67 protein-coding genes, 3 pseudogenes and 1 riboswitch (2 of these 71 cut by a window edge) are annotated in these 57,671 nt (G+C 30.5%); of the genes and pseudogenes, 6 read left to right on the forward strand and 64 right to left on the reverse strand.

All coding sequences use genetic code 11. The features are described 5' to 3' along the window. The 12 genes from AC1XWJ_RS04160 to AC1XWJ_RS04215 form a co-directional block, all read right to left on the reverse strand. A protein-coding gene (locus tag AC1XWJ_RS04160) for an SEC10/PgrA surface exclusion domain-containing protein (RefSeq protein WP_483334642.1) crosses the window boundary here: on the reverse strand, positions 1-2,004 show its 5' portion. 393 nt of this gene lie to the left of the window's left edge; 2,004 of the gene's 2,397 nt are visible here — the first part of the coding sequence; it begins with the start codon at positions 2,002-2,004; its stop codon lies off the left edge, out of view. A gap of 120 nt (positions 2,005-2,124) precedes the next feature. Continuing rightward, on the reverse strand, positions 2,125-2,325 hold the full coding sequence (locus AC1XWJ_RS04165) for a hypothetical protein (RefSeq protein ID WP_483334643.1): 201 nt from the start codon (positions 2,323-2,325) through the stop codon (positions 2,125-2,127). Positions 2,326-2,466: 141 nt separating this feature from the next. Further along, positions 2,467-3,177, reverse strand: a complete 711-nt coding sequence (locus AC1XWJ_RS04170) for a hypothetical protein (RefSeq protein WP_483334644.1) — start codon at positions 3,175-3,177, stop codon at positions 2,467-2,469. A gap of 14 nt (positions 3,178-3,191) precedes the next feature. Next, complete coding sequence (locus AC1XWJ_RS04175) at positions 3,192-4,448, reverse strand: replication initiation factor domain-containing protein (RefSeq protein ID WP_483334645.1); 1,257 nt, start codon at positions 4,446-4,448, stop codon at positions 3,192-3,194. 412 nt (positions 4,449-4,860) lie between these two features. After that, positions 4,861-5,208, reverse strand: coding sequence for a hypothetical protein (locus AC1XWJ_RS04180; protein ID WP_483334646.1), 348 nt, complete (start codon positions 5,206-5,208; stop codon positions 4,861-4,863). Positions 5,209-5,276: 68 nt separating this feature from the next. Next, positions 5,277-5,573, reverse strand: coding sequence for a hypothetical protein (locus AC1XWJ_RS04185; protein ID WP_483334647.1), 297 nt, complete (start codon positions 5,571-5,573; stop codon positions 5,277-5,279). Positions 5,574-5,590: 17 nt separating this feature from the next. Then, the gene (locus AC1XWJ_RS04190; protein ID WP_483334648.1) at positions 5,591-5,725 is read right to left on the reverse strand and encodes a hypothetical protein; all 135 of its coding nucleotides are present in this window, start codon (positions 5,723-5,725) and stop codon (positions 5,591-5,593) included. 503 nt (positions 5,726-6,228) lie between these two features. Beyond that, positions 6,229-7,149, reverse strand: coding sequence for an ABC transporter permease (locus AC1XWJ_RS04195; RefSeq protein ID WP_483334649.1), 921 nt, complete (start codon positions 7,147-7,149; stop codon positions 6,229-6,231). Further along, positions 7,150-8,214 (reverse strand): ABC transporter permease, encoded by a 1,065-nt coding sequence (locus AC1XWJ_RS04200; protein WP_483334650.1) that lies wholly within the window; start codon positions 8,212-8,214, stop codon positions 7,150-7,152. Between the two features lie 16 nt (positions 8,215-8,230). Beyond that, a complete protein-coding gene (locus AC1XWJ_RS04205; protein WP_483334651.1) occupies positions 8,231-9,742 on the reverse strand; it encodes an ABC transporter ATP-binding protein in 1,512 nt (503 codons plus the stop codon). A gap of 176 nt (positions 9,743-9,918) precedes the next feature. After that, positions 9,919-11,028 (reverse strand): BMP family lipoprotein, encoded by a 1,110-nt coding sequence (locus AC1XWJ_RS04210; RefSeq protein ID WP_483334652.1) that lies wholly within the window; start codon positions 11,026-11,028, stop codon positions 9,919-9,921. A 230-nt stretch (positions 11,029-11,258) separates the two neighbouring features. Further along, positions 11,259-12,368 carry a BMP family lipoprotein gene (locus AC1XWJ_RS04215; RefSeq protein WP_483334653.1) on the reverse strand — a complete coding sequence of 370 codons (1,110 nt, stop codon included), beginning with the start codon at positions 12,366-12,368 and terminating at the stop codon, positions 11,259-11,261. Positions 12,369-12,523: 155 nt separating this feature from the next. Between AC1XWJ_RS04215 and AC1XWJ_RS04220 the strand changes: the two genes are divergently transcribed. Beyond that, on the forward strand, positions 12,524-13,348 hold the full coding sequence (locus AC1XWJ_RS04220) for a purine-nucleoside phosphorylase (protein WP_483334654.1): 825 nt from the start codon (positions 12,524-12,526) through the stop codon (positions 13,346-13,348). An 11-nt stretch (positions 13,349-13,359) separates the two neighbouring features. Then, positions 13,360-13,785: an HIT family protein gene (locus AC1XWJ_RS04225; RefSeq protein ID WP_483334655.1), complete on the forward strand. Its 426-nt coding sequence runs from the start codon at positions 13,360-13,362 to the stop codon at positions 13,783-13,785. 113 nt (positions 13,786-13,898) lie between these two features. On the opposite strand, the gene grdD is transcribed toward AC1XWJ_RS04225, so the two are convergent. The 8 genes from grdD to AC1XWJ_RS04265 all read right to left on the reverse strand — a co-directional run bounded on the left by grdD (position 13,899) and on the right by AC1XWJ_RS04265 (position 21,435). Continuing rightward, the gene (gene grdD / locus AC1XWJ_RS04230; RefSeq protein WP_483334656.1) at positions 13,899-15,041 is read right to left on the reverse strand and encodes a glycine/sarcosine/betaine reductase complex component C subunit alpha; all 1,143 of its coding nucleotides are present in this window, start codon (positions 15,039-15,041) and stop codon (positions 13,899-13,901) included. Between the two features lie 12 nt (positions 15,042-15,053). After that, entirely contained in the window at positions 15,054-16,574 is a 1,521-nt protein-coding gene (grdC, locus tag AC1XWJ_RS04235; protein ID WP_483334657.1) for a glycine/sarcosine/betaine reductase complex component C subunit beta, read from the reverse strand. 65 nt (positions 16,575-16,639) lie between these two features. Further along, the gene (gene grdB / locus AC1XWJ_RS04240) at positions 16,640-17,947 is read right to left on the reverse strand and encodes a glycine reductase complex selenoprotein B (RefSeq protein WP_483334658.1); all 1,308 of its coding nucleotides are present in this window, start codon (positions 17,945-17,947) and stop codon (positions 16,640-16,642) included. A gap of 27 nt (positions 17,948-17,974) precedes the next feature. After that, the gene (gene grdA, locus AC1XWJ_RS04245) at positions 17,975-18,433 is read right to left on the reverse strand and encodes a glycine/sarcosine/betaine reductase complex selenoprotein A (RefSeq protein WP_483334659.1); all 459 of its coding nucleotides are present in this window, start codon (positions 18,431-18,433) and stop codon (positions 17,975-17,977) included. 21 nt (positions 18,434-18,454) lie between these two features. Further along, on the reverse strand, positions 18,455-19,741 hold the full coding sequence (locus tag AC1XWJ_RS04250) for a glycine/sarcosine/betaine reductase component B subunit (RefSeq protein ID WP_483334660.1): 1,287 nt from the start codon (positions 19,739-19,741) through the stop codon (positions 18,455-18,457). Between the two features lie 22 nt (positions 19,742-19,763). Beyond that, positions 19,764-20,081 carry a thioredoxin TrxA gene (trxA, locus tag AC1XWJ_RS04255; RefSeq protein WP_483334661.1) on the reverse strand — a complete coding sequence of 106 codons (318 nt, stop codon included), beginning with the start codon at positions 20,079-20,081 and terminating at the stop codon, positions 19,764-19,766. A gap of 23 nt (positions 20,082-20,104) precedes the next feature. Beyond that, complete coding sequence (locus AC1XWJ_RS04260) at positions 20,105-21,049, reverse strand: NAD(P)/FAD-dependent oxidoreductase (RefSeq protein WP_483334662.1); 945 nt, start codon at positions 21,047-21,049, stop codon at positions 20,105-20,107. A 14-nt stretch (positions 21,050-21,063) separates the two neighbouring features. Further along, positions 21,064-21,435, reverse strand: a complete 372-nt coding sequence (locus tag AC1XWJ_RS04265) for a GrdX family protein (protein ID WP_483334663.1) — start codon at positions 21,433-21,435, stop codon at positions 21,064-21,066. 81 nt (positions 21,436-21,516) lie between these two features. After that, positions 21,517-21,616, reverse strand: a riboswitch (glycine riboswitch). Positions 21,617-22,075: 459 nt separating this feature from the next. On the opposite strand from AC1XWJ_RS04265, the gene serS reads away from it, so the two are divergent. After that, positions 22,076-23,356 (forward strand): serine--tRNA ligase, encoded by a 1,281-nt coding sequence (serS, locus tag AC1XWJ_RS04270; protein WP_483334664.1) that lies wholly within the window; start codon positions 22,076-22,078, stop codon positions 23,354-23,356. A 47-nt stretch (positions 23,357-23,403) separates the two neighbouring features. Here the strand turns inward: serS and AC1XWJ_RS04275 are convergent, their stop codons facing one another. The 41 genes and pseudogenes from AC1XWJ_RS04275 to AC1XWJ_RS04475 form a co-directional block, all read right to left on the reverse strand. After that, positions 23,404-23,916 (reverse strand): GNAT family N-acetyltransferase, encoded by a 513-nt coding sequence (locus AC1XWJ_RS04275; RefSeq protein WP_483334665.1) that lies wholly within the window; start codon positions 23,914-23,916, stop codon positions 23,404-23,406. Between the two features lie 97 nt (positions 23,917-24,013). Beyond that, positions 24,014-24,280: pseudogene (locus tag AC1XWJ_RS04280) on the reverse strand (transglycosylase SLT domain-containing protein); the annotation flags it as partial. A gap of 81 nt (positions 24,281-24,361) precedes the next feature. Next, positions 24,362-25,009, reverse strand: a pseudogene (locus AC1XWJ_RS04285) (ubiquitin-like domain-containing protein); the annotation flags it as partial. A 14-nt stretch (positions 25,010-25,023) separates the two neighbouring features. After that, the gene (locus tag AC1XWJ_RS04290; RefSeq protein ID WP_483334666.1) at positions 25,024-25,791 is read right to left on the reverse strand and encodes a TatD family hydrolase; all 768 of its coding nucleotides are present in this window, start codon (positions 25,789-25,791) and stop codon (positions 25,024-25,026) included. Between the two features lie 221 nt (positions 25,792-26,012). Beyond that, on the reverse strand, positions 26,013-26,912 hold the full coding sequence (locus AC1XWJ_RS04295) for a DNA-processing protein DprA (protein WP_483334667.1): 900 nt from the start codon (positions 26,910-26,912) through the stop codon (positions 26,013-26,015). An 11-nt stretch (positions 26,913-26,923) separates the two neighbouring features. Further along, entirely contained in the window at positions 26,924-27,961 is a 1,038-nt protein-coding gene (locus AC1XWJ_RS04300) for a competence protein CoiA (protein ID WP_483334668.1), read from the reverse strand. A gap of 14 nt (positions 27,962-27,975) precedes the next feature. Next, positions 27,976-28,797: a methyltransferase domain-containing protein gene (locus AC1XWJ_RS04305; RefSeq protein WP_483334669.1), complete on the reverse strand. Its 822-nt coding sequence runs from the start codon at positions 28,795-28,797 to the stop codon at positions 27,976-27,978. 2 nt (positions 28,798-28,799) lie between these two features. Continuing rightward, complete coding sequence (gene tadA, locus AC1XWJ_RS04310) at positions 28,800-29,258, reverse strand: tRNA adenosine(34) deaminase TadA (protein ID WP_483334670.1); 459 nt, start codon at positions 29,256-29,258, stop codon at positions 28,800-28,802. A gap of 214 nt (positions 29,259-29,472) precedes the next feature. Beyond that, on the reverse strand, positions 29,473-29,673 hold the full coding sequence (locus tag AC1XWJ_RS04315; protein WP_483334671.1) for a cold-shock protein: 201 nt from the start codon (positions 29,671-29,673) through the stop codon (positions 29,473-29,475). Positions 29,674-30,246: 573 nt separating this feature from the next. Continuing rightward, complete coding sequence (locus tag AC1XWJ_RS04320) at positions 30,247-30,846, reverse strand: SA1002 family membrane protein (RefSeq protein WP_483334672.1); 600 nt, start codon at positions 30,844-30,846, stop codon at positions 30,247-30,249. A gap of 270 nt (positions 30,847-31,116) precedes the next feature. Continuing rightward, positions 31,117-31,485 carry a 50S ribosomal protein L17 gene (gene rplQ, locus AC1XWJ_RS04325; RefSeq protein WP_483334673.1) on the reverse strand — a complete coding sequence of 123 codons (369 nt, stop codon included), beginning with the start codon at positions 31,483-31,485 and terminating at the stop codon, positions 31,117-31,119. Between the two features lie 15 nt (positions 31,486-31,500). After that, positions 31,501-32,442 carry a DNA-directed RNA polymerase subunit alpha gene (locus tag AC1XWJ_RS04330; protein ID WP_483334674.1) on the reverse strand — a complete coding sequence of 314 codons (942 nt, stop codon included), beginning with the start codon at positions 32,440-32,442 and terminating at the stop codon, positions 31,501-31,503. A 36-nt stretch (positions 32,443-32,478) separates the two neighbouring features. Next, positions 32,479-32,868: a 30S ribosomal protein S11 gene (rpsK, locus tag AC1XWJ_RS04335; protein WP_483334675.1), complete on the reverse strand. Its 390-nt coding sequence runs from the start codon at positions 32,866-32,868 to the stop codon at positions 32,479-32,481. A 25-nt stretch (positions 32,869-32,893) separates the two neighbouring features. After that, complete coding sequence (rpsM, locus tag AC1XWJ_RS04340) at positions 32,894-33,259, reverse strand: 30S ribosomal protein S13 (protein WP_483334676.1); 366 nt, start codon at positions 33,257-33,259, stop codon at positions 32,894-32,896. Between the two features lie 18 nt (positions 33,260-33,277). Continuing rightward, the gene (gene rpmJ / locus AC1XWJ_RS04345; RefSeq protein WP_179942116.1) at positions 33,278-33,391 is read right to left on the reverse strand and encodes a 50S ribosomal protein L36; all 114 of its coding nucleotides are present in this window, start codon (positions 33,389-33,391) and stop codon (positions 33,278-33,280) included. A 26-nt stretch (positions 33,392-33,417) separates the two neighbouring features. Then, complete coding sequence (gene infA / locus AC1XWJ_RS04350) at positions 33,418-33,633, reverse strand: translation initiation factor IF-1 (protein WP_003144387.1); 216 nt, start codon at positions 33,631-33,633, stop codon at positions 33,418-33,420. A 15-nt stretch (positions 33,634-33,648) separates the two neighbouring features. Next, entirely contained in the window at positions 33,649-34,302 is a 654-nt protein-coding gene (locus AC1XWJ_RS04355; protein WP_483334677.1) for an adenylate kinase, read from the reverse strand. 2 nt (positions 34,303-34,304) lie between these two features. After that, on the reverse strand, positions 34,305-35,606 hold the full coding sequence (gene secY / locus AC1XWJ_RS04360) for a preprotein translocase subunit SecY (protein WP_483334678.1): 1,302 nt from the start codon (positions 35,604-35,606) through the stop codon (positions 34,305-34,307). Then, positions 35,606-36,046 (reverse strand): 50S ribosomal protein L15, encoded by a 441-nt coding sequence (gene rplO, locus AC1XWJ_RS04365; protein ID WP_483334679.1) that lies wholly within the window; start codon positions 36,044-36,046, stop codon positions 35,606-35,608. The genes secY and rplO overlap by 1 nt, the downstream gene beginning before the upstream one ends. A 22-nt stretch (positions 36,047-36,068) precedes the next feature. After that, positions 36,069-36,245 carry a 50S ribosomal protein L30 gene (gene rpmD, locus AC1XWJ_RS04370; RefSeq protein WP_179942112.1) on the reverse strand — a complete coding sequence of 59 codons (177 nt, stop codon included), beginning with the start codon at positions 36,243-36,245 and terminating at the stop codon, positions 36,069-36,071. Positions 36,246-36,261: 16 nt separating this feature from the next. Beyond that, positions 36,262-36,759, reverse strand: coding sequence for a 30S ribosomal protein S5 (gene rpsE, locus AC1XWJ_RS04375; protein ID WP_483334680.1), 498 nt, complete (start codon positions 36,757-36,759; stop codon positions 36,262-36,264). 20 nt (positions 36,760-36,779) lie between these two features. Then, complete coding sequence (gene rplR, locus AC1XWJ_RS04380; protein ID WP_483334681.1) at positions 36,780-37,136, reverse strand: 50S ribosomal protein L18; 357 nt, start codon at positions 37,134-37,136, stop codon at positions 36,780-36,782. A 28-nt stretch (positions 37,137-37,164) separates the two neighbouring features. Next, the gene (gene rplF / locus AC1XWJ_RS04385) at positions 37,165-37,701 is read right to left on the reverse strand and encodes a 50S ribosomal protein L6 (RefSeq protein ID WP_483334682.1); all 537 of its coding nucleotides are present in this window, start codon (positions 37,699-37,701) and stop codon (positions 37,165-37,167) included. Positions 37,702-37,724: 23 nt separating this feature from the next. Then, a complete protein-coding gene (gene rpsH / locus AC1XWJ_RS04390; protein ID WP_483334683.1) occupies positions 37,725-38,120 on the reverse strand; it encodes a 30S ribosomal protein S8 in 396 nt (131 codons plus the stop codon). Between the two features lie 30 nt (positions 38,121-38,150). Continuing rightward, positions 38,151-38,420 (reverse strand): 30S ribosomal protein S14, encoded by a 270-nt coding sequence (rpsN, locus tag AC1XWJ_RS04395; RefSeq protein ID WP_179942107.1) that lies wholly within the window; start codon positions 38,418-38,420, stop codon positions 38,151-38,153. A gap of 18 nt (positions 38,421-38,438) precedes the next feature. Further along, a complete protein-coding gene (gene rplE, locus AC1XWJ_RS04400; protein ID WP_179942106.1) occupies positions 38,439-38,978 on the reverse strand; it encodes a 50S ribosomal protein L5 in 540 nt (179 codons plus the stop codon). A gap of 32 nt (positions 38,979-39,010) precedes the next feature. Continuing rightward, positions 39,011-39,316 carry a 50S ribosomal protein L24 gene (gene rplX, locus AC1XWJ_RS04405; protein WP_179942105.1) on the reverse strand — a complete coding sequence of 102 codons (306 nt, stop codon included), beginning with the start codon at positions 39,314-39,316 and terminating at the stop codon, positions 39,011-39,013. Between the two features lie 38 nt (positions 39,317-39,354). After that, on the reverse strand, positions 39,355-39,723 hold the full coding sequence (gene rplN / locus AC1XWJ_RS04410) for a 50S ribosomal protein L14 (RefSeq protein WP_483334684.1): 369 nt from the start codon (positions 39,721-39,723) through the stop codon (positions 39,355-39,357). 40 nt (positions 39,724-39,763) lie between these two features. Next, entirely contained in the window at positions 39,764-40,027 is a 264-nt protein-coding gene (rpsQ, locus tag AC1XWJ_RS04415; RefSeq protein WP_179941099.1) for a 30S ribosomal protein S17, read from the reverse strand. 14 nt (positions 40,028-40,041) lie between these two features. Then, positions 40,042-40,227, reverse strand: a complete 186-nt coding sequence (gene rpmC / locus AC1XWJ_RS04420; RefSeq protein WP_370520016.1) for a 50S ribosomal protein L29 — start codon at positions 40,225-40,227, stop codon at positions 40,042-40,044. 23 nt (positions 40,228-40,250) lie between these two features. Beyond that, a complete protein-coding gene (gene rplP / locus AC1XWJ_RS04425; RefSeq protein WP_179942103.1) occupies positions 40,251-40,676 on the reverse strand; it encodes a 50S ribosomal protein L16 in 426 nt (141 codons plus the stop codon). 2 nt (positions 40,677-40,678) lie between these two features. After that, positions 40,679-41,332, reverse strand: a complete 654-nt coding sequence (gene rpsC / locus AC1XWJ_RS04430; RefSeq protein WP_483334685.1) for a 30S ribosomal protein S3 — start codon at positions 41,330-41,332, stop codon at positions 40,679-40,681. Between the two features lie 42 nt (positions 41,333-41,374). Beyond that, positions 41,375-41,710, reverse strand: coding sequence for a 50S ribosomal protein L22 (rplV, locus tag AC1XWJ_RS04435; RefSeq protein WP_135156418.1), 336 nt, complete (start codon positions 41,708-41,710; stop codon positions 41,375-41,377). Positions 41,711-41,737: 27 nt separating this feature from the next. Then, positions 41,738-42,019, reverse strand: coding sequence for a 30S ribosomal protein S19 (rpsS, locus tag AC1XWJ_RS04440; protein WP_179942101.1), 282 nt, complete (start codon positions 42,017-42,019; stop codon positions 41,738-41,740). A 78-nt stretch (positions 42,020-42,097) separates the two neighbouring features. Further along, a complete protein-coding gene (gene rplB, locus AC1XWJ_RS04445; protein WP_483334686.1) occupies positions 42,098-42,928 on the reverse strand; it encodes a 50S ribosomal protein L2 in 831 nt (276 codons plus the stop codon). A gap of 35 nt (positions 42,929-42,963) precedes the next feature. Beyond that, positions 42,964-43,245, reverse strand: a complete 282-nt coding sequence (gene rplW, locus AC1XWJ_RS04450; protein ID WP_483334687.1) for a 50S ribosomal protein L23 — start codon at positions 43,243-43,245, stop codon at positions 42,964-42,966. Further along, the gene (rplD, locus tag AC1XWJ_RS04455; RefSeq protein ID WP_483334688.1) at positions 43,245-43,868 is read right to left on the reverse strand and encodes a 50S ribosomal protein L4; all 624 of its coding nucleotides are present in this window, start codon (positions 43,866-43,868) and stop codon (positions 43,245-43,247) included. Before rplD ends, rplW begins: the two co-directional genes overlap by 1 nt. Before the next feature lie 29 nt (positions 43,869-43,897). Further along, the gene (gene rplC / locus AC1XWJ_RS04460) at positions 43,898-44,560 is read right to left on the reverse strand and encodes a 50S ribosomal protein L3 (protein WP_483334689.1); all 663 of its coding nucleotides are present in this window, start codon (positions 44,558-44,560) and stop codon (positions 43,898-43,900) included. A gap of 20 nt (positions 44,561-44,580) precedes the next feature. After that, positions 44,581-44,889, reverse strand: coding sequence for a 30S ribosomal protein S10 (gene rpsJ, locus AC1XWJ_RS04465; protein ID WP_483334690.1), 309 nt, complete (start codon positions 44,887-44,889; stop codon positions 44,581-44,583). Positions 44,890-45,158: 269 nt separating this feature from the next. Beyond that, the gene (locus tag AC1XWJ_RS04470; RefSeq protein WP_483334691.1) at positions 45,159-45,542 is read right to left on the reverse strand and encodes an OsmC family protein; all 384 of its coding nucleotides are present in this window, start codon (positions 45,540-45,542) and stop codon (positions 45,159-45,161) included. A gap of 12 nt (positions 45,543-45,554) precedes the next feature. After that, on the reverse strand, positions 45,555-46,214 hold the full coding sequence (locus tag AC1XWJ_RS04475) for an HAD family hydrolase (protein ID WP_483334692.1): 660 nt from the start codon (positions 46,212-46,214) through the stop codon (positions 45,555-45,557). Between the two features lie 150 nt (positions 46,215-46,364). Here AC1XWJ_RS04475 and AC1XWJ_RS04480 point away from each other — a divergent pair, with 150 nt between their 5' ends. Beyond that, the gene (locus tag AC1XWJ_RS04480) at positions 46,365-47,579 is read left to right on the forward strand and encodes a Tle-like phospholipase domain-containing protein (RefSeq protein ID WP_483334693.1); all 1,215 of its coding nucleotides are present in this window, start codon (positions 46,365-46,367) and stop codon (positions 47,577-47,579) included. A 104-nt stretch (positions 47,580-47,683) separates the two neighbouring features. Here the strand turns inward: AC1XWJ_RS04480 and AC1XWJ_RS04485 are convergent, their stop codons facing one another. Together AC1XWJ_RS04485 and AC1XWJ_RS04490 are read right to left on the reverse strand one after the other, a co-directional pair. Further along, positions 47,684-52,054: a mucin-binding protein gene (locus tag AC1XWJ_RS04485; RefSeq protein ID WP_483334694.1), complete on the reverse strand. Its 4,371-nt coding sequence runs from the start codon at positions 52,052-52,054 to the stop codon at positions 47,684-47,686. Positions 52,055-52,447: 393 nt separating this feature from the next. Beyond that, a pseudogene (locus AC1XWJ_RS04490) lies at positions 52,448-53,566 on the reverse strand (CapA family protein). 283 nt (positions 53,567-53,849) lie between these two features. Here AC1XWJ_RS04490 and AC1XWJ_RS04495 point away from each other — a divergent pair. Together AC1XWJ_RS04495 and nhaC are read left to right on the forward strand one after the other, a co-directional pair. Further along, positions 53,850-55,283: a hypothetical protein gene (locus AC1XWJ_RS04495; protein ID WP_483334695.1), complete on the forward strand. Its 1,434-nt coding sequence runs from the start codon at positions 53,850-53,852 to the stop codon at positions 55,281-55,283. Between the two features lie 179 nt (positions 55,284-55,462). Continuing rightward, complete coding sequence (gene nhaC, locus AC1XWJ_RS04500) at positions 55,463-56,842, forward strand: Na+/H+ antiporter NhaC (RefSeq protein ID WP_483334696.1); 1,380 nt, start codon at positions 55,463-55,465, stop codon at positions 56,840-56,842. Between the two features lie 40 nt (positions 56,843-56,882). Here nhaC and AC1XWJ_RS04505 read toward each other — a convergent pair whose 3' ends face one another. After that, positions 56,883-57,671, reverse strand: the end of a protein-coding gene (locus AC1XWJ_RS04505) for an aminopeptidase P family protein (RefSeq protein WP_483334697.1). 1,005 nt of this gene lie beyond the right edge of the window; 789 of the gene's 1,794 nt are visible here — the last part of the coding sequence; its start codon lies beyond the right edge, outside the window; the stop codon is at positions 56,883-56,885.

A 57,671-nucleotide genomic window follows, 5' to 3' on the forward strand; every position in this document is an offset into this window, starting at 1 on the left:
ATTTTTACTATCTAATCTATTATTTATTTCTACTAATTCTTTTTGTAAATTAGCTAATTTTTGTTGTTCTGTACTTAGTAATTCTTGTTTCCCTACAAGTACTTTTTCTTTATTTTCTAATTCTTCTTTTGCTTTTGCTAAATTTTGTTCTTTTGTTTTTACATCAGCACTTAAATTATTATAATTTTCTTGTGCTATTTGTAGTTTTTTATTAGCCATATCAGAATTGTTTTGTGCATTATTTAATTTTTCTGTTGCTTTTGGTGTTTTTTCTTCTACTGCTTGTGCATTATTTAATTCTGTTATTGTTGTTTCTACTTTATTTTTAGCTAATCTATATGTTGTCTGTGCTACTTCTTTTTCACTTTGTGCAGTATTATTTTTTGTTGTTGCATTATCTAGTTTAGCTTTTGTATCATTATATTTTTTAGTTATTTTTTCTTTACTATTTTCATTAGGTATTTCTGTGTTATCAAAATTATTTTTTGTAGCTTCTTCAACATACTTTTTATCAATAGTAAGTAAATGTACTCCATTTTCATAAAAATCAATACCTAGATATTCTTCATCAGGACTTCCCCAATTAAGACCTGCCACACTTTGAGCGTGTCTCCATTCATAACCATTAAATAGAAAATCTAACATTGCTTCATAAACTTGTTGCTTTAATGCTGAATATGTCATTTTATCTTTAATATATCCAGTACCAGCCCAATTTTCATAATATTGTCCCTCTGGCAAACCATATTCTTTTGCGACTTCTTTTATTCCTTGTTCATAGTGTCCCCTAGATGTCCAAGCACTAAAATTCGCTTGTTCGTATTTATCTGTTACTTTTTTCGCAAAATCAAGTGAACTACTTGTAACTGTAGTTTTTTTAGTCCCCATTTGTTCCCTTATTTGATTAATCAAATCACTCGCAAAATGAGATAATCTTGTTCTAGTTTCTAAATCTAATTCATTAGTATTTAATAGTGTCTTATTATCATCATTAATATTAACTTTATATACATTAGATTCTCTTACTTCTTTGTTTATTCTTTTTAATAATTCTTTGGCATTCGCTCTTTCTTCATCAGATAAGTCATAATTAAACGCTTTTCTTAAATTTTCCACATATTCAGGAGTTAAAATTATTGTATTAATTGAATTGTAGTCAGTTTCTGCTTTTTTAAATTCTTTTGTAGCATTCTCTAATTCTGTTTTTGTTTCTTCTGCTTTTCTTTGTTTTTGTAAAAAGTCAGTTTCTGCTTGTGTTTCATTTTCTCTCGCTTTTGTAAGTTCTTTAGTCAGTCTATCTATTTCTTGTTTTCTAACTTCATCACTTATTTTAGCTTTTTCTAACTCTGCTTTTGCTTCTTCTAATTTTTGCCTTGCTTGTTTTTCTTGTTCTTTTGCATTTTCTAATTCTTTCACTATTTCTGCTTGATTAGTTCCGTCAAGTAGTGCTTGTTTGTCTGCGACATCTTTTTTAGCTTGTTCTACTTCTTTTTGGGCAATATCAACTTGTGCTTGTGCTTTGTCTACTTCATTTTGTTGTGTAGCTACTTCACTTTCTTTTTTTGTTTTTTCTTCCGTTATTGTATTTTTTTCTTTTTCTTTGTCAGAAATACTGTTATTTTTGTTATCTATTTCCGTTTGTGTTTTTTGTTTGTTTTCTTCTGTTGCTTCTGATTTTATTTTTTCAGCTTCTTTTACTTCTACAGTTGCATTATCTACTTCTTTTTGTGTACTGTCTACTTCGCTTTGTTTTTCTTTAATTTCAGACGTTACTTTATCTAATTCTTTTTTCGCTGTATCTACTTCTTCTTTTGTGATTTCCTTTTTAGTTTCTACTTTTTGAACTAAGCTAGTATCTTCTTTTACTTCTTCTACAACTGATACTTCTTTATCACTTGCGTGTGCTTCTTGTTCTACTGCATTACCTAATAAAGCAATACTTACTCCAAACATTACAGGTGTTAATTTTTTACCTAATTTTCTTAACTTATAATTTTTCTGCATATTAATTTCTCCTTTTATCTTATCTATAAATATCATATTATATTATTCTTTATTTTTCAAATTTTTGTATATTTTTATTAATAATTTTTATTCAACTTTCTTCCATTTTATATCATCCCCTTATACTATTCTTTCTTCTTTAAGTTGTGTTTGTATTTTTCTTAGAAAATACAATACTTCTTTTTTATTTTTATATTTTTTAAAAGTAATTTTATCTATTGATTTTTTCATATCTGTTAGTTGATTTTCTATGTATATTATTTTTTGATTATTTATTTCTTTTGGGTTTATTTTTGTTTGTCCTAATAATCTTTCTTTCACTTATATTCTCCTAACTCTTTATATTCTTTCTTATCTTTACATTTATAACAGTATATCTCTTTTATATGACCTTTTTTTCTTTTTAAAACTCTTGGTATGTACATTTTGCTTTTGCATTCTGTACATACCAAAGTTGATATTTTATATTTTTTTGCCATTAATTAATTTCAATAGTCCTGCTGATATAATTGTAATGATTGAAAGTAATATGTTTGTTGTTGGATATTCTCCTGTTTTCGTAAGTTCTTTTACTTCTTCTAATTCTTTATCCGTTTTTGCATTTGAAAGTGTTTGATATAATTGTTGTTTTTTACTTTCTTCAATTTTTGGTGTGTTTTCTATTATTTTTTTCAAATCTTCTTTTGTTGAATTATCTACTATTTTATCAAATTCTTTTTTTGTAGTATTATCAGTGTTATTGTTTATAATATCATCTTTTTTATTTTCTAATTCTTTATCTTCTTTTGTATCTTTATTTTCTTCTTTGTTTTCTTCTTTGTTTTCTTCCTTTTTATCTTCTTCTTTTGGTTGTTCTGCTTTAGGATTTTCTTTGTTATCTTCAATTATTGGTGGTACTTCTTTTTCATCTTCTTTTGGTAATTCTTTATTATCATCAACTATAGGTGGTGTTTCTTCCTTTTTGTCTTCTTCTTTTGGTTGTTCTTCTTTTGGAACTTCTACATTCGGGTTTTCATCTTCTTTTGGTGTTTCAGGAACTATCGGTTTATCTTCAATTATTGGTGGCTGTTCTTCTGCTGGTGTTTCTTCACTCGCAAATGCTGAATTTCCACTTGCCATTAATACTGTTGCGAAAAACGCTGATGTTATTAATTTTTTCTTGTTATTTTTCATTTTATCATCTCCTATTAAAATAGATCTTTTTCATTTTTGATTTTTTCTTTAGAAGAAATATATCTATTTATTTCTTCTTGTTCTCTATCATTATTTTTTAAATTAGAATATGAAAGTATATCATCTAAGGTGTTGTAATTTTTAGGTAAAAGATTGTTTTCAATAGCTTTTGAATCGGCAATCATTACTTTATCTAATGCAGTTGCTACACTTGATTTTAACCAGCTTTTTGTCCTTTCTATACTTTTTTCTTTTCTTTGAATATCAAAGTTGAAATTTTTTGAGCCTAATATTAATTTTTTCCATTTACTCCAATATTCGCTAAGCTCTAAATTTTCATAAACAGTTATATATTTATTAATAAGCGATATTCCTATATTTTCTAAAGTTTCTCCTAAATGTATTTTTTTAAGTACTGAATTAGCTTTCTCATCTTTTAATACTATTTCATATCTATTATAATCTATGCTCTTCTCTCCACTCTTAGCTTCCCTTTCAGCACCTTTTTTATAAAATCGAAAATATACATTTGATGTATTCGACCCTAAATATATAGTCATTCCCATATTTTCGCCCATTTTATCATCTTTTAAATATTTAAAGTTTTTGAATTTACTTGTAAATTCTCTTTTAACAAGTTTTTCTTCAAGTTCTTCTAATTCAAAAATAGGTTTATAATCATCAATGGCAATATCCATTCTTGTTATTTTGCCTTTTCTTTGGTATATCTTTTCTAAAAAGCTATACCAATTTTCGCCATTCTCTATTAATCTTTTATATAAAATACTACAACCCTCTCCTTTAATCTGTAAGTTGCAATGATTGTATGTATCATCTCCGTACATAAGTAATATACCGCTATATTCTAATGCTTTTTGATAGTTATTATATCTTTTATTAAGTATTTCAATATCTGTTTCTTTTATGTAAAGTAAATCAATTAATATATTTTTTAATTCATCTACATTAAAGTAATTTTTTTTCTTTGCGTAAAATGTGCATTGAAACCAGTCTAGTGATATATATAATTCTTCGTTTATATTTTGTTCTTCTTTGCTTTCTTTTGTCTTATATGATTTTTTACCTTTCTTTGTTTTTTTGTTTTCTAAATATTCAATAAATGAATATTTATCAATATATACTTTTTTATTTTCTTTGATAGAAACTATTTCATTATTACTAATTAATCTTCTTATAGTGCTTTCTGAAATAGGCTTATCTATAAAATCAGCATATATTAAACATTCTTTTATAGTTGTTAGTTTTGACATTTTTAAAAACCTTTATAAAGCCATCTACAACAAGACTTTCCTAAACTTCTTTACTTTGTCATTTTTAATTTTAACCCCCCTTATTAGTTAGTTGGGGGTTTTTATGCAGGGGCAAGCCCCTGCCCTTGCTTACAAGGGAACTTTTGCCACGCTTTGCCTTTACGGCACGCTAGCAACGTCCCCTTGTCGCAATTTTAGGCTTGAAACACAAAAAGACCACTATTATAATGGTCTTCAATAAATTTCAAATAAATAATCTTGTAAAATTATGTATAATTTTTAAATTTTTATAATCAAAATAGACACTACTAACTGTGTTTTATACTTTTTTCTACTTTAAATAAATTCGCAGTTAGTTGACTTTTCAAAATTTTATTATTTTTTATCAAAAATAATTAAAATTTATCAAGTTTTATTTTTTATCTTCTTTTGTTCCTTGATTATTATTTCCTACTAATTTTATATCTTCTACTTCTAATTTAAAATCAACTGAATTTATTTCTGTACTACCATATTTAGCAGTAACTACTGAAGCTGTTAATGTTACTTCCCCTACTAATTCAACTTGAGAGTCGAATGGAAAATCTACTTTTTTAGGGAATTTTGTAAGTAGTATTTCTCCTTCTTGTCCTGTTGATAATAACGCGATATTATATGTAAACTCATTTGGTTTTTGAAAAACTGGTTTTGCTTCACATCTTAAAAATTTTAGTGTTCCTAACGTTTTTTTTACATCTAATTTTATATTTTTTAATTTCATTTTTTATATTTCCTTTCAATTCTTAAATTATTTTTTAATATTAATTATATATTTTATTTTTTTCCGTTTTATTTTTCAACTATATGTTCTCTATGATAATATTTTAATAAATCATTATCATTTAATCTTTCATACTCTGATAAAAAGAATTGATAACTATTATAATCATCATCTTTTAAGTTAACTTGAAATACAATATTTTCTAATTCTTCATCGTTAAAATGTTGTAACTCTATTTTTAATTCTTCTATTGAATAACAATCTCTAATATCATTTGGCTTTTCTTCTGTCCAATAACTAATCCAATCCCCTTCTATAAGTTTAATTTCATCTAAAATCTTAAGTATTTTGTCGTAATTTTTCATTTTTATAATCTCCGCTTTTATTCCTCATCCTCATCCATATATTCTGTATAAATTTGTACAGCGTCTAAAATATATGCACTTACAAGTTTTTCTATTTGTTTATCATCTAAATCTTGTAAATTTTTTCCTTTAAATTCTTCAATATTACTCATATTTATGATACCTCCATTTTTTTGAAAATAAAAAAAGAGATAAATTATTATCCCTTTAGTTTATAAAATATAATTTTTTCAGATTTTAAAAAATATTAACTCGACAAAATATAAGCATTTTAAGACTTTTCAACCCACTAAACAGCAAAAATAGAGCCAGCGTTATATCACGTCTGCAAGAATTTATATAGGTATTTCTTGCATTACCTTTTAATTAATGTTATTATTAATTAAATTCGTATTTAATTGTATGAATACAACAGTATTTTTATATTTATATCAACATAAATTTTATTTACCCCGGCAAGAGTTTATAAGATTGTTTTTATAATATATAAATTTACTTCCAAGATAAGTTCACTTTTTATTAGTGAGCTTATTTTTTTTAGGCTAATGTATTTGCCATTTAGCACTAAACATTTTACAAATAAAAAAATATTTAGTATAGAAGTTTTACCCTCTACACTAAATATTATATACCCACTTTTTTTTTGAAAATGTATTTACCTTAAACCTTTGTCATAAGGAATACCCAAAGCTTCTGGTGCAGAAGATTTTTTCGAGAATACTATTAAAGCTATAATAGTTGCTACGAACGGGAACATATTCCAAAATGATACTGGTACTGGTAAATCAGGAGCTAGAATTGACGCTTTCTCCGCAAAAACTTTAGTTCCTCCGAAGAATAAAGCTGCTAAAGTAACAGTTATTGGATTATATTTACCAAATATTAATGCTGCTAATGCTAAATATCCAAATCCGTAGACTGTAATCGAAGCATTAAACCCTTGACTAAAAGTAGTAGCAATAATTCCTCCAGCCAAACCCGCTAAACATCCTGACGTAATTACCCCGATATAACGATATTTAAAGACATTTAATCCTAAAGAATCACTAGCTTGTGGATTCTCCCCTACAGATCTAAGTCGTAAACCGAATGGACGTTTATAAATTATGTAGTATGTTACAATAACTATTATAATAGCTAATATAATAGTTGGATATACCGTTAGTTTACCTACTATAGAATATCTAGGAAATCCTGTTTTTAATAACAATTCATAAGTTCCATTATAATGATTAACTAAAAATAACGCAACCGCAGGTGCCATTAAGTTAATAGCTGTACCAGAAATAACTTGATCCGCCTTTAAATTAATACTTATAAATGCATGAAGTATTGAGGCTACACCTCCTGCTAAAGTAGCTACTACTAAACATAATACTAATTGTGTTAATGTAGGCTCTCCTTCAAATAAACTAGATGCAAACATAGATGCTATAAAAGCACCAAAAATTACAAAACCATCTAATGCAATATTAACAACACCACTTTTTTCTGAGTAGAAACCTCCTATTGCAGCAATCAATATAGGCGCTGTATATTGTAGCATAGAGTCTAATAGTGATAAAAATGTATCCATCTATTTTTCTCCTTTCATTTTTTTACTTTTTGTAAAAATTTCTGCTAAAAATTTATTTTCAAACATAGCTTTTGCTGCTACGAATAGAACAATTAATCCTATTAAAATATTTGATATATCTTTTGGTATACCGACAAAAGTAAGAAGTGGCGTAAGAACAGATAAAAATCCAAACAATAACGCTCCTAATAAAACACCTAGAGCTGTGTTAGCTCCTATAAGCGCTACGGCAATACCCATATATCCATACCCTTGGAAAGTAGTACTTACTACTACTTGTCCTACTGGTCCCATGTTATAAAGAACTCCTCCTAATCCAGCAAATGCTCCAGAAATAAACATCGATAACACTACATTTCTATTAACTTTCATACCGACAAATTCCGAAGCGTTTCTATTAAATCCTACAGAACGAAGCTCATATCCAAAAACTGTTTTCTCCATTAATATATAGAAAATAATTAAACTTATTATAACGAATATTAAATCTGATCCTAATCTGCTATTTCCAAATATTGAATAAATAAGACTGTTCGATAAATAACTTTCTCCATTAGAATCAACTATTAATTTAGAGACAACATCATTAGTTCCTCTTATATATTTCGGAACAAAGAATTGAACAAAATATAAAGCCGTATAGTTTAACATTATTGTTACAACTACTTCACTTATATTAAATCTAGCTTTCAAATAACCTGCGATAGAAGCCCAAAGACCTCCTGCTAAAATACCAGCCAATATGCTACAAGCTAAAACTAAATAAAAATTAGAACCTTGCATACTTATAGCAACAAATCCTGACATAAGTCCACCCATAATAAATTGACCTTCTGCCCCAATATTAAATAAACCTGTTCTAAATGCAAAGGCTATAGATAATCCTGTACATACTAATGGTATAGTAGAAATAATTATTTCTGAAATACTACCTTTATCAGTTATTAAATCATTCATAATAGTAATAACATCAGCAGGAGATGCCCCTATAGCTAATACTATTATTGCCCCGACTAAAAATGAAGCAAGTATAGGTAGTATCGCATTAGTTAATATTTTATACATTACTTAAATCTCCTTCCTATTTCTTAACTCCGGCCATCAATAGACCTAATTGTTCTTTTGTAACTTTTTCATCATTATCAACTACATCAATAATATTTCCGTTATGAATAACAGCTATTCTATCTGATAATGTTAGAATTTCATCTAAATCATAAGAAATTAACAATACCCCATTACCTTTATCACGATAATCTATTAACATTCTATGAATACCATTAATTGCTCCAACGTCAAGCCCACGTGTAGGTTGTGTTGTTACTATAAGATTAGGATTTAACTCCAAAGCTCTTCCTATAATTAATTTCTGTTGGTTACCTCCACTCATACTACGAGCTGCTATTTTTTCTGATCCTGCTTTACGTACATCATATTTTTCACACAACTCTTTTGCAAATTTAGAAATAGATTTTTGTTGTAAGAAGCCATTTTTTGCAAATTTTGAGGTATAGTAATTTTCCAAGATAGAATTTTCTTCTATACTGAAATCTAATACTAATCCATCTTTATGTCTATCTTCTGCAATAATTTCCAGTCCTAACTCTTTTCTTTTCGCTGTAGATAATTTTGATATATCTTGCCCTTTGAATGTTATACTTCCTTTAGTTTGAGTTAACAATGCATTCAATACTTCTACAAATTGCTGTTGCCCATTACCATCAACCCCAGCAATACCCAAAATTTCACGTTCTCTAACTTCTAAATTAAAGTCATGTAGAATATCTTTTTTCTCAACAGTATCGGCATAAACACCTTTAACTTCTAATAACTTTTCCTTACCATTACGTGATCTTTCGTAATTAATAATTTCTAAATCTCTACCTATCATTAGACTCGCTAATTTTTCTTTGGTAGTATTTTCTATTTCTACAGTTCCAAAGTACTCTCCACGTCTAATGATACTGCAACGGTCGGCTACTGCCATAATTTCGTTAAGTTTATGAGTAATTAGTAATATTGTTTTACCTTCATTTTGAAGATTTTTTAAAATGACTAAAAATTCTTCTATTTCTGACGGAGTTAATACTGCTGTAGGTTCATCAAAAATTAGTATCTCTGCATCACGATACAACATTTTCAAAATTTCTACCCTTTGTTGCATTCCTACAGTTATATCGCTCACTAAAGCATTCGGATCAACTTGCAATCCATATTTTACAGATAAATCATATATCTTCTTAGAAGCATTATCTATATCAATTTTTCCACCTTTTACTTCTTCCATACCTAAGATAATATTTTCTGCGACAGTGAAGTTTTTAATTAATTTAAAGTGTTGATGCACCATTCCTATTCCCAATTGATTAGCGTGTTTAGGATCTTTAATTTTAACTTCTTTACCATTTAATTTTATTGTTCCAGATTCTTGATGATACATACCAAAAAGAACAGACATAAGAGTAGATTTACCTGCTCCATTCTCTCCTAACAATGCGTGTACTTCGTTTTTCTTAACCTGAATAGTTATATCTTTATTTGCGTAGAAGTCACCAAACTTTTTTGTGATGTTTAGCATTTCTATTGCATACATATAAGCACCTCGTTTCAATAATTTTGTACAATATAATTATAATATATTTTTATAGTATAGTATACGTTTTTCTAATATTTTTTCTGATATGTTTTTATATAATTCACTAACTATACTAAATTTTATAAGAAATTAAAAAGAGTCCAGCTTTCTGGACTCTTTTTTTTGTGAAAATATTAAGCATCACCTTTTAAGTTATCTTTATTTGGTAATTCATCACCAGTTTCTACAATTTTAACTGATCCTGATTTCAACTCATCTCCAGCTGCAATAACTTTTTTATAAATATCATCTGTAAGATTTGGATTTTTCTCTGGGATTCCTACACCATTATCTTTAATACTTAAAACTACAGCATTATCTTTTCCACCTTTGAATGTTCCATCTTTAATAGAATCTAGTGCTTTTGTTACTGCAACATTAATATTTTTAACTGCAGAAGTTAAAATAACAGATTTTTCTACATCTTTTCCATCTTTATCCTTAGCTTTGAATACACCATCTTCGTATTGATCTTTATCTACACCAATAACCCAGTGTTTAACTTCTCCACTATCTTTAAGATCATTGATTGCTCTTTCTTGAGCTTCTTTAATAACACCTGTACCTGTTCCTCCAGCTGCCGCAAAGATAACATCTGCACCTTCGTCATACATAGTAGCTGCTAATGTTTTTCCTTTGTTAGAATCAGTAAATGATCCACTATATTGATAGAATATTTGAATGTCTGGATTAGCTGCTTTAGCTCCTTGAATATATCCTACACCGAATTTAACAACTGCTGGAATTTTAGCTCCACCTACAAATCCTATTTTTCCAGTTTTAGATTGTAATGCTGCTGTATATCCTGCTAAATATCCTGCTTCATGCTCTTGGAAAGTAGCTGATAGTACATTCGGTTTATCAACTACACCATCTAAAAGAATGAATTTTTTATCACTATATTTATCAGCAACTTCAGGTAAAGTATTTTCAAAATAGAATCCAGCTATAGATATTACATCAGAAACTTTTGCTGCTGTTTCTAAATTTGGAACTATTTTGTCTTGACTCTTAGTTTCGATAGGTTGTTGTGCAGTTCCTCCATTAGCTTTTGTCCAAGCTTCTACAGCTTCAACATTACTTTGGTTAAAACTTTTATCTTTAGCTCCACCTTCATCAGTAACTACTGCTACTTTAAGTCCTGAAGAAGAACTACTACTGTTACTTCCAGATTTAGAAGAACATCCTACTAATATTAAAGCAGTTGATAAAACTACTGCTAAAAATGAAAATAATTTTTTCATAAAAAAATTGTCTCCTTTGAGTTTTATTTTATAAGAAAATGATATCATAAAATTTTTTCAATATCAATATTTTTATTTTATAATCTTACTATTTGTTTTGAAAAGTTCGTAAGTACCGTTTTCATTTCTAATAATTTACTCTACTTTAGTAATTTTTAGATTAATTTTATGAATTATTTGGATAAATATTTCATTTAATATGTCAAACGAACTATTACATATAAATTTTATTATAATTCACCTTTAATATTTGTTTTTTCTGACTCTGTTAATGATTGTTCATCATCCTTAACTTTTATTGTTTCTGAAGATATTTTTTCCATAATAGATTTAACTTTAGATTCTATATCTCCTACTAAATTAGGATTTTCTTTAGGTAATGTCAAGCCATTTTCTTTTATTCCAAAAACTAAAGTAGTATTTCCTTGGAAAGTTCCAGCTTTAATTTTATCTAGAATGTCCTTTACAGCCACATCTACTTTTTTCATAGCAGAAGTTAGAATAACTGATTTTTCTACATCCTTACCATCTTTATCTTTAGCTTTGAAAATTCCATCTTCATATTGATCCTTATCTACCCCTACAATCCAATGTTTAATTTCTCCACTATCCTTAAAATCATTAACAGCTCGTTCTTGAGCTTCTTTTATAGCTCCATTACCTGTATTCCCCGCAGCTGTAAAAATTACATCTACTCCTTCGTCATACATAGTTGCAGCTATAGTTTTTCCTTTGTTAATATCAGCAAAACTACCAGTATAATTGTAAATTATTTCTACATTAGGGTTAGCTTCTTTTGCTCCTTGAACGAATCCTAAACCAAATTTTGCTACTGGAGGTATTTTTAATCCCCCTATAAATCCTACTTTACCTGTTTTTGATTGCAATGCTGCCACATAGCCTGCTAAATACCCTGCTTCTTGCTCTTTAAAAACAGCAGACATAATATTATCGCCCTTAGCTTCCATATCAATATAGATATACTTAACATCTTTATTTTTTTCAGCTATTTTAGGTAACTCTTTTTCAAAATCATACCCAGCTACAGAAACTATATCTGATTTTGAAGAAACGTTTTGTAAATTAGCGTTAATATCAGAAGCGTTCTTGCTCTCTATTGGCTTATGAGCTGTAGCATTGTTTTCTTTTGCCCATGCTTCTACTGCTTCTACATTAGCTTGGTTAAAACTTTTGTCCTTTGCTCCTCCTTCTCCTACTACTACTCCTATCTTGTAACTAGATTTATCTTCACTATTTTCTGATGAATTTTTAGATGAACATCCAACAAAAATTAATGTCAAAGAAACTAGTACAACTATATATTTAAGTATTTTTTTCATAATATCCTCCTTATGTTTATTACAACTAAAATATAACATAGAGCAGAATAAGATGCAAGCGTTTTTAAAAAATTTAACATAGTTTATATATTATATTTATTTTTAAATTATTTTTTGATATAATTTTTATATACTACATTTCAAGGAGAATTACTATGACTTATTACGATAAAATAATAGAAACTGCTAACTTTATAAACAACTTCTACGGAGAAACTATTGATTATGCTGTAGTTTTAGGTAGTGGAATAACATTAGAATTAGAAAATCAAAAAGAACTTAGCTATTCTGATATTCCTAATTTCCCTGGCAATAAATCTGCATCGCACATTAAAGGACATGCTAATAAGTTAACTTTTGGTCAAATATCTGGCAAAACTATTATGGTCTTAAATGGTCGCTTGCATTATTACGAAGGACATAGTATGAAAGACGTTGCATTTATGACTTACGTCGTTAAATTTATGAACATCAAAGGTCTTTTTATAACTAACGCTTGCGGTGCTATAAATACAAACTATTCAGAAGGAGATATTGTATGTTTAGACGATTTTATCTCTTTAGTTACGGACAACCCACTTATTGGTCCTAATGATGATCGTCTTGGACAACGATTTGTAGATATGACAACTCCGTTCAATCCCATATTAGTAGAAAATTTATCATCTTCTGCAAAAGAACTAAACATTACTTTACATCACGGAACATACGGTTTCTTTATGGGACCTTACTTTGAAACTCGAGCAGAAATAAGAGCATTCAAAACTATGGGATGTGATTTAGTAGGAATGTCTACTGTACCAGAAGTAATAGCTGCTAATCATGCAGGGCTTCCAGTAGCTGTCCTATCTTGTGTAACAAATATGGCAACTGGTATCCAAGAAAAAAATCACGATCACGAGCACGTTTTAAAAACAGCACAAAAAATTAGCATTAATCTAAAAAAATTACTAACTACTACTTTAGAAAAACTTGATTAAGGAGAAAAACTATGGAAAAGACAATTTTCGAAAAAATATTAGACAAAGAAATACCTAGTTATAAAATTTATGAAGACGATTTTGTTTATGCATTCCTAGATGTGTTTCCAGTTACTAAAGGTCATACATTAGTTATACCTAAAAAACATTGCAGAAATATTTTAGATTGCGATAGCGAAACTGCTGCTCATATAGGGGCAGCACTTCCGAAAATAGCTAACGCTGTTAAAAATAGTTTTTCTGCAGATGGAGTTACTATAATGCAAAATAACGAAGAATTTGCTGGACAATCTGTTTTCCATCTTCATTTCCACATAGTTCCACGATATGAAAATAAAGAACTACATTTTGATCATTTAGAAATAAAATATCCTCCAGAAAAACTTTCTAACGAACAATTTTTAGAAATTCAAGAAAAAATAATATCTAAATTATAGAAAATAGCGATACACTTTCATTTAGTGTATCGCTATTATTTTTTTAAAATTGTACCTTAAATAATAATTCTATACTCTTAGTATAGTAAAAGATATCCTTTGCCATTCTTTTACTATGCTAACATATTACTTTCTTTTAAAATATTAGTAGCTAACTCTTCTTTTTCTTCACTTACTAATATAATAGGGCCTGTGCAACCCATACCACTTTCAGCATAAATATTTTTTTGCCATAAAACTTTTACAGCGTCTTCTAAATCTAAAATATCAACCCCTGATATAGAAGCCGTAACAGTTTCTTTAGGTGGCATAGCTACTTTTTCATCACTAGAGCTAGTTTGTTTTTTATTTTTTAGTTCTTCTAAAAATTTATCTAAATTAGCACTTTTGGCTTTTTTAAATTCTTCTTTTGCTATTTTGTTGACTTCTCCTAAAGCTACTTCATAGGCATATTGCAACGATTTTGCAACAACTGCTGAACCTGAAGCACGAGACAATATTAAAATTCTTCTTGAGTAGTCTTCTCCCACTCCTGGTCCATAACCATAACCCTGTGCTTCATAATCTCCTCCTGTATGATAAGAAGAAAATAGCTTCATAAATATATTTCCAGTAAGCGAATCTGTTACCATAACATCGGGTGTTCCCATAAGTAAGTCATTACCTCTCATTACTGACCCTCCATCAGATCTCTTAGATTCAGTAAAATCAAACTTATAACCATTATCTTTTAAGTCTAGCAATATTTTTTCTACTTGTCTAGCTCCATCAATATTTATTATTCCCAATGTTGGATTTTTAATTCCTATTGATTTTGCAGTAGCAATACCATAGATAGCATTTCGTACCATAGCTTCTACCCTATCTGTCGCTGATGTTCCCGTAGTAGTTGCAATAAGCATTTCTTTTCCTCTAGCAGGTGTTATAACTCTCCCTACCGTAGAAACACCTATTGGAAAATTATAATGTAACGTTACACAAGATGATATCTCCCCATTATCTAACAAACGTTCCATTATTTGATGACATTCTTCTTCTGTAGTAGCTTCATAGCTTTCAAAATCTTCATGTCCCTGTCCAATCAAAACTATATCAAACAAGTCATTTTTTGCTAATCTTGCTCCACTTATAAGATTATCTACTCCATGCTCACTGCCTAGAGTGGTTAGCCCTACTTTAAGTTTTTTACCAAAATTTCCTGTTTCTATAGAATCAGCTAATTCTAACAAAACTTCTGAAACTATTTTTTTACTCATAAAGCATCACCTCTAATCTTCTACTATATTTTGAGCAAATTTTCTTATTGATTCTGCTATAATTTTTCTTATTTCATCTTTTGATACAGCATTGATTTCTTCTGTAACTCCACTGTTTCTCTCTACTATAAATGAGGCTCCATCAAATAAATTAGTCATTCTTCCTAAGAACAAGCTACCTTTACCTATAACCATAGCTCTATTTTTATCACCAACAGTAAGATCCTCCATTAAAAATCCTAAATAAGGTACTCCTGAAGGAATATGCCCTTGAGTAGGCGCCCATCCTGGTAATCCTTTAGCTTCTATAAATGATTTAAGATCTTTCTTCTCTATATCGCCTCTCATTACCGCTAAAGCTCCTATCATTTTGTAGTTAGCTTCTGGAACATTTCCTGCTCCCGCTGCTTTAGTTATATCTGGATTTTGCATTTCTACTGAGAATACATCTACGTCTGTAACTTTCAAACCTGCTTTTTCTAAGCCACTAATTACTAGCGCAGACATAACTGCTTGCGGTGAAGATCCAGTTCCTACATTATGCTTACCTACTAAATCTGTTCTAATAATAGGATTTTTTCCATCATTTTCAGAAATTAATACTGCAAAGCCTCCTAAAACATCTTCTAGAACAGGTAAACCTTTCTTAACGTGGTCTTTTGCATTCATACCTAGTTTAGCACTAGCACCTCCTGCAACCACTAATACGTTTTTGTAAACTTTAGCCTGAACTAACGATGCAGCATTTATTAATGCGTGTGCCGGAGCAGCACAGAAACCACGAACATCAGATCCTGTTGCATTAATTAAATTACAAGTTTCTGCTATAGCTTTTGCGAAGTTACCTCCCCCGCGTTGATTAATATCTCCACAAGCTTCTTCTGAACATTCTATAACATAATCAACATCTTCTAAATTAATGTCTATATTTTTGAACAACTCTAATACTGAAATTACACCTGACGCTTTTACTACTAAGTTCTCAAATATTACATGAGCATTCAAATTAACATCTACGTCATGTGCTTTTTTTACGTAACCAACAATTTTTCCTTCGTTAATTAACGGTTGACTTCCACTTTCTAACTCAGAAATATCACTACCTTTTAATTTAGCAAACAAATGATTTAATTCAGGGAAATTTTTTTCAACTTTAGGTTTAACACTACTAACAAAATCTTCTGATAATTTTACTAAATCAAATGCATCACATAGTTGCATAATAGCTATAAATTCATCTTGAGGAACTATTTGACCAAATTTTCCAAATCTCTCCCCTTGATAATCTTTGATATCATACCACGGCATAGGATATTCATTTAATTCTTCTGGTTTTTTGTTACCTATGTATACTTGATTAGGCAGATAATTTACTACTTCTTCATAAGTTCTAATATGATTTTTTACTTCTTTTAAAAATTCAGAATCAGGATTTGTTATTTTTTCTATTTCACAAGTCGAACCATTTTCAACTATCATATCAGGTGTATGAACTAATACATATCCTGTTCCTTTAAATACTGGATAGTTCATTTTTCATTTTAGGAGAGAAGGATAAGCATCCCTCTCTCCTATCCCCTTTCTTTTGTTATGCAGTATTATTCAAATACTGTTTGTCCTTCTACTTCTGTAGTTAAAGCTTTAAGTGCTTTTTCTACTAATTTTCTTCTTAATTTCTTCTCATCAGCTTTATCTAGTGCTGGATTTCCTAATGGATGAGGTATAGCAATTGTCGGAACTATTCTATTTGCTCCAACTGTAAGCGAAATAGGAACTACTGTACACATATGTACGACAGGTATCCCAGCTCTTTCGATTTCTTTTACCATCGTTGCACCGCAACGAGTACACGTACCTCAAGTAGATGTCAAGATAACAGCTTGCACTCCATCCTCAATTAATTTTTGACTAAATTCTGAAGCATATTTTTTAGCACTAGCTACTGCTGTTCCGTTTCCTACTGTAGTATAGAATTTTTCGTGTAATTCTCCTACAACTCCTTCGGCTACTAAATCTCTCATTACATCCACAGGTAATACTCTATCAGCATCCAAATTAGCGTACACTGGATCATATCCTCCGTGTGCTGTTTCATGAGTTTCTTCAGTTAAATCATTAAATCCTTTAATTACATATTCTCCATATTTTGATGCTGAAGAAGATTCAATATGATCAGGATTTCCTTTAGGGACAATTCCTCCAGAAGTTACTAAAGCTATTTTTATTTTTGATAAATCTTTTATTGCTGCATTCGGCTCAACTCTATCAAAGTCAGGCATAGGATATTCTGTCTCAAAATCCTCTCCTTTGATTTTTTTGATAAGCATATCTACTGCACGCTTAGATCCTCTTTCTTCGTGGAAGAAATTAACTCTAATTCCTCTTGCTATGTATCCTTCTTCCTTAGGAGATAGTATTTCCTCTCCTTTAGCTAATTTTGCAGCAAATTTAGCTAATTTAGGTAAGCTTTTTCTCATTCCTGCTGCACTATCTGCTGTTTCGATAATATAGATATCTTTTTTGTACATATCCACTCCGGGATTTTCTACATACATAGCAGTTACTGAAGGTATATTAAGTTTTTCTTGAACTAATTTTGTTATAGTTCCTGCAGCTACTCCATAACGTCCAGCATTAAATGCAGGTCCTGCTATAAATAATTGTGGCTCTTCTGCTGTTATCATTTTTATTAATGTATCTTGAGCAACCTCTAAGTTTTCATTAAAATAACTGTCTCCACATACTACAGTAGCTACTACTTCAAAGTCATCTCCCAACACTGACTGCAATTGTGTTGATATAGGTGGTAATTCTTTTCTTAATTCTGGTTCAATATGAGCTTTTTCTTCTCCACCAACTCCAGCAAAGAATTGGTTTATATAATGTACTACTCTAATTTTCGACATTTTACTTCTCCTCCTTTTTATAAAAGTCTATCCTCTTATATCTTGCATTTCTTGAGAAATTTCATCAACATCAAGAACCATTTCCATCATACCCATTTGTTCTTCATAAACAGCTGAATCAAATTGTTCTTTTACTTCTTCTTCCAATACATGATATACATCTAAGTTTAGTGCAACTCCTGCTAGAACTCCTGCAAATGTTGGATCTCCTACAGTTACTGTTTCAGCTGCTAGACCAGCAGCTTCGGCTTCTGATGCACCTAGTAATACCACAACGTTTTCTGCTCCATATTTATCAGCAGCTTCTTTAACACGTTTTTGGTTTTCTAAGTCCATAGCGCCTGCAGCCGTTCAGACGAAACACTCAGTAGATGAAAACACTACTTCAGTCCCTTCTATAGTTTTAACACATTCTTCTATAGCTAATCCCGGAATCCCATCACGGTCACCGATAATAACTATTTTTTTATTTTTTAAACTACTCATTATCTTATTTCCTCCATTTAATTAATATGTTTTTGTTGATAAATATCCAAATCCTGTTTCGTTCGTTGATCCTGTAATAGCTTGAATTTCTACTTCTATAGTTCCATCTTCTCTTAGAGAGTCTTGATTTCCACCAGCTATAACATTTACAACATCTATATGTCCTATAATCTTATCAAGTTTAGGAAGAACAACTACCTCATTAGCATTTCCTCCTGTTACTACGGCATCTGCTTTTGCATCTGCATCTGCTAAACTTTGACTAGCTCCATCTTGACCAGCATATTCATCAGTTACTATAACAGTTTTTATATTCTCATTTTCTATTTTTTTACAGTTCATTATTAAATCTGTATCAGGATTTCCGAATCCTTCTTGAGAAATTATTACTGCATCTAATCCTAAGTAACTACTTAACTTAGCAGTCCAGTTAGATGATCTTTCTTTATCCATTAAGTATACATTTTCGTTAGTAATTATAACACCTAAGAAGTTAATTTCTTTTCCGTGTTTTTCATACAAATCTTCAACAATTCCATTATTTAAGTGAACGTATGTTGGGTTCTTATCACAAGCTGACACACAGTTTCCACTTACTATTGCTCCGTCCATTAATTCAGTAGGATATAATATAGTTGGGACTATTTGTTTAGCATCTACTCCGTAAACATACGTATCGTGTAGTAATCCTTGAGTTTGTAACATATACACGTACCCTACTTTTGGTAAATCTGGATACTCTGCTATTTGTTCTAATAAAGGTTTTGTTTCGTATACTGTAACTTCTTCTGGTTCCAAATTACGAGCTAATTCTCCTAAATATTTGGCAGCTTTGAATCCAATATATCTAACAGCTTTTTCGTGATCGTGTTGTTTTACATTTTCTGCAGGTTCTGCTATTACTACCAAATTGTTTAATTTAGAAAATGGTGTATAGTCAGCACCAACTCCAACCATATCAATAATACCTTCTTGGAATCCTACTATTTTACCAGTAGTAACTACTGCCATTCCTTTTAGAGCGATAGTTTTACCTTCTCCTACAGTATCTACTTTTGACAATATTCCTGGGAAGATACCTCCGCAACCTTCAACCTTAACTCTAGGCTCTATTACATCTTTTACAGGTGTTATACGAACACTCTCTCCCGGTCTAGCTATGTCTACATCAACAGAAACGATATTTTCATCATCCCATATAGCTTTTATAAGCTCTTCCTTGTTGACATACAGTATATTCTCTTCAATTTTTGACTCTGAAGAAAATTGAATGTCTTTGATTTGAATTTTTCCTAGTTCAAGACGCATATCTTGCTCCTCCTTTAATTTATTAAATATATTTTGTTATCAATGCTTCTATATTTTCTATAGTAGCATCATCTTTTGTAACCTCTTCTAATTTTTCACCATCTTTATATACTGCTAAAGTTGGTAATCCTAGAACTTTTTGCTTAATAGCTAATCTTCTAGCTTTTGTAGTTTCTAAAGAAACGAACTTCATACTTTCACTATATTTCTCAGCTAATTTATGAACTTCTGGCAACAAAGCTTTACACGGCTCACACCCATCACTCCAAAAATCTACAAATACATAACCCTCTGCCTCTAATACTTCTGCTTCGAATGTAGTTTTATCTACTGCTAACATATTTTAATCCTCCTAGTTATTTATTATTCAAATTTTTCACTAATGTATCTTTCTGCCATAATAGCAGATACTGCCCCATCAGAAGCTGCTGTTACTACTTGACGAATTTCTTTAATTCTACAATCTCCAGCTACAAACACTCCTGGGACATTAGTTTTTGTATCTTCAGTCGCTAAGACATATCCATTATTATCCAATTCCACTTTATTTTTGAACAACTCTGTTTGTGGTACGTAACCTATAAAGATAAATAGTCCCATCGTTCCATCGTCTTCGTCCGCTTCTATTTCATAAACTTCATCCGTATCTAAATTTTTAAATACTATTGACTCTAAAATTCCATCACCCTTAACTTCTTGTACTACTGTACGAGTTTTAATAGTTATGTTCGGGGTATTTTGAGCTTTTTCTAAAATAATATTTTCACATTGGAAATCTTCCAACATATGCACTATATTTACTGAACGTGCAAATTTAGATAAGAATATAGCTTCTTCTATTGCACTATTTCCTCCACCCACTACATAAACATCTAAGTCTTGGAAGAAATCTGCATCACAAGTCGCACAGTAAGATACACCTTTACCAGACAATTCCTTAATTCCCGGAGCATCCATTTTTCTAGGTGTAGCTCCTGTTGCTATAACAACTGCTTTGGCTGACAAGTCACCACTCTTGCATCTAATTATTTTTTCATCACCAGAAAAATCTACATCAATAACTTCTTCTTTACGAATTTCTGCACCAAAACTTTTAGCCTGTTCAAGCATTCTATTTATCAAGTTTGGTCCCGTAGGATTTTCTATTGACCCTGGGTAATTTTCGATAAGATGTGTTGATGCTGCTTGACCTCCATTCTTACCTTTTTCCAAAACTAATGTTTTTAGTTTTGCTCTAGATGCGTATAGTGCAGACGATAAACCTGCCGGCCCTGAACCTATAATTATTAAATCAAAATGTTCTGCCATACAATACCTCCTCTTTAATTTATTATTCTTTTTATAGCATTGATTAATAAGTCATAATCTATAACGCTAAAATCATCCTTTACTCTTTCATTCCAAGTAGGCGTTAATTTGTTTTTATTAAATTTTACAAAAGTACTCATAGCTTCAGATATTAATGTTACAGAATTATAATCTAAACTATCACTTTCTTTAATCAAAATAGTTCTATAGATAGTTTCATTTGGTTTTACACTTCCATACAATGGGTGTGTTAACATTTCATAATTTTTGTGTATATAATCACGCGTTATTTCCAATATACGAAAATAATCGGTATTATGATATTTTACTGCTATATTGTTTATATCTAAACTTTTAAATTTTGGATTGTTAGTTATTAAAATCATAATTAACTCCTAATAAAAACAACAGGAAGAAATGTTAAAGCATCTCTTCCTGTTATTTAATAGTTATTAAATTTCAGAATTTGTCCGAGTATAGTTCTTTTACCTGAGAATTTCATTAGAAACTGCTAATTACTAACTTGTACCTTCGGTGCTCATAAAGAGACTCTCCTATCCTCATCAACCTATTTATTTTTTAGTAATCGATTACTACACTTATATTATATATCAGTTTTTCTAAAATGTCTTGTTAGATATACAACAGTTTTTGAATTTTTTTAAGTTTTTTTAAAATTTTTTTATAGTTTTTCTTTTTATAAAATTTTAATTTAATTTTTTTTAATTTATATATTGACAAACTAAATTATTAAATGTAAAATAATAATCAAATTAAATGAAAATTATTTGACTATAGACATGTTTTAATTGTTGAAGATTTTAGAGAGAGTATGGTTGCTGAAAATACTTAGATTCACTTTTAGAATTCTACTATAACGACAGTCAAATTCGTTAACTTTTATCGTAAAAAGAAAAGTGCCTTAGGCAAAATTAGGGTGGAACCACGGAAATACATCGTCCCTTACGTTTATATAAACGTAAGGGATTTTTTATTTTACATTTTATATATTAGGAGGAAAAAAATATGTTAGACATTAAATTAATAAGAGTACAACCAGAATTAGTAAAAGAAAAAATTGCAAAACGTGGAGATGATAATTCTGTAGTTGATACAATTTTAGAACTTGATAAAAAACGTCGTGAACTACTAGTAAAAGTAGAAGATTTAAAAGCTCTTCGTAACAAAACTAGTGAAGAAATTGCAATTTTGAAAAGAAAAAAAGAAGATGCTGTAGCAGTTATAAATGAAATGAAAAAAGTTTCTGATGAAATTGCTAACTTAGATTTAGAAGTAAAGCAAATCGACGAAAAATTACACGATATTATTTCTCGCATTCCTAATCTAGTTTCTGACGAAACTCCTATCGGTGAAGATGAAACAGAAAATATTGAAGTTCGTCGTATAGGTGAAGTTAGAGAATTTGGTTTTGAGCCGAAAGCACACTGGGATTTAGTAGAAGAGTTGGATATCGTTGATTTTGAACGTGCTGGTAAAGTTGCTGGAAGTAGATTTTTATTCTACAAAAATGCTGGAGCATTATTAGAAAGAGCATTAATTAATTTTATGATTGATACTCACGTTACTGAGCATGGATACGAAGAAATGATGGTACCTCAACTTGTAAATAGAAATTCTCTTTTTGGTACTGGTCAATTTCCTAAATTTTTAGAAGACGTGTATACTATAGAATCAGAAGGTATGACTCTTATTCCAACAGCTGAAGTACCTTTAACTAATTATCATAACAACGAAATATTAGATGAGGAGAATTTACCAAAAGGACTTACTGCATTTAGCGTTTGCTTCAGATCAGAAGCTGGTAGTGCGGGTCGTGATACAAGAGGTCTTATAAGATTACACCAATTTAATAAAGTTGAGCTTGTTCGTTTTGCAAAACCAGAAGAATCTTATGAACAATTAGAACTTATGACTTCTCATGCAGAAAATATTCTAAAAAAATTACAACTGCCATACAGAGTAATAACTTTATGTACAGGTGATACTGGATTCTCTAGTGCAAAAACTTATGATTTAGAAGTTTGGCTACCTAGTTATGATGCATACAAAGAAATTAGTTCTTGCTCTAATTGTACTGATTTCCAAGCACGTCGTGCAAATATTCGCTTCCGTCGTAAAGATACAGGAAAAGTAGAATTTGCTCATACTCTAAATGGATCTGGACTAGCAGTAGGACGTACAGTAGCAGCAATAATAGAAAACTATCAAAACGAAGATGGATCTATAACTATACCTGAAGTTTTACGCCCATACATGAGAAATATGGAGAAAATAGAAAAAAAATAATTTCGTTACAAAAAAAGATATGTAGAAACTAAAGTCTACATATCTTTTTATTCTGTAATATTAATTTCCATTATATAATCTGTTTGCTTATCACTACCCATATAAAAATTATGTTTGTCTATTATTTTAAAATTAAATTTTTCATAAAATTTAATAGCCGGATAATTGTGTTCCCAAACTCCTAACCATACCTTATTTTTTCCTAATTCTTTTGCTTTGCTTAGAGAAAACTCAATTAATTTTTTCCCCAATCCATTGCCTTTATATTCTTTTAAAATATAGATACGCTCAACTTCTAAATAATTTTCTCCCATATTTTCAGTTTGAGTAGCGCTAATATTTAATTTCAAAAAACCTGCTATATCGTTATTATGAGTTATAAAATAGAAAAAACTATCTAGCTTCAATAACTGCTCCCTTAAATTTTCTAAAGTTATATTTTTGTTTATATATTCCAATAAATTTTCCTTTGAATTATCTTTTTCAAATGTCTCTACAAAAGTTTTTTCACTTATAGATTTTAATTGTTCTAAATCTTCAATAGTACATTCTTTAATCATAAATAATACCTCTACATTTAAAATGAAAAATCATCTATAGATAATTATTTGTTAAAAATATATTATTTATAGATAATTTTCATTAATTATTTTATTTTTAGACTCCCCAAGCTCTAAGTCCTTGGCTATTGTATGCTTTAACTGCTGCATTAATTTGATCTTCTACCGTAGCAGTAGATCCCCAACCTGGCATTGTTTGGAATAGTCCTGATGCGCCAGAAGCATTTCGTGCATTAACTTGCCCATTAGATTCACGAGCAATTATATATTCCCAAGTTGATGCAGAGACTCCTGTTCTTGCTTGCATTTGTTGTGCTGCATAAGATCCAATTTCCCCTGCAGTATTACCATTAGATAATACTACTGTTCCTCCAGAAGAAGCATATTGTTGAGCTACTGGAGAAACACTAGTTGCAGTAGCTGCTGAACGTGCTTTTGTTCCCACTTTAACTACTTCTTTTACTGGTTCAGAAATTACTTTTTCTGAGATTATCTCTTCTGAAACAATATTTCCATTCTCTTTAACAGTTTCTTTTGTAATTTCTTTTTCTCCGTCTTTACCTTCTGTTACTATCGCTTTTTCTCCTACGAACATATTATCATCTTTCTCTTCTATAGTTTCAAAGGCTATAGTTTCTTTTGTAACTTCTTGAATTTTATCCACTCTAGTAATAGTTATAGTATCAACAAATCCTACTTCTGATGATAAATCAGGTGTAACTTTATCATTTTCACCTAATTTAATATTTAATTCTGCTAATATATCTTCAACTTTTTTATAAGTAGTTTTACTAGTTTCTACTTTATCGCCATCTTTAATAACAATATCTCGCGCTCTATATACTCTTATAGTTTCACCTTTTGTAATTTGTGTATTAGCTGAAGGTTCTACTCTATCATAACTTCCTAATTCTATTCCTTGTGATGATAATATATCACTAACAGTTCCTTTCTTAACTTTTACTCCTATAGTATTATCATCTAAATGGATTGCTAAAGCTACTTTATTATATTCTTCATTAGCAATATAAGCTCCTGATGATAAAACTGTTGTAACTGATAGTGCTACCACTATTTTTTTAAATTTCGACATTTCTCTCTCCTAATTTATATTTTAAATAATTTACAAGCATTTTTGTAAGTTGCTTGTGTTAATTCTTCATAACTCATTTCTCTTAAATCAGCTATTTCTTGTGCAACGTATTTTACATATCCCGTTTCATTTCTTTTGCCTCGAAATGGTACAGGTGGTAGATACGGACAATCAGTTTCTACTAATAATCTCTCCAAAGGACAAGCCTTTGCAACCTCTTTAGGTTGTTTAGCATTTTTGTAAGTAACTGGACCGGCCAAGGAAATATAAAAGTTTTCTTTTAATGCTATTTTCATACTTTCAACAGATCCTGAGAAACTATGCATAATACCACCTATTTCTTTAGCGTTTTCTTCTTTTAGTATGTCCAAAACATCTCCCATTGCTTCTCTACAATGTATAACTATTGGCTTATTCACTTCTTTTGCCAATGTTATCATTCTTCGAAATACTTGTTTTTGAATATCTTGTGGACTTTTATCCCAGTAGTAATCAAGTCCTATTTCACCTATAGCTACTACTTTATCGTTATTAAGTGCTATATTTTTTATCATTTCATATTTTTCATCTGTAAAGTCAATAGCTTCTACTGGATGCCAACCTACAGTTAAATAAATTTCATCATATTTAGATGCAATTTCTATCGCACTATCTATGCTTTTATCATCAAAACCTACAACGTTAATAAGTTTAACTCCGTTATCTTTTGCTCTTTGTATAGTTTCTTCTAAATCATCTTTAAAAGCATCATCATTTAAGTGCGCATGTGTATCAAATAACATAATCTCACTCCTTGACTATAAGAATTATAACAGAATATCTTTTCAAACAAGTATCTATATTATTTCTTTTTTATTACAAAACTATAATAATCTGTGAAATAATTAACAAACACTAAAAAAGAAACCATATAGTTAAATATGATTTCTCTATTAATATGAAATATCAATTAATTAAATTATTATTAGTATGAATTTTGTATCTAAGTTAATAATATACAAGGTTAAAAATTTAATTCTGTTTTAAAATCTTGTAATCTATTAATCATAGTCGCACCCATTTTTATGTACTCATTTAATGATATACTCATCTTATCACCAAATCTACCTGGAAGGCACATAACAGATATACCTATGTCTAATGCATAATCAATAGTACGTGATGTGCCACTTTTAATTCCCGCTTCAGTAACTAGTAATGCTGAACTGAAACCAGCAACAAGTCTATTACGCTCCAAAAATCTATATTTTCTTATTTTAGCAGTTGGAAAATACTCAGATACTATTAAATGGTTTCTCTTCATAATATCATATAAATATTTATTTCCTTCAGGATATACAGTATTATGCCCGTGTGCTATTACTCCTATCGTATATCCTCTACTTCTAATAGTTTTTTGATGAGCTAGACCATCAACACCCATAGCTATACCACTTACTATAACAAAATGATTTTCTAATAAAAAAGGTACTATGACATCTAATGCTCTTTCAGAATATTTAGTATGATTTCTAGTACCTACTATCGATATTTTTCTTTTGAACAAAAATAAATCTCTATTCCCTCTATAAAATAAAACAAAAGGATAATCATACAATCTGAAAAACTCCTGTGGATAATACTCACTATCAAAAAAAATATAATCTACATCATAAAATTCAAAATATTTATCATAATTAAACGTCATATTGTACTGAAACTTAGCAAAACTTTCAGCACTACTTTTTCCAAAATAATTAACAAATTCCTTTATAGTTATATTTTCCAAATCTTCCAAACACTCTATTTTTTCAAGTGCTTTATGAATTTTTAAGGTAGTAATATTATCTATAGCTACTAAAGATAACAAAATTATCTTCTCTTTATCTGTCAAAACTTTATCTTTCAAAAGATCTTTATCCATAAATTTACCCCCTATGTAGTTGATAACACTTTGTAATACTCTTTTATTACTCTTTCTAATGCTTGACTTTTTGTTCTATTATTTATATAAATGCTACTATTAAACTTAATATAATTACCTAATTTACAAAAAATTTCTCCATAAGATTTTCCTAGATTATAAAGTCTATACATCTCTAATTGCCAAATTAATAATGGTGTATGAAATAATAACTGCTCATTAAAATTTGTACCCAGAACCCTCGGTATATTAGTTAACTCTATTCTTTGATTATAAAACATCCCTAACAATTTATTTTTAACTGTTTTATCATATTTTAATTGAACATAAATATAATTTTCAACATCTTGTTGATAAATTTTTGCTAGCAAATCTTCTCTCGAAAATTTGAAACTAAAAGGAAAATCAAAATCTGATAATTTACAAGTAGTTTTTTTACATATTGCATTTCTTTTTTTGAGATTGTAGGACCATAATTGATAAAAAACTATAGAATTATTTTCATAATCATAACCATAGAAAAAAATACACCCTTTGTGATAGTTCAAAAAATTATCGACAAAAGGTGCATATCTAATATATACAATATCATTATCTTTTCTTAATTCTTTAACAAATTTATTAACGTCTATTAGCCATACTAATGTTATTGCTGCTTTTTCGTACCCTAACGTTCTTTGTTTTATAGATTCATATGGAATAACTGAGCGCTGATACTCAAAAGCTATATTTTTGTCGACTAAGTAAACGTCCGCTATTTGCAAACTATCATTTATCCTAAAAATATATTCTACTTGAACCTCATTATACTTATCTTTGAAATGTTGATACAAAATTTTCTTTACTTCTAAGTGCTCCTTGCTTTCCTTTTTATAAGTAGTAATCTTACAATTATCATTTTTAGAATGAGCAAAGTGCGATTGTATTTTCCTCCCTTTTTTATAAATCACTTTACTTTTGCATAAAGGACAACTATATTCCCCTCCTTTTAAATTGTTATCCTCAATAGCATTACATACTTCTCCATTGTCATTATAGGCAATATACATAGTTATTACCTCCTTTATTTTATAACTTTAGCTAATATAATTTCCAATTCAACAGTTATTTGTTTCAAATTGTTAATATCCTCTAACTTTATTTGTTTCGAGAAAGTAAGTGGCGTCATTTCCAAAAAATTTTTAGCTACTTCAAAATTTATATCAAAAGTTTCTGAAACTATTTTTTTATCCAAAACTTTACAATATTCTTCCAACAAAGTTATAGTTTCGTTGTTACTATATTCATCTTCATAAAATTGTTCTCTAATTTCTCTTAAGTAATTTTGAGTAGGTATTATCTTTATTATTAAGCCATTTTGGTTAGCAATTCTTATAAATTCTTTATAGTTAGCAGGCGTCAAAATATTTAAAATTACATCAATGCTATTATCCGTAAAAGGAATATTAGACAAATTTGCTAGCATATAAGGATTTTTCTTGTCTTTTTTTATAGCTGTTTCTATTGCATCTTTACTATTATCTAAGCCATATAAATAGCTATTATCAAAATCCTCTTTTAGTCTCCTTATATAATATCCTTCACCACAACCTATATCTACTAAATTGTTAAACTTATACTTTTTTAAAATATTTTTTATTTCAAGATATATATGATTATAAAACCCTCTAGAAAAAATAAAATCTCTAGCCTCAAACAAAGAAAAATTATACTTACTATTTCTGTAATTATTAATCAAATGTACATATCCTTTTTTTGAAAAATCATAAGTATGATTTAATGTACATTTCAAACTATTTTCAGTTATATACATATTATTAGAACATTTTGGACAACGATAAACTACTCTATTATTAAATTTTTTTATAACATTTTCTATCTTCATTACTATTTTTTATTCTTTCTTAACTCTTTAAAAAAATTACTCATTAATAAGCTACATTCATCAGCTAAAACTCCTGAGATGATGTTAGCATTATGATTAAAAAGGTCGCTAGCCACTAAATTTATTTTGCTTCCACAACACCCATTCTTATTATCGCTAGCTCCATAAATAACATTTTCAACACGAGCTTGAATAATTGCACCACTACACATCACACAAGGTTCTACAGTAGAATATAAAAAACTATTATCCAAACGCCAAAATCCTATCTTTTCACATGCTTCTTTAATAACTAAGATTTCTGCATGATTTAGCGCTTGTTGTTCTATTTCACGAAGATTATGAGCTTTAGCTATAATTTTACCATCAACTACTAACACTGCTCCTATCGGTACTTCACCTTTTCTATACGCTTTTTTTGCTTCTTCAAGAGCTATTCCCATAAAGTACTCATGATTCATTAATTTTGTTTCCTTCTAACTAACTTACTACGTAACTAAATTTTATCAAATTATAATTGTATAATCAAATAATTGTATATTATTACTTTTTTACTATTAATTATATTTTATACATAGGTTCTGCATACTATGCTATAAAACAAAATATTACCTTCCCTTTTAATATTTTACAAAATAAAAAATCTCTACTAATTATATTAGTAGAGATTTTTTATTAAAGTGCTCTTACTTTTGAAGCTTGTGGTCCACGATCACCATTCTCAATTTCAAATTCAACTTTTTCGCCTTCTTTTAGAGTTTTAAACCCTTCTTTTTCGATAGCTGTAAAGTGAACGAAAACATCATTTCCACCTTCAACAGCGATAAAGCCAAATCCTTTTTCTTCATTGAACCATTTTACTGTTCCTTGTTGCATTAGAAAAATTCTCCTTTCTATCTATTATCAATAATAAAATTTACAGCACAGTTGTTCAAAGATAATAAATAGAATAAATGCAAATCACTTAAAAAACTTAAAACTTATATTACAAATTGTTATAGACATATTATTTATTGATATACTAATTATATACTAATATGCTTATTATTGCAACTTTTAAATAAAAGTAATATCTTAAAATAAAAAATAAGTTAAACATTTTTAAGAATTATTTATATGAGTTAAGGTATGACCAACACGATAAAGTATTAATTTAACCTCTTATTTATATAAAAATTATTTATCATCTTTTATTTTCAAAAATATAAATAATACTATTATTGTCAAAAAGATGATAAATGGAAGTAATGATATTAGTAATTCATATATATTTTTCATAATACACCCTCTTATATACAATTTTTTGTACGCATCTTTATATATAAGATAACATATAAAAAATTTACAATCAATACTAATCACTATTCGTTAAAAAATAAAAGAAGCAGAGTTAAAGCTGCTTCTTAATAATTAATTTATATATAGTATATTTTCTTACAATTTTAAAATTTATTTGTTCTCCTCAAGTTTTGTTCGTAATTTTATTTTTTCCATAACAACTAATATCCACGTAGATATTAATAAAGGTTGTATTACTAAATTTATATTGTTTGGAGATAATATAACAGAAAACATATAAGAATGATCTAAATTAAGTTCTGGCAATATTTTAAATATTGATGAAATACCATCAAATAAAAATTGATATACTACTACATAAATAGTTACCCATTGAATATAGTATTCGCAAATTTCATATTCTTCAACATCTAGCTGAAGAAAAGTAAATTTCTTTAAAAATTTTTTTCTAAGTATAAATTGTAATATTGCCACGGAAATAATTACTATTAACAAGATGAGAAGGAATTGTACTGTTGGAAATTTTTCTCTAATAGATAAAGATTCATCATCTGATGAAAATAGTAACATTATACTAAAAATACTTCCTAGAAATAAAGATATTATTATGGCATTAGTTACTATAATAAGGAAGAAATTCAATATAACTTTAATAAAAGTTAATTTTTTCTCGTTATTTCTTTTATAAATTAGTTTTCCTATAATATATAATAAAGACAATAAAATAATAAATTCTAATAATATAAACATAATTCTCCTAAAATAAATTAATCTAAAATAAAAACACCCTTTTTGCAAAGTGTGTTCGCCTATCATGATAATTTTTTGTGGGACAAAAGTGTATCCTAACCTCCAGTAAGGATAGGATACTTATTAGAGCTAGACGTCGTAAATTATATTTACGCATTTCAAGCACTCTTTTGACCAACAAGTTAGTTTAAATAAATTGTTGTTGTATGTGTTGTATTTTGTTGTGTGTATGTAGTATGTTATTTGTTGTATGAAAAATTTTATTTTATATTAAACTAATTCTATAATTGCAGTTTCTGCTCCATCTCCACGACGTGGTCCTACACGTAAAATACGAGTATATCCACCGTTACGATCAGCATACTTTGGTGCAACTTCTTCAAATAATTTTTTAAGTGCTAATTGGCTATTACCATCAGCTGTAGCTACTGCTACTGGTTGCATAAATTTAGCTGCGTTACGTCTTGCTGCTAAATCACCTTTTTTACCAAATGTTATCATTTTTTCTGTTAATGAACGAACTTCTTTTGCTCTTGTAACTGTAGTTTCAATTCTTCCGTGTACAATAAGAGCTGTAACTAAGTTTCTTAACATAGCTTTACGGTGAGCTGATGTACGTCCTAATTTTCTGTAACCCATTAGTGTTCCTCCTTACTAATCTTCTTTAAATCCTAAGTTTAAATCTTTTAATTTCAATCGTACTTCTTCTAGTGATTTTCTTCCTAAATTACGTACTTTAATCATTTCAGCTTCTGTTTTATTTGCTAATTCATTTACAGTATTTATTCCTGCACGTTTTAAGCAATTGTAACTACGCACTGAAAGATCTAATTCTTCTATTGTCAGTTCTAATGTTTGCCCAACAATATCTTCTTCTTTTGCAACTAAGACACTTGCATTTACTGCTTCTTCTGACATTTCCATAAATAATTCTAAATGAGAAATTAATATTTTTGAAGCTAATCCTAAAGCATCTTGAGCTTTTATAGTTCCATTTGTGCTTACTTCTATAGTAAGTTTATCAAAGTCTGTACTTTGTCCTACTCTAGTTTTTTCAACTGTATAGTTCACATGCTCAACTGGTGTATAAATTGAATCTATAGGTATTACTCCAATAGGTAGCTCTTGTTTTTTGTTTCCATCTGCTGGAACAAATCCACGACCTTTACCTACATAGATTAACATTTCAAAGTTACCACCTTCTGCTACTGTTGCGATATGTTGATCTTTGTTGAATATTTCAACATCTGAATCATATACTATATCTGCAGCTGTAACAACTTTTGGTCCTTTGACATTTATTGAAACAATTTTTTCTTCATCAGAGTACAATTGGAAAGCAATGTTTTTAACGTTCATTATAATTTCTGTAACGTCTTCTACTACTCCGCTTACTGCTGAAAATTCATGTTGTACACCGGTAATGTCTATACATCTTGCTGCTGCACCTGGTAATGATGAGATTAACATTCTTCTCAATGAATTACCTAATGTAGTACCGTAACCACGTTCTAATGGTTCTACAACAAAGCGACCGAATTTTTCATCTGTTGATAATTCTACGATTTGTATTTTTGGTTTTTCTATTGCTAACATTATGTTAAACCTCCTCTAAATTTGTCTATGTTGATACTATACACGACGACGTTTAGGTGGACGGCAACCGTTATGAGGAACTGGTGTTACATCTTTAATTGATGTTACTTCTAATCCTGCTGATTGTAATGCACGAATAGCAGCCTCACGTCCTGAACCTGGACCTTTAACTGTTACGTCTACATATTTCATTCCATGTTCCATAGCTTTTTTTGCTGCTGCTTCACTTGCCATTTGTGCCGCGAATGGAGTTGATTTTCTAGATCCTTTTATTCCTAGTGCTCCTGCACTTGACCATGCTACTGCATTACCGTGCTCATCTGTAATTGTTACTATTGAGTTGTTAAATGTTGAACGAATGTGTGCTACTCCACTTTGTATATTTTTTTTCACACGACGTTTACGTGATTGTTGTTTACGAGCCATAGTGTTTGTTCTCCTCCTATTCTAACTATTTTTTCTTGTTCGCTACTGTTTTCTTAGGACCTTTTCTAGTACGAGCATTGTTTTTAGTGTTTTGTCCACGTACTGGAAGTCCACGACGGTGACGAATTCCTCTGTAACATCCGATTTCCATTAAACGTTTAATGTTTAATGATACTTCTCTACGTAAGTCACCTTCTGTTTTATAATTATCTACTGCTTCACGAATTTTATCTAGTTGCTCACCTGATAAATCTTTTACTCTTATATCTTCAGAAACTCCTGCTTCTTTTAATATTTTTTGAGAAGTTTTTAACCCTATACCATATACATATGTTAATGATATTACTACTCGTTTTTCACGAGGTATATCAACACCTGCGATACGTGCCATTAATTTTGCACCTCCTAATTATCCTTGTTTTTGTTTATGTTTTGCATTTTCGCAAATCACTAATACTTTACCACCACGACGAATTACTTTACATTTGTCACACATTTTTTTAACTGATGGTCTTACTTTCATCGTTATTTCCTCCTTGAGATTATAACTTACTTGAATCTATAAGTTATTCTACCTTTTGTTAGGTCATATGGACTCATTTCAACTGTAACTTTGTCCCCTGGTAAAATTCTTATATAATTCATTCTAATTTTCCCAGAAACATGAGCTAAAATAATATGACCGTTTTCTAATTCTACTTTAAACATTGCATTAGGCAAGTTTTCTACTACTAAACCTTCTACTTCAATGACATCTTTTGCCATATTGTTCCTCCCTGATTATTTAAGTGTATCTAATACTTTCTTGATGTCAGAAAAAACAACTTTAATATCTTGATCACCGTTAATATTTTCAACTACATCTTCTTTTTTACTATAAAAATCTAAAAGAGGTTGCGTTTGTTTTAAATTAACTTCCAATCTATTTGCAACTGTTTCTTCATTATCATCACTTCTTTGATATAATTCACCTTGACAATTATCACAAATTCCGTCCACTTTAGTTGGATTAAATACTAAGTGATAAGTTGATCCACATGATTTACAAATTCTTCTTCCAGTCAGACGAGGAAGCAAAATATCTTTGTCTACATCTATGTTTATAACTTTTTCTATTCTTCTATTTGTTTTTGCCAAAATTTCATCAAGGGCTACAGCTTGTTCTACTGTTCTAGGAAAACCATCAAGTAAAAAGCCTTCTTTTGCGTCTTCTTGATTTAATCTTTCTTCCACTAGACCAATCGTTACACTATCGGGTACTAACTCACCTTTATCCATATAACTTTTAGCTTCTAATCCTAGTGGAGTCTCATTTTTTATTGCAGCTCTGAACATATCTCCTGTTGAAATATGTGGTAATGGATAGTTAGCTTTGATTTGTTCTGCTTGTGTTCCTTTTCCTGCTCCGGGCAGACCCATTAATATAATGTTCATAATTACCTCCTATGACTTCTCACTTTCATAAATCCTGTGTAATGTCTTTCTGTTAATTGTGTATTAAGTTGTTTAACTGTTTCTAGCGCTACACTGACAACAATTATCAAACTAGTTCCACCTATTTGGACAGATGCTGGTAATTTAGCCATATTTGCGAACATTGTTGGAAGAACTGCAATCGCCGCTAAAAATATTGATCCTACAAAAGTTAATCTATATAAAACTTTTGTAATGTAGTTTTGCGTTTCTTTACCTGGTCGAATACCTGGAATAAAACTTCCTTGTTTTCTTAGATTATCTGACATTTTTTCTGGATTAACTTGTACCATTACATAGAAATATGCAAAAGCAATAATTAAAGTAACATACAACGTCATTCCAATCCAATGACTAAAATCTAAATAACCAGCAACTTTTTGGACTGTATCATTCTTCCAAAATATTGCTATAGTTCTAGGTAGTTGTAAGAACGCTACTGCAAAAATAACAGGTATAACTCCTGCACCATTAACTTTTAATGGTAAAAATGTTGATCTAGCTCCCAACATTTTTCTTCCTGCTCTAGCTTGAGAATATTGAATAGGTATTTTACGCAAGGCTTCTTGCACATAAACTACACTCATTATTATAGCTAGTACTATTAGTACTATAATTGCAATTTTCAAAATTGCTAATGTCATATTCTCGGCACCTTGTATTTGAGATTTATAAACTTGAATAAATCCTTCAGGAAGTCTTGCTATAATACCAGCTAATATTATAATAGAAACTCCATTTCCTACTCCGTATTGACTGATTAAATCCCCCATCCAAAGTAATAATGCTGTTCCTGCTGTAAGTACTATTGCAATAGTTACAAATCCTAGTACAGAAGTGTCTTTTATAAGACCTTGATAAGCATTATTAAATCCATAGGACATAACTATAGATTGAATAAATGCTAATACTATAGCTAGTATTCTAGTAACTCTTTGTATTTTCTTTTGTCCTACTTCACCTTGTTTTGACCACTCAGTTAATGTAGGAATAACATCCATTTGCATAAGTTGAATTACAATTGATGCTGTAATGTAAGGCATTATTCCCATAGCAAATACAGAAAATTGTTGTAACGCTCCCCCCGCAAATGTATTAAATATTCCGAATAATCCTGATGCATCCTGCGCTTTCAATACTTGAGCATTTACACCTGGTATTGGCAAATAAGATCCAACTCGAAACAAAGCTACTATAAAAAATGTAAATAATATTTTGTTACGAGTTTCTTTTACTTTAAATAAATTAGCAAAGGCACTTAACATTATAGCACCTCGCAATTTCCTCCAGCTGCTTCAATAGCTTCTTTAGCTGATGCTGAAAATTTATGAGCCTGAACTGTAAGCTTTTTCTCTAACTTACCAGTAGCTAAAACTTTTACACCTGAAAGCTCTTTTTTGATAACTTTTGCTTCTAATAAAGCTGCTGGTGTTACTACTGAACCATCTTCAAATTTGTTTAAATCTGATAGATTCACAAGAGCGTAATCTTTTCTGTTCACGTTGTTAAATCCACGCTTTGGAATACGTCTAAATAGTGGATTTTGTCCTCCTTCAAATCCTGGACGAACTCCTCCACCGCTACGTGCTTTTTGTCCTTTATGTCCACGACCACTTGTTTTCCCGTTTCCTGATCCTATACCACGCCCTACTCTATTGCGCTCTTTTCTAGAACCTTCAACTGGTTTTAATTCATGTAATTTCATTTAGACTAGCACCTCCTTGTTTCTATTTTTCTTCTACTGTTACTAAGTGTGATACTTTGTTTATCATACCGCGAATTGCAGCATTATCTTTGTGTTCTACTGTTTGGTGCATTTTTCTTAAACCTAACGCTTGAACTACTTTTCTTTGTTTTTCTGGACGACCTATCGTACTACGAGTTAGGGTTACTTTTAATGTCATATTCTAATCCTCCCTCTTATCCTAATAATTCTTCTACAGATTTACCACGTAAAGCTGCTACGTGTTCTACTGTTTGTAATCTAGTTAATCCTTCGATTGTTGCACGAACCATATTTATAGGTGTGTTTGATCCTAATGATTTAGAAAGAATGTTAGAAATTCCCGCTAATTCTAATACGGCACGTACTGGTCCACCTGCGATAACCCCTGTACCTGGTGCAGCTGGCTTGATTAACACAGATCCTGCTCCAAATTGTCCAGTGATTTCATGTGGAGTTGTTCCGTTAACAATTGGTACGTTAATTAGATTATGTTTAGCTGCTTCAACTGCTTTTTTGATTGCATCTGGTACTTCTTGAGCTTTACCAGTTCCAAAACCTACACGACCATTTTTGTCACCTACTACTACTAAAGCAGAGAAACGGAAACGACGTCCACCTTTTACAACTTTAGTTACACGACGAATGGCAACTACACGTTCTTCAAATTCTTTTTTGATTTCTTCTTGGCGCATCTTATCTATTTCCCTCCTTGTTAGAATACTAGTCCATTTTCACGTGCTGCATCAGCTAATGCTTTTACACGTCCGTGATATAAATATCCTCCACGGTCGAAAACAACTTTTGTAATTCCTTTTTCTTTTGCTGCTTCAGCTATAAGTTTTCCAACTTCTGTTGCTGCTGCAACACTTGACTTAGATACTTCTGATAATTTTGCTGATGATGCCGCTGCTAATGTTACAGATTTTGAATCATCAATTATTTGTGCATATATGTATTTGTTTGAACGAAATACATTTAAGCGTGGTACTTCGCTAGTTCCTTCTACTTTTACACGTACTCTTGCGTGTCTTTTTTTACGAACTTTATTTTTATCAAGCTTCGTAATCATAAGTATAACACTCCTTTCTTACTTGTTATTATTTACCAGTTTTTCCTTCTTTACGGCGTACATATTCACCTACATAGCGAATACCTTTACCTTTATATGGTTCTGGTGGACGTACTGCACGAACTTTTGCTGCATATTGTCCTACAACTTCTTTGTCAATACCTTCGATACTAACTTTAGTATTTCCTTCAACAGCAAGTTTAACACCTTCTGTTTCTTCAAATTCTACTGGATGAGAATATCCAACGCTTAATACTAATTTAGAACCTTGTTTTTGTGCACGGTATCCAACCCCGATTAATTCTAATTCTTTTTTAAATCCAGTTGATACCCCTTCAATCATATTAGCTAACAATGCACGAGTTGTTCCGTGGATTGTACGGTGTCTTTTCGAATCACTTGGGCGTACTACTGTAATTTCGTTTCCTTCAACGTTAAATGTTAGTTCTGCGTCAAATTGTTTTGTTAATTCACCTTTAGGTCCTTTTACTACAGCTAAGTTATTATCCAACTTAACATCTACACCTGCAGGTACTGTAATAACTTTATTACCTATACGAGACATTTAATGGGCTCCTCCTTTTATTATTACCAGATGTAAGCTAATACTTCTCCACCTGTATTGTTTTTACGAGCAACTTTGTCAGTTACAACTCCGTTAGAAGTTGATACTATTGCTATTCCTAATCCGTTTAATACTCTTGGCAATTCATCTGCTTTAGCATATACACGTAGACCAGGTTTTGAAATTCTCTTAATTCCCTTAATAACTCTTTCACCTTTTGAGTATTTAAGGAAGATTTTGATAATTCCTTGTTTATTATCTTCGATATATTCTACATCTTTAATGAAACCTTCTGCTTTTAAAATTTCTACGATTTCTTTTTTTATGTTTGATGCTGGTACTTCTAGTGATTCGTGTTTTACCATATTGGCATTACGAATACGAGTAAGCAAATCTGCGATAGGATCTGTCATTGTCATTAGGAAAAATCCCCCTTTCTTTCTTTTATCTTACCAACTTGATTTTTTAACTCCAGGTATTTGCCCTTTATAAGCTAACTCACGGAATTTAATACGACTAATTCCGAATTTTCCAATGTATCCGTGTGGACGTCCAGTAATACTACAACGATTACGTAGTCTTGCTGGTGCTGAATTTTTTGGAAGTTTGCTTAATCCGATGTAATCACCTTTAGCTTTTAATTCTTCTCTTTTAGCTGCATATTTTTCAACTAATCTTTGGCGTTTTAGTTCACGCTGTACCATTGATTTTTTAGCCATTGTACTACCTCTCTATTATTATTTTGCAAACGGCATTCCACAAAGTGTTAATAACTCACGAGCTTCTTCGTCTGTGTTAGCTGTAGTTACAACTACGATGTCCATACCACGAACTTTACTTACTTTATCATAGTCAATCTCTGGGAAAATTAATTGTTCTTTAACACCTAGTGTATAGTTACCACGTCCGTCAAATGCTTTTTTAGACACACCGTGGAAGTCACGAACACGTGGAAGTGCAACTGTTACTAATTTATCAAAGAATTCATACATTCTTTCTCCACGCAAAGTAACTTTAGCCCCGATAGGCATTCCTTCACGTAATCTGTATGTTGCTATTGATTTTTTAGCTCTAGTAATTAATGGTTTTTGTCCAGAAATTAAAGTTAATTCTGCAACTGCGTTATCTAGGTTTTTTGAGTTTTGAACTGCATCACCTACACCCATATTAATTACTATTTTTTCAATTTTCGGTACTTGCATTACACTTGTGTATCCGAATTTTGTCATTAATTCTTTTGTTATCTCTGTTTTAAATTTTTCTTCTAAACGAGCCATCTAAATATAGTGCCTCCTTTCTTAACTATTAATTATATTTCTTTTCCTGATTTTTTAGATATACGTACTTTTTTACCGTCTCTTGTTTCAAAACCTACTCTTGTTGGTTTCCCAGTTTCAGGGTCTTGTAACATTACATTCGATACATGTATCGGTGCTTCAAATTCAACTCTTCCACCTTGAGGTGCTGCTTGACTTGATTTTGTATGCTTTTTAACAATGTTTACACCTTCAACAACTACACGATCTTTCTTCGGTAAAGCTTCTTTTACAATTCCTACTTTACCTTTGTCTTTTCCGGTAATTACTACTACTTTATCACCTTTTTTAATGAACATGTCTTGTTAGCCTCCTTCTTTATTGTACTTTTAACTGATTATAATACTTCTGGAGCTAGTGATACAATTTTCATATAGTTGCCATCTCTTAATTCACGAGCAACTGGACCAAAAATACGTGTACCACGTGGACTCTTATCATCACGGATAATTACACAAGCATTTTCATCAAATTTTATGTAAGAACCGTCGTTACGACGAGCTCCTGTTTTTGTACGAACTATTACAGCTTTAACTACATCACCTTTTTTAACAACTCCACCCGGTGTTGCTTTTTTAACAGAACATACAATTACATCACCTATATTAGCGATTTTACGTCCTGAACCACCAAGAACTTTAATTGTTAAAACTTCTTTTGCTCCTGAGTTATCAGCTACTTTTAAGCGTGTTTCTTGTTGAATCATGCGCTTTTTGCCTCCTTCTTACAGTATATTAATACTTTTCTTAGATAATTACTGCTTCTTCTACTACTTCTACTAAGCGGAAGTTTTTTGTTGCAGATAATGGACGAGTTTCCATTATTTTAACGATATCATTAATTTTTGCTACATTATTTTCATCATGTGCTTTAAATTTTTTCGAATATTTTACGCGTTTCCCATATAGAGGGTGTTTTTTGTATGTTTCTACTAAAACTGTTATTGTTTTATCCATTTTTGTAGATACAACTTTACCAACGTAAACTTTTCTATCATTTCTTTCAGTCATAGTTGCCTCCTATTTTATTTATTCGCTAATTCTCTTTCGCGAATAACAGTTTTCATACGAGCGATTGATTTTCTAACTTGACTAATACGAGCTGTATTTTCTAATTGACCAGTAGCCAATTGGAAGCGTAAGTTGAAAAGCTCTTCTTTTAATTCTTTGATTTTTGTTTCTAACTCTTGTGAAGTTAATTCTCTAATCATAGATTTGAATTCTCTTGTTTTCATTATGCTTCACCACCTGTTTCTTCACGTTTCACAAATTTACATTTAACAGGTAATTTGTGAGATGCAAGTCTTAGAGCTTCACGAGCAACTTCTTCACTAACTCCTGCAACTTCAAACATCACTCTACCTGGTTTAACAATTGCAACCCATCCTTCAACTGCACCTTTACCAGAACCCATACGAACTTCTAGAGGTTTTTTAGTATATGGCATATGAGGGAAGATTTTTATCCAAACTTTACCACCACGTTTCATATAACGAGTCATAGCAATACGTGCTGATTCAATTTGACGAGAAGTAACTCTTGATGCTGTTGTAGCTTGTAATCCGTATTCTCCGAAATCTACTACTGTTCCACCTTTTGCTTTACCTTTTGTTGATTGTCTATGTTGACGACGATATTTTACGCGTTTAGGCATTAACATAATTAGTTACCTCCTTTTTCAGATTTTTTAGTTGGTAATACTTCACCACGGTTAATCCAAACTTTAACTCCAAGTTTACCATAAGTTGTATCAGCTTCTTCGTGAGCATAATCAATATCTGCACGTAGTGTATGTAGAGGTACTGATCCTTCTGAATAATGTTCAGCACGAGCCATATCTGCTCCTCCTAAACGTCCTGATACTTGAGTTTTAATTCCTTTAGCTCCTGCTCTCATAGCTCTTTGGATAGCTTGTTTTTGAGCACGACGGAATGATACACGAGCTTCTAATTGACGAGCGATTCCCTCTGCAACTAGTTTTGCATCTAAATCAACTTTTTTAACTTCCACAACATTGATGTGTACTCTTTTTCCTGTTAATTTGTTTAATGCTAATCTTAATTTATCTATTTCAGAACCACCTTTACCAATAACCATTCCTGGTTTTCCAGTGTGTACTGAGATATTTACTTTTTTATCAAATCTTTCAATTTCTACTTTAGAAACTGAAGCGTCTTTTAATTGTTTACTGATGAATTCACGTATTCTAAAATCTTCGTGTAAATTAGCAGCGAAATCTTTTTCTGCATACCATTTTGAATCCCAATCACGAATGATTCCAACACGTAATCCTATTGGATGTACTTTTTGACCCACAGTTTTGCCTCCTTTATTGGTTTAGCTTTTTTCTTAAATTTATTATTTATTATCACTTAATACTATAGTGATATGACTTGTTCTTTTGTTTATTGCACTTGCAGATCCTTTTGCACGAGGACGGAATCTCTTAAGAGTTGGTCCTTCATTTGCAAAAGCTTGTGATACTACTAAGTCTTCTACATTCATTCCATAGTTATGTTCAGCATTTGCAGCAGCTGATTTGATTACTTTAGCTACTGGTAATGAAGCTGCTCTAGGTGTGAATTCTAAAATTCCTAATGCTTCGCCCACTTTTTTCCCACGTACTAAGTCTAATACTAATCTTACTTTACGAGGTGCTATGCGGACAGTCTTAGCGATTGCTTTTGACTCCATGAGTGTGCCTCCTTAAATTTCTTATAATTATCTTCTTCTAGTTTTTTTATCGTCTGCTACGTGACCTTTATATGTTCTTGTTGGCGCAAACTCTCCAAGTTTGTGTCCTACCATATCTTCAGTTACGTATACTGGTACGTGTTTTCTTCCGTCATATACAGCAAAAGTTAATCCGATAAATGTCGGGAATATTGTTGAACGACGTGACCAAGTTTTAATTACTTGTTTTTTCTCTTGCCCACTCATTTTTTCAACTTTTGCTAATAAGTGGTGATCAGCGAATGGTCCTTTTTTTAAGCTACGAGCCATTTTGTTATCTCCTTTCGAATACTATATGCTGGATTTTTGGTAAAGAGCATCTGCTCCCTACCAAACCTAGCTATTTTCCTATTTATTACGAGCACGTACGATGAATTTGTTTGAACGAGCTTTTTTAGAACGTGTTTTCTTACCAAGTGTAGGTTTACCCCAAGGTGACATTGGTGATTTACGTCCGATTGAAGTACGTCCTTCCCCTCCACCGTGTGGGTGGTCGTTAGGGTTCATAACAGATCCACGTACTGTAGGTCTTTTACCTAACCAACGAGTTCTACCGGCTTTACCGATATTAACTAGTCCGTGTTGTTCGTTACCAACTTCTCCGATTGTTGCACGGCAAGTTGCCAAAATCATTCTAACTTCTCCTGATTTCAAACGAACTAATACGTATTTACCTTCTTTACCTAATACTTGTGCACTAGCTCCTGCAGAACGTACTAATTGTCCACCTTTACCTGGTTTTAATTCGATATTGTGGATTAGAGTACCTACCGGTATGTTCGCAAGTGGTAAAGCATTACCAACTTTAATATCTACTTCAGTTCCTGATATTACTTCTTGTCCAACTTTTAATTCTTTAGGTGCAATTATATATCTTTTCTCTCCATCTACATAATGTAATAGAGCGATATTTGCAGAACGATTTGGATCGTATTCTATTGTAGCAACTTTTGCTGGTACATTATCTTTATTTCTCTTGAAATCTATAATACGGTATTGTTTTTTATGTCCTCCACCATTGTGACGAACAGTAATTTTACCTTGATTATTTCTTCCCGCTTTTTTCGGCAGCGGTGCTAATAATGACTTTTCTGGTTTTGTCGCAGTAATTTCTGCGAAATCTAATGATGTCATATTACGACGCCCATTAGTAATAGCTTTATATACTTTAATAGCCATTTGTCATTTATCCTCCTTAATGGTACTTGTCTATTCTATGCGAATAAACCTTCTATTGTTTGTCCTTCTGCTAACTTAACGATAGCTTTACGTCTTTTGTTAGTATATCCTGCGTGTCTTCCTACACGACGGAATTTTGCTTTATAGTTCATAACGTTAACTTTTTCAACTTTAACTCCGAAGATTTCTTCGATAGCTTGTTTGATTTGTGTTTTATGAGCTCTTGTATCTACTAAGAAAGTATATTTATTTTCTTGCATTAATAGATATGATTTTTCAGTCAAAACAGGGCGTTTGATAATATCGCGTGCTTCCATTATGCTAATACCTCCCCAACTTTTTCTACTGCATCTTTAGTGAATACAACTTTATTGTGTCCTAAGATGTCTAATACATTTAATCCAGTTGATTCAATAATTGTAACTCCTGGAATATTTCTTCCTGACATTAAAGTATTTTCTTCATATTCTGATACTACAAACAATACTTTTTTGTCAATATTTAAATTGTTAAGCATTTCTTTAAAGTTTTTAGTTTTAATTGTGTCAAACGTTAAAGTTTCTAATGCAAATACTTCGCTAGCCGCTACTTTAGAAGATAAAGCAGAACGTAATGCTAAACGACGCATTTTTCTTGGCATTTTGAAGCTGTAGTCACGAGGTGTAGTTCCCATCGCAACTCCTCCTCCACGCCATTGTGGTGAACGGATTGACCCTTGACGAGCACGACCTGTTCCTTTTTGACGCCATGGCTTACGACCACCACCTGATACTTCAGAACGTCCTTTAGTTTTATGTGTACCTTGACGTAAAGAAGCTCTTTGTAATGTTACTGCTTGGAATAAAACGTGTTGATTTGGTTCAATTCCAAAAACTGCATCATTAGCTTCTACTACACCAACTTTAGTACCGTCTTGTTTAAATAATTCTAATTGTGTCATGTGCTAATTTTCCTCCTTCCGTATATTTCTTATTTACCAGATTTAACTGCTGATTGGATTTTTACGAAGCTTTTTTTAGATCCTGGAATACATCCTTTAATTAAGATAACACCAGTCTCTACATCTACACCAACTACTTCAAGGTTTTGTGTAGTAACTGTAACTCCTCCCATTTGACCTGGTAATGCTTTACCTTTGAATACACGGTTAGGTGCTACAGGTCCCATTGACCCAGGACGACGGTGGTAACGAGAACCGTGAGCCATTGGTCCACGACTTTGTCCATGGCGTTTGATTGCCCCTTGGAATCCTTTACCTTTACTTACTCCTGTTACGTCAACTAAGTCTCCTGTTGCAAATATATCAACTTGGACTTCTTGACCCACTTCATAATTCGCTACTTCAGCGTCTCTTATTTCACGAACAAATCTTTTTGGAGCAGTATTTGCTTTATCAGCATGTCCTTGCTCAGGTTTGTTAGCTACTTTTACTAAACGATCTTTACGCTCTTTGTCGTAAGGACGTTTATCATCAAATCCTAATTGGATTGCATTGTATCCTTCAACTTCTTCTGTTTTCTTTTGTAATACGACATTCCCTTTTGCTTCAATTACTGTTACTGGAATTAATTCTCCATTTTCAGCAAAAATTTGAGTCATACCTACTTTTCTTCCTAAGATACCTTTGGTCATCGAAAGTCACCTCCTAAATATTATAATTTTAATTCGATGTCAACACCTGATGGTAAGTTTAAGCTAATTAAAGCATCAACTGTTTTTTGTGTTGGTTCTACAATGTCGATTAGACGTTTGTGAGTACGTTGTTCGAATTGCTCACGACTATCTTTGTACACGTGAACTGAACGTAAAATTGTATAAACTGTTTTTTCTGTTGGTAATGGGATAGGCCCAGAAACTTTTGCTCCAGAACGTTTAGCAGTTTCAACAATTTTCTCTGCACTTTGGTCTACTAATCTGTGATCATATCCTTTTAAACGGATACGTATTTTTTGTTTTGCCATCATTTCTCCTCCTATAATTGTATTCGCCACCGTCATGCAGTGACTTCTCCACGAAAGTTCTCCAGCACGCATGCCATGGCAAAGCGGCCGGGCGTGTCAGTAACCTTTCGCTTCAACGCAAGTCTTTGGTAAAGACCAACATTATTATTATACATTGTTAAATATGATATTGCAACCTTTTTTTGAAAAAATTTATTGAATATGTTTTCCTTTTTTATGTACGTTATTTTTGCAAATGACATACACTAAAAAAACTAACTCTTTACGAGTTAGTTAATTTTCTTTTCTATTATATAAATTCTTTCTATGTCTTCTGCCATCAAATGAGAAATTTTACAACGCTCCTTTATATTTGCCAAAACTCCTTCTTCATCCTCTTCTGAAAATTCTGGGTAATCAACTGCTATTTTTGCTATATATTTTCTATTTTCGTAGTCAACATCGAGTTCTATAGTAGCCTCTAAATCATTTAGTCCATATTTTCTAAAGAAATATCCTTTTACACACATTAAAATACAACTAGAAAATGCTGAAGCAAAAACGTCCATAGGTCCATCAAAACCTGATTCGTTCATTTTTATTAAATATTCACTATTCTCACTTTGAACAGTTACATCGAAACCATTTTTTAATTTGCTTTTTACAATATACACACTTAAATTCTCCTATAAAAATTTTCTTATTTCCTCAAGCAAATTGCAATCTCTCATATCATATTTTACATCTGAAAAATCGAAATGTTTAGTTATATAATTAGTCTGTAATATCAAATAAGCTCCTGAACTTGCTGCAGCCATTGCTCCAGGTTTAGAATCTTCAACAGCTATACAGTCCTCAATATCAACTCCTAATCTCTCAGCAGATGCTAAATATATATCTGGATAAGGTTTCCCTCTTTCTACATCATATTTAGTAACTATATCATCAACATAGTTGTATAAGTCATATTTTTTCAAACCTTCTATTATATGTTCCAAAGTTCCGTTCGAAGCTACCCCTATTTTGATTCCATTATCCTTCAAAAATGCAAAAGTTTCTTCTATATAAGGAAGAACTTCGGCTTTTCTAACACCGCTAAACATTTCAAACCCTACTTCTTTTTCTAGTTCATTATAAACTTTTTCTTCTATATTATATGTAAACATAATATATTCTCTACATTTTTCCACACTAGTACCAGAAACATTATGTATATACCCTAACTTCTCTAGTTCTTTTCCTGTATATTTTTTTACTAAATCAGACATAACTTCAAAATACAGTTTTTCTGTATCTATAATCGTACCATCATAATCAAAAATTACCGCTTTTAATTGTTTAACCATTTTATCCTCCTAATTTTGAGCTATATTAATAATATCATTTATCTTATATAATTTCTATATAATTTAAAAAACAGATTAGCGCATTTTTTAGTTGACTAATTTTCTTTTTGACTATATAATTATTTTATATTTTTTATTATAGGAGGCAACATGAAAAAGAAAAAATTTATAACAGCATTATTATTAACAATGCTAGTTACACCATTAAATTCATTAAGTACTTTTGCAAACAAAACTGAAAATATACAACAATTAAATAACGAAACAAGTAGTATACAATCAAATACAAAAATAGAAAATAAAGATGACTTATTAGTAGAAACTACTAAAATAAAAGAAAATACTACCGTAACAAAAATTTCTGGTGATGAAACAGAAAATAAAATACCTAACGAAGATAACGGTAATAACAATAAAGAAGAGACTAACGAATATTCTCCAAAAGATAATTTAACGATAAATAACAATACAGACACAGACGGAGACGGAATTATCGATTCAGAAGAAAAAGAAAACGAAGCAAAATCTTGGAATTTTTCCGACAGAGATGCATTAATGTTTTCGTGGTTATCTTATCTAAAAGATGATTATATAAAAGAAATATTAGATGAAAATAATAAGATAAAAGATAATACAAAGTATAAAAATATAATTAATATGATTCATACAGAGCTATCACCTTTTTGGAAAGTCAAAAAAACTTATCATTACAACAATGGATTTGATGCAGTTATATTCGAAACAAGAAGTAAAAACCCAAATATCGAATCAAATATAAATGTCCTAGCCATAGCAGGAACGAACGGAATAAGTGATATGGATGATGATTTAGCCTTGTTTGCAGGAGCAAATCCAAAACAAGCAACATCAGTAGAAAATTTAATAGATTCACTGAGCTTAGATCCTAACAGAAAAAATTTATATATCACAGGACACTCGCTAGGAGGATATTTATCACTTCGTGCGCATAGCTATGCAGTTCAAAAAGGATATGATTTTGTTAAAAAATCTGTAACATTTAATGCACCTAAAGTAAAAGGAAATATTTTTAATAGAAATCTTAGAAAAGTAGAACAAGTTGTAAATCAATTAACTAAAGACGGAAAGTCTGTCCATTATAAAGTTAGCAACGATAATGTTATTCCATTAGTAGGATTCGTTAAAGAAGCTATATCTATCGGAAAAACAACAGGTAAACATTCTCTAAGTTCATTTTACGAAGAACAAATAAACAATCTAGGATACTTTTCTATAGGTACTCGTCAAGACATAACAGGAAAACAATACGAAACTATTGATACTATTGACAAGAAGAAAGCAACACCTAAACTAGCATTTCATTATAATTATAGAGAAGCTTTTTAGAACTAAAACCTCTGTTTATTAGTAAACAGAGGTTTTTTATTTTATAAAAAAATACCCCTCTTAATTTTTTTAAGAGATGTATTTTTATAAACAATTAATCATTATTAATTATTTTTTCTTTTTTTCGAACGTAATCCTGCTGCTCCAGATAATGCTAATAACGCCAAGGCAGTTGCACTACCCGTAGTATCACCTGTATTAGTTAACGCTTTATTGTTAACTTGTGTTCCTGTATTACCATCATTGTTAGGAACTTCATTGTCGTTACCTGGTTTATCGTTATTTTCGTTAGGTTTGTCTGGTTTATCCTTATCACCATCAGGTACAGAAGGAGTATTATCTTTTTTGTAAACTACAGTCTCAACTATATCTCCACTTTCATGTGTAACAGTTACTGCCGGAACTTCTTTTCTATCCGCAGTGTATCCTTTAATTTCTGGACTAGTTACTACACCAAATTCTTGAGCTTCAGTCCAATCTCCCCAAGTAACTTTTCCTGTTACTGTATCTTTTGTTCCTGTACGAGTAAATGTTTTTTCTTCTACTACTGAATCACTAGCTTTTGTACCATCTTCGTACACATAATTTATTGCTCTTGTAACTTTTTTGTTTTCTATTACTTGCTCTGTTGCATTCTTATTATATTTTACAACTTCAGTTATATTTCCACTTTCATTAGTTACTTTTACTGCTGGAATTTCTTTTCTGTCCGCAGTGTATCCTGAAATTTCTGGACTAGTTACTGCTACAAATTCTTGAGCTTCACTCCAATCTCCCCAAGTAACTTTTCCTGTTACTGTATCTTTTGTTCCTGTACGAGTAAATGTTTTTTCTTCTACTACTGCATCTCTAGCTTTTGTATCATTTTCGTACACATAGTTTATTGTTCTTGTAACCTTTTTGTTTTCTGTTACTTGCTCTGTTGCATTCTTAGTATATTTTATAATTGTTTCAAATTCTTTAAGTTCATCAGTAGCATTTACAACTTTTTCAACTACAACTGGAATATTAGGTGTATAACCTTCAATTTCTGGGCTAGTTACTGCTACAAATGTATGTGTTCCACTATTACTCCAATCAGTATAAGTTACAGTACCTGTAGCCTTATTTGTAATTTTTTGACGAGTAAATGTAACTGTAGATTCTTTTGTAGGTTTTGCTTCTGTACCATCTGCATACACATATTTAATAGTTTGTTTGAACATTACACTTTCATCTTCAGTTTCTTTTTCTGCTTCGTAAACATAAGTTACTGTAATATCTTCAGATGCTGTAACTCCAGCAGGTTGTCCTTGAATCTCTTTTAATTTATAGTAATCTTTTGTGATTCCAGAAGTTGTGTAATTTTCTCCTGACACTATATTTTCTACTTTAGAATTTGCTAATTCATTTTTATCTGTATCTATCCACTTAGTAGTAACAGTCACATAACGTTGAATTTCTAAATTATAAGTTGGTGCTGCATTAAATATGTTATTAGCTCCTGTAGATGTTGAATGTTCTCCAGTGAAATGAGTATCTAGCTTAATTGATGTATTTTGAACACCATCTTTCATATCAGTTATTGTAAATGGCAATTCAGCAGATGCCGTAGCAGCTGGTGATAAATTCTCTGACTTTAATAATACAGAACGAACTTTTGACCAATCAGTAATTTGATCTGCAGTTACATATTTAGCTACTGCATCTGCGGTAATTTGGCTATCATTAAACTCTTCATAAGAGTATAATAGGATTCCATTACCACTATCACCGGTAGTTGATATAGGGTAGTTTCCGTTGCCAGTAAGAGTTAATGTAACATCATCTCCATTTTTTACACTAGGAAGATTTACAATATTGTATGAATATGCAGAGTTTCCTCTATCCGTTAAAATGTTAGCTAAACGAATATTACCACTATTATTATCCACACTGCCATTTTTAGAATAATTAAATTTGACCGTATCAGTTTCCCCTGCATATTTACTAGCAGATTCATTCTTAATACCATTTAATGATCCATATGTAGATGGATAAGTAAAGCTATAGTTTGCTTCTTTATTCGTTGGGTAAAATCCTAAGTTAGAAGAACGAACTTTATAAGTCGTACCATCTTTTAATGTTATTTCTCCTATATTTCTCCAATTACCTTGAGATATTGCTAATTGATCATCATCATTTACTTCCATAAACAAACTCATACCATTATCAGTATAGTATGTATAGGATAGTGGAAGTTGGTTTTTATCAGCTACTATTTTTATTGGCGTAGATTCATTAACTCCACCTATAGTTACTACATTAGCACGTCTCCAATCTGGTGTATTAGGTAGAGATACCTTGAACATACGTTCTCCATTAAGACCTACATACCCTAAATCTTCAATTTTAGCTTCAGAATACTCTTGACCCGCTTTATAAGCTGTTAGTTGACTAGCATCCTCCACGTCAAATCCTTGAGGTATAGCAAGTAAATATATACTTGGTCTATCATCTATTTTAGCAATATTACGTATCACATACCTAATATTAGCTTCATTACCTCCATTAGTACTATCAGGTTGATAAGATGTATTGTTAAAGTCTGTCACTACACCTGTAAATTGATTAGAAACTGCAGTAGGATTTTTTATATCTAATGACATATTTCCAGACTCGTTAGCTTGGTCAGAAGTTACATTAAATGTATAATCTGCTTTATCTCCTGCATTCTTTGTACTATTGTCAGTTAAGATAGCATTTTTCGCAAATACAACTTTAACTTTTGTTCCTGCTTCAATATTTTTATAGCCAATATCAATAGATTTAATGTTAGATCCATCTTTTGCAAGACCTTTAGCAACATCTTCATCTGTAATAGGTACTATTATACTATTTTGATTAGATGTTACATAATTACCCGCTGAACTAAGATTAAATGATGTTCCATCAGTTAATGTAACCTTGAAAACCCCGTTAGGTTGATTTTCACTTGATGTTGATAATGATATCGCATAATAACCACTTCCACCATTCATAATAGTTCCTGGCTCTACATCAATATGGATATTAACATTAGTTTGAGCAGTATTTCCATCGTTAAATACTTCGATTGATCGTCCATTACTGTAATCTAGTGCTGTATCATCTGACTGATGATTTCCATCAGCTTTACCATTATCAGTATAAATATCTCCATCTTTAGCTTTAAATTCTACTTTTAGGCTATTTTGTTCATTATTTGTTACACCGATACCTACATTTTTAGTACCACTAGTTTGTTGACTTTGATTTTTGGCTATTTCCCCAGTAGCACTATTTATAGAGCGATAATTTACAGTAGCACTAAAATTATTTTCACTAGCATTAATATCTTCTGTATAACTTCCGAATAAAAGTAGCGAGCCATTTTTTAAATTAGCTTTCCCACTATTAAATGTAATAGTAACAGGTGTTCCCGCTCCTCCTGCTTGAGATATTTTTATACCATTTCCTGAAGCTAAAGTGTTAAAATCAGCAGTTGTATCTCCTACTAAATTCGATCCAGTAAGTCCGTATGCATATCCTATACTAGTTGTATCCGCAACAAATCCTTTAGGAACATTTAGTGTTACAGTACCTTCAAAATTATCACCATCTGCTTGTCCATTGTTATCTAAATTAATACCAACACTGTATTTTTGGTCTTTTACTAATCCTTTACTAGCAGTTTGATTTTGGTCAAACGAAATATTAATATTTTCAATTTCCGCAGGTTTTCCGATTTTATAAGTTAAATCTTTTAGTTTAACACCATTTTTCTTAAGAGTAACTGTGTAAGTACTACCTTCTTCCAGGAATGACCAGTCCGAAACAGTTGGTGTCAATTTAATATTGAAAGCAACTGATGCAGTACTGTTAAATCTATATGTAAATGTAGTATTTTGATTAGCTTTGTTAGTAACATATCCTGGATCAGCAACAGCTTCCACTGATGTAGAAATAGTAGCATCTAAACTTTTGTCTGACGAAGCACTAAAAATATGAGGTACTTCTACAGTAATCTCGTCCCCTGCATTAACTGGCAATATAGCAGTTACATTACGAATATCATTATCACCGTGTACTAATGTAACATCACTACTTTGTGTTTTATTATCAATTATATCACTAACATTTACGTTATTAGCAGCTCTATGACTAACTTCTTCTTTTGCAGTTTCTTCAGTTACAGTCGAAGCAGAAAGTGTATTATTAGTTGTTAATTCAACAGAATTAACGCTAGCATTTTCATCAGTAACTACATATTCTAATTTAGTGTTATCTTCTTCTTTAGCGTTAACCTCTACATTATCGATTGCTACTAACACTGATTCTGTAGTGTCAGCAGCTTGAGCATCACTAGACACCCCAAAAGCGAGAAATGCCCCAGCTATAAATGAAGCAACTCCAATACTCAATTTTTTAATTTTGTACTTGTTTTTACGAACAGCATTTTTTTCTATGCGTAATTTCAAATTATTTTTTGAAAACAAAACAATTACCTCCTAAAATTTTCATCATAAAATATATTCATCTAAAAGTATCACTTTCTACATTATTTGTCAATAGCTTCCAACAAATTGCATAATAGAAAATTTAATTTTTTTGTAGTAACAAAAGTTTCTCGCTGCGTGTAATTGTAAATTAAAATTACAAAAAATATATAAATTCTCATTATAACCATATCATTACTAAATACTAATTTAGTATTATTCAATCATATTATCTATTAACAATTTAATTTCTATAAATACGTAAATAATTATAAAAATATTCTTAATTATATACTAGATTCATTATATAGAGCAAATTCTGAAAAATAATTACCTTTTACGACAATTTAACAATTTATAGAAATACAAAAAAACTTCTATTAACAGATAATATTAATCCCAAACAAGGCGTACATGATCATTCATTTCTTCATAAGCACGTTCTATTTTGGGCTGAATATCATCACTATAAACTCCATAATACTTACCACCAGCCAAGAAATCCTCTATTACAATAACTCGATAGTCAAAAAGAGGATATCCCTTATAATAATTTCCATTAGTTTTAGCAATAACCATAGTAGGATGAGATTTGACTTTTTTAATAATAGTTTTATCTCCATCTTTTTCAAAAGTTATATCCATAAGAACACCTCGCTCCGTCCACTTTCTATTAGCAACATCGGACATCATCTCATAAGTCTGATTAGAAATAAAATTTCCCATAGAATAAATGATTAATTTTTTATCTCCGTCTTTTTCTACTATTTCTGCAGGTTGTACTACGTGAGGATGTCCACCTAACACTACATCTGCTCCCCAATCAATCATTTTTCTATACAATTCTTTTTGTTCATCAGTAGGATAAATACTATACTCTACTCCCATCTGAGGCATAATTACAGTAACATCTGCTATTTTTTCTGCAGTTTCTATTTCTTTTTTCATTTTTTCTTCATTCAAATCTTACATATAATAATTATACTGCTCCTGGCTAATATTAATCTCTAAACCATTAAACCCATAAGCATAGGCTAGAAAAGCTATTTTTATTCCATTAACTTCTTTTACAACTATATCAGACTCTTCACGACTATTATCAACATACACTCCTATTGGTGTTAATCCCAAATCGTTGAATTGTTTATACGTATTTTGAAGTCCATACAATCCTGTATCCAAAATATGATTATGAGCTAAATCAACAACATCATAACCTATGTTTTTCATAGATTGTGCAGCTTCTTTAGGAGCATTAAACAGAGGATAACCACTTAGACTATGTCTATCACTTATAGTTCCCTCATAATCTCCTATCGCCAAATCTGCTCCTGAAATTCTATCTTTAACATATTCAAAATAAGGATCAAAATTATAATTTCCATTATTCTCCCTAGCACTCCAATATAATACATCATGATAAAGAATATCTCCATTAGCAACAATTTGTGCAACTTTAATATTATTTTTATCATCAATTACTTTATCTTTATAAATAATAAAAACTAAAATAAAAAATACTCATAGTTAATAACAAAAATAAAGGTATAATTATTAATAAATTTCTTTTAATATTTCTCATAATACACTCCTCCTAACTAATATTATAACAAAACTAATTAACAAAAAGTAATATAATATATTACAATTATAAAGATAATAACTATCAATTACCAAATTGCCTTATTACTTTAAATTCGTAAACAACAAAAATATATTTTTAATATATAATTGAATAATATACACAAATATTATATAATCATTTCAGATTATTACTTAGGAAAGGGGAATTTTATTGTTTAATTTTAACAAAAGAATCACTTTAATTTTTGTATCAATAATATTTAGTACTTTTTATTATTTTATATTACCAGTATCAATATTTAATAGCTTACCTATGGGAGATACTCCTATATTTGAATATTTTGGATATGCTATGACAAAGGGCGAACTACCTTACAAAGATTTGTTTGATCATAAAGGAATATTTATATTTTTAGCACACTACGTTGGGTATGCGTTAATGAAAGAAACAGGTATAAAACTAGTATTTTCAATATTTATTTTTGTTTTTATTTATTTTTCTTTAAAAATAATAAAATTATTTACAAATAATAGTTTATCAATACTATTTAGTACATCTATAATATTTCTAAACTACATATATATTTCAGAATTAGGATTGAATGTAGAAACGCTGGCTTTACCTTTTATAACAATGTCTTTATATATTTACTTAAATTATTTCTTAAACGATCAACTTTCAAAAATTAATATAATTTTATTAGGGATATCATTTTTTATAGTATTTTTTACAAGAGCAAATATGATATCTATATGGGTATTTTTTACAATTATAATTTTTATAATTTATTTAAAAAATAAAAACTATAGATTATTATTAAATTATATATTGTACTTCTTTATAGGAGTGTGCATAGTATTAATACCTACAACGATATATTTAATAAAAAACAATATACTATACGATATGCTATATCAAGCATTTTATGTGAACTTCACATATGCAGGCGGCTCTGGCGCTGGGATATTTAATTTATCAATATGGCTTTTAAAATTGTTCAAAGAAATGAATATAATTTTAGTAGTGGCAGTAGCTAACATATTACTAAAGATAGACAGAAAACTTATTACATATAATTTACTTTTTATTTTCGCTACATATATGGCATTTTTATCAAAAAGAGATTACTATCACTACATAATAGTTTTAATACCTTTATTAATTCCTTATGTAGCAACAGTATTCAACTATATATTTACAAAAATAAAAATAAATATTAAAAATTTCATTTTAATAGCTATTACCACAGTCGTACTTTATTTATCTGGAGTTGAGAATTTTACCAGAAGTTTGTTAGATAGAGATAATATTGATAATACGTTTGCGCAAGCTAGTGAATATATAAAAAATAATACAAATTCTGAAACAAAAATATATGTACATAGATTATCTGGTACAATATACCTTCAAGCAGAAAGAATGGCGTCAACTAAATACTTCTTTATACCTTCTATAAATGAAGAAATTTATTTTGATAACTTCAAAGAAGAAATAGAAGAATCTAAGCCTGAGTATATAGTAATAAGTAACTATTTTATAAACAATGAAAAATGTGATAAATTTATACAAGAATATGCTGACAAAAATTATAGTGAAGCATTCAAGGTAGAGCATCTTTTAGTTTACAAAAAAACTAAATATTAATATAAATAACCTCAAAAGTTATATAAATATAACTAATGAGGTTTTGTTATTTTTATTATTAATAACTTAGCATTAATTTTGATTATATATAATCTAGAAATTTTCTAATAATTTATTGTAATTTTCTAACTTTTATGATATAATATCAACAATTTTAATACTTTAAGGAGGTAAACTTTATGTTAGAATTTAAGTCACTTAGAAAACCCTCTTTACTAGAGGCTTCTTTAGTAGCTTTATTAGTCTTAGGTATTCTAGGTACAATGATTATATTTATACCAAATATAACTCCTCATATACCTATTATAACCGCATTAACAGTGTTATTAATATACGGACTAATTAGAAAAGTTAAATACAAAGATATGCAGGATAGCATGACATATGCTGTAGGTTCGAGTATGGGAGCAATATATTTATTCTTCTTTATAGGCGTTTTGATTACAGCTCTTATGATGAGCGGAGCAATCCCAACTCTAATGTATTATGGACTATCAATTATGTCTGCTAAGACTTTCTATCTGTCTGCATTTATTATAACTGCAGTTATCGGTATTTCTATCGGTAGTAGTTTGACAACAGTTGCTACATTAGGAGTTGCTATTATAGGTATAGCTCAAGCATTTGATGCCAATTTAGCTATAACTGCCGGAGCTATTGTTTCTGGAGCATTCTTCGGAGATAAAATGTCCCCTCTATCAGATACTACTAGTATTTCTGCCAGTATTGTAGGTATAGACTTATTTGAACACATTCGTAATATGATGCGAACTACTATCCCAGTATTCGTTATCTCAGCTATATTTTACTACGTATTATCACTGAACATAAAAATTTCTAATTTAGATAATATAGCATTGTTCAAACAAGATATTTTATCAACAGGGATAGTTCATTGGTATGCAGTAATACCATTTGTTGTGTTAGTCGCACTAGCAATATTAAAAATACCTGCAGTTATATCAATTATAGCTACAACAGGAGTATCACTTATCATTACTTCTATCCACTCTAATTACAATTTAGAAGATATTTCAACATTTTTCTTCAAAGGATTTGCTCTTGAAACTGTTCCAGAAAGTGTTGCTAGTCTTATTCAACGTGGAGGTATTTCTAGTATGTTCTTCACGCTATCAGTTGTAATTTTGGCACTTAGTTTAGGTGGACTTTTGTTTTCTTTAGGTATTGTATCTACTATTTTAGATACTCTCGCTAAAATTTTAACTTCTGCCGCTTCTGCAACTGCTACCGTTGCACTAACAGCAGTAGGAATTAACTTTATAGTAGGAGAACAATACTTATCTATCTTATTAACTGGTAGAACTTTCAAACCTGTTTATGATAAATTAGATCTTCCTAAGAAAAATTTATCACGAACGTTGGAAGATGCAGGAACAGTTATTAATCCGTTAGTTCCTTGGAGTGTCTGCGGAGTATTTATTTCTCACGCATTAGGCGTTCCTGTATTTTCATACTTACCTTACGCAATATTCTGCTACGGAAGTTTATTGTTAACATTATTAGCAGGATTTACAGGACTTACAGTAAGCAAAAAATAATAAAAAACTTGAGTATCATTAAAGATACTCAAGTTTTTTATTAAATCTCTCTAGTAGCTTCTTTTAGCCAAACTCTCTCTTCGTCAGTTAAGTGAGGAGCTATTACTTCATACACTTTTTTATGATAATTATTTAGTTCGTATTTATCAACATCGGTCATAATATCAACATCAATAGCTTCTAAATCAAAAGGTACATACGTAATAACTTCAAACTCATAAAATTGTCCATATTCGTTTTTTACAGTTTTTCTAACTACTAGTTCATTCTCTAATCTTATACCGTGAGAGCCAGCAACATAAAGTCCAGGTTCATTAGTAATTACCATACCTTCTTTGAATGGTTCTGCTGCACGAACTACGTTCCAATGTATTCCTGCAGGTCCTTCGTGGATATTACCTAAATATCCTACTCCATGCCCTGTTCCGTGATTAAAGTCTTGATAATTATCCCAAAGACCGCTTCTTGCAAATAAGTCAATATTAGCTCCAGAAATACCTTCTTTGAATTTAAGTCTTGATAATCTCAAATTCCCTTGTAATACTCTAGTATAATCACGTTTTAATTCTACGCCAACTTCTCCCATAGCAGTTGTTCTAGTTATATCTGTAGATCCTTCTAGGAAGTTAGCCCCAGTATCAGTTAAGAAGAATGTGCCTGTAGTCAACGGAACGTTAGTTTCTTCTGATGATGAGTAGTGAACTATTGCTCCATTAGCTCCATGTCCACAAATAGGATCAAAACTTGGGCAAATAAAATTACCTTGTGCTTTCCTAAATTCTACCAATTTATCAGAAGCAGATAATTCTGTTTCTTTATCACTAACCCC

The sequence above is a fragment of the Gemelliphila sp. 1F1 genome (assembly GCF_056897515.1).

Coding starts and splice junctions, on each gene's coding strand:
- AC1XWJ_RS04205 (WP_483334651.1), bottom strand. CDS start 9,742: ATGTATGCAATAGAAATGCTAAACATCACAAAAAAGTTTGGTGACTTC.
- nhaC (WP_483334696.1), top strand. CDS start 55,463: ATGTTAGAATTTAAGTCACTTAGAAAACCCTCTTTACTAGAGGCTTCT.
- rplX (WP_179942105.1), bottom strand. CDS start 39,316: ATGTTCATTAAAAAAGGTGATAAAGTAGTAGTAATTACCGGAAAAGAC.
- AC1XWJ_RS04180 (WP_483334646.1), bottom strand. CDS start 5,208: ATGAAATTAAAAAATATAAAATTAGATGTAAAAAAAACGTTAGGAACA.
- AC1XWJ_RS04475 (WP_483334692.1), bottom strand. CDS start 46,214: ATGGTTAAACAATTAAAAGCGGTAATTTTTGATTATGATGGTACGATT.
- rplR (WP_483334681.1), bottom strand. CDS start 37,136: ATGATTACGAAGCTTGATAAAAATAAAGTTCGTAAAAAAAGACACGCA.
- serS (WP_483334664.1), top strand. CDS start 22,076: ATGTTAGACATTAAATTAATAAGAGTACAACCAGAATTAGTAAAAGAA.
- rpsQ (WP_179941099.1), bottom strand. CDS start 40,027: ATGACTGAAAGAAATGATAGAAAAGTTTACGTTGGTAAAGTTGTATCT.
- AC1XWJ_RS04195 (WP_483334649.1), bottom strand. CDS start 7,149: ATGGATACATTTTTATCACTATTAGACTCTATGCTACAATATACAGCG.
- rplE (WP_179942106.1), bottom strand. CDS start 38,978: ATGGCTCGTTTAGAAGAAAAATTTAAAACAGAGATAACAAAAGAATTA.
- AC1XWJ_RS04185 (WP_483334647.1), bottom strand. CDS start 5,573: ATGAAAAATTACGACAAAATACTTAAGATTTTAGATGAAATTAAACTT.
- grdD (WP_483334656.1), bottom strand. CDS start 15,041: ATGAGTAAAAAAATAGTTTCAGAAGTTTTGTTAGAATTAGCTGATTCT.
- AC1XWJ_RS04210 (WP_483334652.1), bottom strand. CDS start 11,028: ATGAAAAAATTATTTTCATTTTTAGCAGTAGTTTTATCAACTGCTTTA.
- AC1XWJ_RS04215 (WP_483334653.1), bottom strand. CDS start 12,368: ATGAAAAAAATACTTAAATATATAGTTGTACTAGTTTCTTTGACATTA.
- rpsJ (WP_483334690.1), bottom strand. CDS start 44,889: ATGGCAAAACAAAAAATACGTATCCGTTTAAAAGGATATGATCACAGA.
- rpmJ (WP_179942116.1), bottom strand. CDS start 33,391: ATGAAAGTAAGACCATCAGTTAAAAAAATGTGTGACAAATGTAAAGTA.
- rplO (WP_483334679.1), bottom strand. CDS start 36,046: ATGAAATTACATGAATTAAAACCAGTTGAAGGTTCTAGAAAAGAGCGC.
- secY (WP_483334678.1), bottom strand. CDS start 35,606: ATGTTAAGTGCCTTTGCTAATTTATTTAAAGTAAAAGAAACTCGTAAC.
- rpmD (WP_179942112.1), bottom strand. CDS start 36,245: ATGACATTAAAAGTAACCCTAACTCGTAGTACGATAGGTCGTCCAGAA.
- AC1XWJ_RS04225 (WP_483334655.1), top strand. CDS start 13,360: ATGGAAAAGACAATTTTCGAAAAAATATTAGACAAAGAAATACCTAGT.
- rplC (WP_483334689.1), bottom strand. CDS start 44,560: ATGACCAAAGGTATCTTAGGAAGAAAAGTAGGTATGACTCAAATTTTT.
- rplQ (WP_483334673.1), bottom strand. CDS start 31,485: ATGGGTTACAGAAAATTAGGACGTACATCAGCTCACCGTAAAGCTATG.
- infA (WP_003144387.1), bottom strand. CDS start 33,633: ATGGCAAAAGATGTCATTGAAGTAGAAGGTTTAGTAGTAGAAAACTTG.
- AC1XWJ_RS04175 (WP_483334645.1), bottom strand. CDS start 4,448: ATGTCAAAACTAACAACTATAAAAGAATGTTTAATATATGCTGATTTT.
- rplB (WP_483334686.1), bottom strand. CDS start 42,928: ATGGCTATTAAAGTATATAAAGCTATTACTAATGGGCGTCGTAATATG.
- rpsM (WP_483334676.1), bottom strand. CDS start 33,259: ATGGCACGTATCGCAGGTGTTGATATACCTCGTGAAAAACGAGTAGTA.
- AC1XWJ_RS04220 (WP_483334654.1), top strand. CDS start 12,524: ATGACTTATTACGATAAAATAATAGAAACTGCTAACTTTATAAACAAC.
- AC1XWJ_RS04200 (WP_483334650.1), bottom strand. CDS start 8,214: ATGTATAAAATATTAACTAATGCGATACTACCTATACTTGCTTCATTT.
- rpsN (WP_179942107.1), bottom strand. CDS start 38,420: ATGGCTAAAAAATCAATGGTACAGCGTGAACTAAAACGCCAAAGATTA.
- tadA (WP_483334670.1), bottom strand. CDS start 29,258: ATGAATCATGAGTACTTTATGGGAATAGCTCTTGAAGAAGCAAAAAAA.
- AC1XWJ_RS04190 (WP_483334648.1), bottom strand. CDS start 5,725: ATGAGTAATATTGAAGAATTTAAAGGAAAAAATTTACAAGATTTAGAT.
- rpsS (WP_179942101.1), bottom strand. CDS start 42,019: ATGGCTCGTAGCTTAAAAAAAGGACCATTCGCTGATCACCACTTATTA.
- rplV (WP_135156418.1), bottom strand. CDS start 41,710: ATGGAGTCAAAAGCAATCGCTAAGACTGTCCGCATAGCACCTCGTAAA.
- AC1XWJ_RS04320 (WP_483334672.1), bottom strand. CDS start 30,846: ATGTTTATATTATTAGAATTTATTATTTTATTGTCTTTATTATATATT.
- rplD (WP_483334688.1), bottom strand. CDS start 43,868: ATGACACAATTAGAATTATTTAAACAAGACGGTACTAAAGTTGGTGTA.
- grdC (WP_483334657.1), bottom strand. CDS start 16,574: ATGAACTATCCAGTATTTAAAGGAACAGGATATGTATTAGTTCATACA.
- AC1XWJ_RS04290 (WP_483334666.1), bottom strand. CDS start 25,791: ATGTTATTTGATACACATGCGCACTTAAATGATGATGCTTTTAAAGAT.
- AC1XWJ_RS04300 (WP_483334668.1), bottom strand. CDS start 27,961: ATGTATATTGCCTATAATGACAATGGAGAAGTATGTAATGCTATTGAG.
- rplN (WP_483334684.1), bottom strand. CDS start 39,723: ATGATTCAACAAGAAACACGCTTAAAAGTAGCTGATAACTCAGGAGCA.
- AC1XWJ_RS04295 (WP_483334667.1), bottom strand. CDS start 26,912: ATGGATAAAGATCTTTTGAAAGATAAAGTTTTGACAGATAAAGAGAAG.
- rplW (WP_483334687.1), bottom strand. CDS start 43,245: ATGGAAGCACGCGATATTATCAAACGCCCTGTTTTGACTGAAAAATCA.
- rpsK (WP_483334675.1), bottom strand. CDS start 32,868: ATGGCTCGTAAACAACAATCACGTAAACGTCGTGTGAAAAAAAATATA.
- AC1XWJ_RS04265 (WP_483334663.1), bottom strand. CDS start 21,435: ATGATTTTAATAACTAACAATCCAAAATTTAAAAGTTTAGATATAAAC.
- trxA (WP_483334661.1), bottom strand. CDS start 20,081: ATGTTAGCAGTAGATAAAACTACATTCGAAGCAGAAGTATTAGAGGCA.
- rpsH (WP_483334683.1), bottom strand. CDS start 38,120: ATGACAATGACAGATCCTATCGCAGATTTGCTTACTCGTATTCGTAAT.
- AC1XWJ_RS04305 (WP_483334669.1), bottom strand. CDS start 28,797: ATGAAGATAGAAAATGTTATAAAAAAATTTAATAATAGAGTAGTTTAT.
- AC1XWJ_RS04355 (WP_483334677.1), bottom strand. CDS start 34,302: ATGAACATTATATTAATGGGTCTGCCCGGAGCAGGAAAAGGAACACAA.
- rplF (WP_483334682.1), bottom strand. CDS start 37,701: ATGTCTCGTATAGGTAATAAAGTTATTACAGTACCTGCAGGTGTAGAT.
- AC1XWJ_RS04480 (WP_483334693.1), top strand. CDS start 46,365: ATGAAAAAGAAAAAATTTATAACAGCATTATTATTAACAATGCTAGTT.
- AC1XWJ_RS04250 (WP_483334660.1), bottom strand. CDS start 19,741: ATGCGTCTTGAACTAGGAAAAATTCAAATCAAAGACATTCAATTTTCT.
- rpsE (WP_483334680.1), bottom strand. CDS start 36,759: ATGCGCCAAGAAGAAATCAAAAAAGAATTTGAAGAACGTGTAGTTGCC.
- rpmC (WP_370520016.1), bottom strand. CDS start 40,227: ATGATTAGAGAATTAACTTCACAAGAGTTAGAAACAAAAATCAAAGAA.
- AC1XWJ_RS04170 (WP_483334644.1), bottom strand. CDS start 3,177: ATGAAAAATAACAAGAAAAAATTAATAACATCAGCGTTTTTCGCAACA.
- rplP (WP_179942103.1), bottom strand. CDS start 40,676: ATGTTAATGCCTAAACGCGTAAAATATCGTCGTCAACATAGACAATCA.
- AC1XWJ_RS04315 (WP_483334671.1), bottom strand. CDS start 29,673: ATGCAACAAGGAACAGTAAAATGGTTCAATGAAGAAAAAGGATTTGGC.
- AC1XWJ_RS04260 (WP_483334662.1), bottom strand. CDS start 21,049: ATGGCAGAACATTTTGATTTAATAATTATAGGTTCAGGGCCGGCAGGT.
- AC1XWJ_RS04275 (WP_483334665.1), bottom strand. CDS start 23,916: ATGATTAAAGAATGTACTATTGAAGATTTAGAACAATTAAAATCTATA.
- AC1XWJ_RS04330 (WP_483334674.1), bottom strand. CDS start 32,442: ATGTTAGCAATAGAAAAACCAAAAATACAAATCGTAGAATTATCAACA.